This window comes from Sphingomonas sp. SORGH_AS_0950 (genome assembly GCF_030818415.1).
In the GTDB taxonomy this organism is placed as follows: Bacteria; Pseudomonadota; Alphaproteobacteria; order Sphingomonadales; family Sphingomonadaceae; genus Sphingomonas.
The window spans coordinates 1,263,816-1,321,486 of sequence record NZ_JAUTAE010000001.1 but is presented as its reverse complement, the minus strand read 5'-3'; the positions used below and the strand labels follow the sequence as shown (position 1 = coordinate 1,321,486).

The window sequence follows — 57,671 nt, the reverse complement described above, 5'->3', positions numbered from 1 at the left end:
GGCACGCTGCTGGCGATCAATCTGGTGCGCCATGGGGGCCCGCGCGCCACGCTGATCGAGCGGCGGGCGAACCAGCTGGCGCGCGGCGTCGCCTATAGCGCGGCGCATGCCGAGCATCTGCTGAACGTCCGCGCTGGCAATATGAGCGCGCTGCGCGACGATCCCGATCATTTCGTCCGCTGGCTGGTCGCGCGCGGGGCGGGGGATGCGAAGACCTTCGTGCCGCGCCGGGTCTATGGCGACTATCTGCGCGACTTGCTGATGGAGACGATCGCGGCGGACCCCGCGCGGCTGACATTGGCGAGCGGCGAGGTGACCGCGCTGGAGCGGGCGGGGCAGGGCTATCGGCTCGATCTGGCGGAGGGCGGTTCGCTCGGCGCCGACGCGGTGGTGCTGGCGCTGGGCAATCTGCCGCCGCATACGCCGCCGGGGATCGATCCGGCCGTGCTGGACCAGGGCTGCTATCGCGAGGACCCCTGGGCGGGCGACATTGCCGAGGGGCTGGATGCGGACGACCGGGTGTTGCTGGTCGGCAGCGGGCTGACCGCGATCGATGCGGCGTTGCTGCTGGACGCGAGCGGCTTTGGCGGGCGCATCGTCGCCATCTCACGCCGGGGGCTGGCGCCGCGCCGTCACGCCGAGACCCCGCCGGTCGCGCCGCTTCGCGAACGTCCCGCCGCCAGCCTGTCGGCGCTGGTCCGCCATGTCCGCTGCGCCGCCGCCGACCAGGGCTGGCGCGGCGCGGTGGATGCGTTGCGGCCGGTGACGCAGATGATGTGGGGCGCGGCCGATGGTGCGACGCGGGCGCGCTTCCTGCGGCATGTCCGCCCCTATTGGGACGTGCACCGCCACCGGCTCGCCCCCTCGGTCGCCGACCGGGTCGATGCATTGGTCGCGGCGGGGCGCCTGTCGATCGCGGGCGGCAAGCTGGTGCGGGTCGAGCCGGACGGCGCGGGGGCGATGGTCCATTGGCGGCCGCGCGGGGCGGAGGTGGTGGAGGAGCTCCGCGTGGCGCGGATCGTCAACTGCACCGGGCCGCAGGGCGACCTGCTCCGCTCGCGCGAACCGCTGATCCGGCAGTTGCTGGCGGGCGGCATGATCCGGCCGGATGCGCTGCGGATCGGGCTGGAGGTCGATGCGCAGAGCCATGTCGTCGCGGCCGATGGCGGGGTGGACGACCGGCTCTATTGCATCGGCCCGATGACGCGCGGCGGCCTGTGGGAAGTCGTGGCGGTCCCCGACCTGCGCCAGCAGAATTGGGAACTCGCCCGCCGGCTCGCCCATGCGCAATGGGTGGGCGGCGAGGGGCTTTGACCTTTTCCCTCCGATAAGCCGCGTCGTTACGCGGTCGCCCCGATGCGTTTCAGCCAGTCGGCATGGCTGGGCATCGATTCCGCCATCTGCCCGATCGCGTCGGCCAGCTTGCCGACGAACGCGCGGCTTTGTGCGGGGTCGCCATAGCTGAGCAGTGGGTCGCGCCCCTCGGGAATGTTGAACTGGCCGAGATGCACCGCCGCCCAGCTTGCCGGGCCGAACAGGTCCATGTCGCGCGCGACCAGCCGCCCGCTCTCGCGGAAATGCCCGATCTTCATCGCCAGCGTGTCGGGGATCGGCATGGCCGCGCAGTCGCGCCATAGCGGCGTATCGGTCCGCTGCGTCAGCTTGTAGTGCAGGATGATGAAGTCGCGGATCCGCTCATATTCGGTGATCGCGACGCGGTTATATTCCTCGATCGCGGCGGGGGCGAAGGCGCGGGTCGGGAAATAGGCGAGCAGCTTGGCGATACCCGCCTGGATCAGATGGATGCTGGTCGATTCGAGCGGCTCCATGAACCCGCTCGACAGGCCGATGGCGACGACGTTGCGGTTCCAGAATTGCTTGCGCCGCCCCGTCGTGAAGCGCAGCGGTCGCGGATCGCCCAGCGGTTCGCCGTCCAGGTTCGCCATCAGCGTCGCCGCCGCCTCATCGTCCGAGACATGGCGGCTGCAATAGACATAGCCATTGCCGGTGCGATGCTGGAGCGGGATGCGCCATTGCCACCCGGCGGCGCGCGCGGTCGAGCGGGTATAGGGCGTCAGGCCATCGCCGCCGGTCACGCACGGCACCGCCACTGCGCGGTCGCAGGGCAGCCAGTGCGTCCAGTCCTCATAGCCGGTGGCAAGCGCCTCCTCGATCAGCAGTCCGCGAAAGCCCGAGCAGTCGACGAACAGGTCCGCCGCCAGCACCCGTCCATCCTCCAGCGTGACCGATGCGACATGACCGCGCATGCCCTCCAGCGCATGGCCCGCGATCCGCCCCTCGACACGCACCACGCCGCGCGCCTCGGCATAGCGGCGCAGATAGCGGGCATAGAGCCCGGCATCGAAATGATAGGCATAGTCGAAGGTGGATGCGACGCTGCGCGGGTCGGCCATCGGCGCGGCGAACCGGCCGCGTCTGGCCGCGCCCCACGCCATCGACAGCTCGTCGAACGGCACCGTCGCCCCCTGGGCCCCGCCCGCCGCCAGCCAATGCTGATGCACCGCGACCAGATCGAAGGATTTGCCGTGCGTGCCAAAGGGGTGGAAATAGCGATGCCCCTCCCGACCCCAGCCGACGAACTCGATCCCCAGCTTGAAGCTGCCCTTCGTCTCGCGCAGGAACTCCGCCTCGTCGATGCCCAGCGTCTGGTTGAACAGCCGGATCGGGGGGATCGTCGCCTCGCCGACCCCGACCGTGCCGATCGCATCCGATTCGACCAGCGTGATGGTCAGCCCGCGCGGCATCGCATGCGCCAGCGCGGCGGCGGTCATCCATCCGGCGGTGCCGCCCCCGACGATCAGGACCGACCGGATCGCCTCGGCGGGGCTGTCGCTCATCATGCCATCCTCTCCCTTTTGCCGCGCCATAGCATGCAAAGGTTTGCGATCCCACCGTCTCGATGCCCGGCCGAACACTGTGTTTTTCCGATCACAGTTAACGGATTTTTATGCAATGGTTTGCAAAGTCAGACTTGCAAACGATTGCTCATGTGATAGCCAGTCTCCACGACATCCCGGCCACCGGGGCGAATCAGGAGAGGGTGAATGACGACGGGCGTTCTGCGGTCTTGCGGATCGATGGCGGCTCTGGCGATGGCACTGGCCAGCGCACCGGCCTTTGCACAGGCGACGAGCACGCCGGCGGCTCCTGCCGCGCCGGCTCCCCAGGCGGGCAGCATCCCCGATGCGGGCGTGTCGAGCGAGGACATCGTCGTCACTGCGACCAGCGGCGAGCGTTCGCGCTTCCGCAGCTCGATCTCGGTGTCGCAGGTCAGCCAGGAAGCGATCCAGAATTTCACGCCGCGCTCGACCGCCGAGATCCTGCGCAACATCCCCGGCCTTCAGCCCAGCGACACCGCGGGTCCGGGCGGCAACGCCAATATCGGCGTGCGCGGCATTCCGGTGTCGACCGGCGGTTCGGAATATGTCTCGCTCCAGGAAGACGGCCTGCCCGACGTCCTGTTCGGCGATATCAACTTCGGCAACAACGACTATTGGCTGCGCTTCGACCAGAATGTGAAGACGGTCGAGGCGGTGCGCGGCGGTTCGGCCTCGACCTTCGCCAGCCAGGCGCCGGGCGCGGTCATCAACTTCATCAGCAAGACCGGCGAGACCAAGGGCGGCCAGATCGCCTATTCCAACGGCCTGGGCTTCCGCGAACACCGCGTCGACTTCGACTATGGCGGCCCGATCGACGACAATACGCGCTTCCATATCGGTGGCTATGCGCGCAACGGCGGCGGCTACACCAACGAGAATTTCAACATCCTGCGCGGTTACCAGATCAAGGCGAACATCACCCGCGATCTGGCCGACAATCGCGGCTTTATCCGCCTGTATTTCAAGCGGCTGGACGAGCAGGCGCCGACCAACACCACCACGCCGACGCTGGCGACGCTGGACGGCAACCGCGTGACCGGCTTCACCCCGCTGCCCAATTTCGACGGGCGTTCGGGTTCGGCCTATACGATCTACAACCGCAACTTCCAGTATCTGGACTATGACAATGGCGGCGTGAAGTCGGCCGAGGTGCAGGGCATCCACCCGCGCGTCACCGGCATCAGCGGCCAGATCCATTACGACTTCAACGACAATATCTCGCTCGACGACACGATGCGCTATCAGTGGATCAGCGGGAACTTCACCACCCAGTTCATCAACGTCCAGACCCGGACCGGCAGCGGCGGGCTGATCGGATCGACCGTCAATGGCCAGACCGTCGGATCGATCCGCTATGCGGCGGGTCCGAAGACCGGCCAGCTGTTCACGGGTTCGTACATCAACAACAATCCGAACATCAACGTGTTCATGAAGAACATGGACAACTTCGCCAACAACCTGACCCTGAACGGCAAGTTCCAGGTCGGGCCGGGGAAGGCGCGGCTGACCGCCGGTCTGTTCGTGATGCGCCAGAACATCGTCCAGGACTGGCACGTCAACCGCCAGTATAGCGAGCTGAACGGCGAGAATGCCGCGCCGCTCGATCTGTTCTCGACCACCGGCACGCAGCTGACCGCCGCGGGCCAGGCCGGGTTCAACGACAATTGGGGCAGCTGCTGCGCGCGCCGCGTCGACCTGACCTATACCGACGTCGCGCCCTTCCTGCAGGCGGGCTATGAGGTCGGCGGGCTGAACCTCGACGCCTCGATCCGCTATGACAGCGTGCATGGCGAAGGCACCGCGCAGGGCGGTATCGCGGGCCCCAACACCCGCGTCTCGGATGCGCTGGGCTCGGCGGTGATCCCCTCGCTGGTGCTGAACCCGACCGCCGAGAAGATCAACTATACCGATGGCTATGTCAGCTGGTCGGTCGGCGCGCTCTATGCGTTCAACAGCAAGACCAGCGTCTTTGCCCGCGCCAGCCGGGGCGGCCGCTTCAACGCCGACCGCCGTGTCCTGTCGGGCAATTTCAACGCCGACGGCTCGCTCAACAGCCAGGGTCAGGCGACCTCGGTCAACTATCTCAACCAGCAGGAAATCGGCCTGAAGCAGCGCGGCGGCATCTTCGGCGCGTCCTATTCGGTCGAGATCACCGGCTTCCGCTCGACGCTGACCGAGAATAATTACGACTTCACCCGGATCAACAACCCGGCGCCGAACAACAATCCGAACATCTCCAACGGCTATCGCTCGCTGGGTATCGAGTTCAGCAGCCGGGTGAGCTATGGCAATTTCCATCTGGCCGCCGATGCGACCTATGCGAATTCCAAGATCACCAGCAGCGCGACGCCGTCGCTGGTCGGCAAGAAGCCCGGCGGCCTGCCCGACTTCCTGTTCGTCGTGTCGCCCTCCTATGACGCCGGTCCCATCGCGTTCGGCGTCAGCGTAAACGGCCAGACCAGCACCAAGTCGGACGACTTCAACCTGTACACGATCAAGGGTTCGACCTTCGTCAACGGCTTCGTGACGGTACGCCCGACCGAGCGGCTGGAACTGGGCCTGAACGTCAACAACCTGTTCGACAAGCTGGGCTTCCGTGGCGGCGGCGGGCTGTTCCCGATCCTGTCCTCGACGCAGGGCGTGTTCAACAATACCGCGCTGTACGGGCGCACGGTGACGGGGTCGATCCGCTATCGTTTCTGACAAAGACTCTCCCTGGGGCGGGTGCCACTTGGCATCCGCCCCGCTTTTCGTTCAGGAGGCTGGCCATGACCGATCTGGCTCCACCCGCCCGCACCCTGAAGGACATCGCCCGGCTGGCAGGCGTGTCACCCGGTACCGTCAGCCGCGCGCTGGCGGGCAAGAGCGTGGTCAATGCCGAGACGCGGCAGCGGATCGAGGCGCTGGCCGCCGAGCATAATTTCCAGATCAACCAGATGGCCCGTCGCCTGCGCGCGCAACGGACCGGCGTTGTCGGGGTCGCCATCCCGTTGGGTCACGAGCGGCGGCAAAGGCTGTCCGACCCCTTCTTCATGACGCTGCTCGGCCATCTCGCCGACGAACTCGCGGCGCGCGACCATGACGTGATGCTGTCGCGGATCATCCCCGACGACGACGACTGGCTGTCGCGTATCGCCCGGTCGGGCATGGTCGACGGCGTGCTGCTGATCGGCCAGTCGGACCAGCTGGCGGTGATCGAGGCGGTGGCCGCGACCTATCGCCCGCTGGTCGTCTGGGGCAGCAGCCTGCCCGGCCAGCGGCACTGCGCGGTCGGGGTCGACAACCGGCTGGGCGGCCGGATGGCGGGCGAGCATCTGCTGGCCGCCGGGCGGCGTCGCATCGCCTTCATGGGCGAGGTCCGCACGCTGGAGCTGGAACAGCGCCATGCCGGGCTGTGCGATGCGCTGGCCGGGGCGGGGCTGGAGCCGCCGCTGCAATTCGACGTGGCGCTGGCGCCCGAGCTGATGCCCGACCAGATCGCCGCCAATCTGGCGCGGCTGCGCGAACAGGGGCAGACGGTCGACGGCATCGTCTGCGCCTCGGACATGATCGCGATGGCGACGATGGCGGAACTCGTGTCGTCCGGCCTGAGCGTGCCGGGCGATGTCGCGGTGACGGGGTTCGATGATCTTCCGCTGGCCGAACGCGCGATTCCGCGCCTGACCACCATCCATCAGGACCTGCGCGCCGGGGCCGAGGCGATGGTCGCCGCGCTGTTCGCACGGATGGAGGGGCGGGACGTCCCCGGCGTCGAGATGCCGCCGCGCCTGGTCGTCCGCGATTCCGCCTGACCCGAAAAAAGGTGCGGTCCGCTGGGAGATCGGACCGCACCGTCAGGATGGGAGTACGCTTATGGTAAGGGACCGGCGCGGCCAGGGTTGCGCCCCGGTCCCTTCATGTCAGGCCAGCGTCAGGCCGACATCGACATTGCCCCGCGTGGCATTGGAGTAAGGGCAGATTTGGTGCGCGGCCTCGACCAGCTGCTCGGCCTGGGCGCGGTCGAGGCCGGGCAGGGCGATGGTCAGGTCGGCGGTGATGCCGAAACCACCCGCCGCGCGCGGCCCGATCCCGACCTTGGCGGACACCGACACATCGTCGGGCACCTTCACCTTCAGCTGCTGTCCGGCGACCTTCAGCGCGCCGATGAAGCAGGCCGAATAGCCCGCCGCGAACAGCTGCTCGGGATTGGTGCCGTCGCCGCCGGCGCCGCCCAGTTCCCTGGGGGTCGACAGCTTCACGTCGAGCGTGCCGTCCTGCGTCCGGGCATGGCCGTCGCGACCGCCGGTGGCGCTGGCCTGGGTTTCGTATTTCACGTCGATCGTCACGGTCGGTCTCCGATATTTCGATAATCGTTATCGCGATACATATATGGCGTTGCGGTTCGGGCTTGTCCAGCGCTTCTTTTATCGCGATATGTATTTCCTGCTCAAACGGGAGATGGCGGATGTCGGCGCCCTGGCCGCTCGACGAACAACTGTGCTTCGCGCTTTACGCGGCCAATATGGCGATCCAGCGGACCTACAAGCCGCTGCTCGACCAGCTGGGGCTGACCTATCCGCAATATCTGGCGCTGCATGTGCTGTGGGAGGAGGACGGTCGCACGATCGGCGCGATCGCGCAGCGGCTGGCGCTGGAATCGAGCACCGTCACCCCGCTGGTCAAGCGGCTGGAGGTTGCAGGACTGGTGGCGCGCGAGCGCGATCCGCAGGACGAGCGGCAGGTCCGCGTCCGCCTGACCCCCGCCGGACAGGATCTGCGCGACCGCTGCGGATGCCTGGGCGAGGAACTGATCGCGCGGGCGGGAATGCCGGTCGACGATCTGCGCGCGCTTCAGGGCGAGGTTCAGGCGCTTCGCCGCGCGCTGGAGGCACGCGACGCGGGCGAGGCTTGATCCCCTACGATCCTGCGCCGCGCGAAGGACGCGCCCGTCAGCTGGCCGCCCCCAGCGTGAAGACCACGCCCGGCGCATCCCGCAGGATCAGCGACAGCGATCCGTCTTTCAGCACCGGCACCGCCAGCCGCGCCGAGGTGTAGCCCGCCGGGACGCTGACCGCGCCCGCCATGTCGGGCGTCGTTGCCGCCCGGTCGATCAGGAACAGGTCGCGTCCCTCCAGCTGGCATCCCTCCGCCTGGCATCGCACGGTATCGATCTGCGGCAGGCGGACCAGCGTCGCCAGCGGCACCCAGTCGCCCTTGATGCCGCCGCGCACCAGCCGGAAACGCAGCGGCCCCGCCGCCGCCGGACCCAGCCGCGCCGGATCGAGCGTCGCGACCGCGATGTCGGGCGAGGACAGGCGGACGTCGTGCCCGCCCTCCAGCGTGACGCTGGCGCTGCCGTCCGCCGTCGCCACCTCGATCGCGTCGCCTGGGGTCAGCCGCGACCCCTCGGCCGCGCGGATCGAGAAGGTCAGGCGCGCGGTGTCGGGCAACACCGTCTCGTCCCGCGTCGCCAGCGGCAGCCCGTGCGTGCCGTCCCTGGGGCTGAGGCTGCGCGCGGCGAGCGTGGCCGCCGGGCGCGGCGGCGCGGCGGTGATCGGCACCGACAGGGTGCGGCCGTCGTTCAGGCGAATGCGTGCGCTCGTCCCCTCCGCCGCGCGCCCGTCGGCGGCGGTGGCGATCAGCCGGTCGGTATCGCCGTCGCGGGTCAGGCCGTCGGGCGACAGGCGAACGTCGCCGATCTCGACCCCGGCAATCTCGTCCAGCCGCTGGCCGGTCAGCGTGACGAAACGGTCCCCCTTGGCCAGGGTCACCGTGTCGATACGGCTGGCGGGCGAAAAGGCCCGGAGCGCGACGGTGCGGGGCGTGGCGGCGCCCACCTGCTGGATGTCCAGCGTGACGTCACCGGCGCGCGCACCCTTCATCGGCAGGGTGACGGTGATCGTGTCGGCGCCGCGCAGGGTGAAGGCGACCGGCTGCGCCGCGCCGCCGCTGCGCATGGTGACGCCGGTGACGCAGGCGGCGGCCGATCCGGTCAGCTCGACCGCATTGTCGCGCCCGACGACCAGGCTCTGCCCCGCATCGCTGGCGCGCCAGTCGCCGCCATCGGGGAATTGCAGCGTGAAGGACGGCCCCTCAAACGGATCGAAACCCCAGTCGCCGTGCAGCCGCGCGGTCACCTTGCCCGACAGGCCGCCCTGCGGCAGCGGCTCGGCCAGGACATAGCCGCCGCGATCGGCGCGCGCACGCACGGGCAGGTCGAAGCGCTTGCCGTTCGCCATGGTCAGCGACACCGCCATGTTGCGCGCAAATCCGGTCGAATAGATCAGCGGCGCGCCCTCGACCGGCAGGACCAGCCCCGGCCGCGCCCCGCAAAGCGGTTGCTCCCCCGTCACGCGCAGCCGCGGCGGGCTGCCCGCGTCGATGGCGGGCATGGCGGCGACCAGCACGGATTTGGGCTTGGCGAAGGATGGCGCGGCGTTGAGCAGCAGCGACAGCCGGTCGCCGTCGCGCGTCGCCAGAGTCGGCAGATAGCCGAACTGCGGATTGCCGAACGCGCCGAACACGCGGGCGATGTCGCGGATGACGCCGATATAGGGACTGTAATAGCCCAGCCCCGCCTCGCGCGTGTAGCTGAGCTGCAAGGCCAGGTCGGTCGGTGCGCCGACCAGCGTGTCGGTCATCGAGCTGCTGTGAATGTCCGCCAGCACCAGCGAGTCGCGGTTTTCGAGCAGACAGGCCGCCTGCAACTCGATCACCCGGGCCAGGCAGTCGGGGTTCAGCTTGATCGCCAGGCTGTTGGACAGCGCGGGCGCCAGGGTGCGCAGGAATTCGGGATGGCTGTTCTCCTGCGCGCGGATCGCCGCGACGAAGGCGTTGAGCCGCGATCGGTCGAGCGAGGCCTGGTTGAGGTCCTGTACCGCGCGGACGAACTCGCCCGGCCGGTCGCGCACCGCATCGACGATGGTGCCCGACGCGCCGCCGGTCTCGGGCACTAGGAACAGCGCCATCTGCCGCGCGCCCTTGGGCACGGTCAGGGTCAGGCGGCGATCCTTGTCCTTGGCCTTCCATGTCTCGGCCGAATCGACCCAGTTCTTGGGCGGCGGATTGGTCGCGCCGCTCAGGAACGCCGAAAACAGGATATAATGCGCGCGCTGGTCGCCCGGCAGGTCGGCCTCGATCGCCAGCTTGTCGCCGGTCGCCAGGTTGGGCACCTCGGCGATGGGCAGGGTCCGGCCGCCGCGCGTGACCGTGATGCGCAGGCCGGGTCCGGGCAGGTCGAAGGGCGCGGGGTCGGCGGCGCAGACGGTGGCGGTGCCCAGACCGGCGGCGGCCAGCGCCAGCGCCAGGATGCGACGGGAAAAGCGGGGGCGGGGGGCGGGGAGCATGGCGGGGACTAATGCCCGTTCCGCCGCCCCGATCAAGCCGTTCGCGGCAGATGACATGCGCGCGTCATCTGCCGCGATGGCACGGGGTCAGCCCTCGGCTTTCAGCTTGTCCGCAGTCCGCAGCTCGAAATCGCTGGCGTCGTGGCGTTCGCGCAGCTGTTCGGACGGCTCGCCGAAGGTGCGGTTGACCATCCGGCCGCGCTTCACCGCCGGTCGCTCGGCCAGTTCGCGCGCCCAGCGCTGGACATGGGTATAGTCCTGCACCTGCAGGAACTCGGCGGCATTGTAGAGGCTGCCCAGCACGACCTGCCCGTACCAGGGCCAGATCGCCATGTCGGCGATGCTGTAGCTGTCGCCCGCGACATAGGCATTGTCCGCGAGCTGACGGTCCAGCACGTCGAGCTGGCGCTTGGCCTCCATCGCATAGCGGTTGATCGCATATTCGATCTTCACCGGCGCATAGGCATAGAAATGGCCGAAGCCGCCGCCCAGGAACGGCGCGCTGCCCATCTGCCAGAACAGCCAGGACATGACCCGCGCCCTGGCCGCCGGATCGGTCGGCAGGAAGGCGCCGAAGCTCTCGGCCAGATGGGTCAGGATCGCGCCCGATTCGAAGATGGCGAGCGGCTCGGCACCGCGCCGGTCGACGAGCGCGGGGATCTTGGAATTGGGATTGATGTCGACAAAGCCGCTGCCGAACTGGTCGCCGTCCGCGATGCTGATCAGCCAGGCGTCATATTCGGCCTCCGAATATCCGGCCGCCAGCAGCTCCTCGAGCAGGATGGTGACCTTCACCCCGTTGGGCGTGCCCATCGAATAGAGCTGGAGCGGGTGACGGCCGACCGGCAGCTCCTTGTCGTGCGTCGCTCCGGCGATGGGCCGGTTGATCGAGGCGAACCGGCCGCCATTCTCCTTGTCCCAGGTCCAGATGGCGGGCGGGCTATAGGCGTCGTCACTCATGGGCGTCATGCTCCCTTTGCAGGTCCGGCGCGGCAGATGGGGCGGGCGCGGGGTTAAAACAACTGCCGCGTGACGTTTATTTCGGCAGGAGAACGAGCCGGTCGCGGCGGACGTACAGCAGCTCGTGTCGCCCTTCGCGCGGGACCGCCATCGCCTGTCGATAATCGCGGGCCAGCGCCCCGGCGATCAGCGCGTTCGTCGCGGCGTTCCACGGCGAGAAGGGGTCGTCCAGCGTCACGATCGCGGGCGGGCGGCGGCGCAGGATGCGTGCCACCTCGGCCGTCTCGTCGATCCCGATCGCGCCGCGCTCGGCTTCATAGGCCAGCGAGGAGGGGAAGGCATAGGCGGTCGGCACGCATCCGCCCGACAGGTGATAGAGGCTGGAATCGCCCGCAAAGACATAGGGGCATTCGCGCCCGTCGACCGCCGCCATCGCGCGCGCCATGCGGCGGATGCCGTCGCCTTCGGACGGATCGTTGGTCGCGGCGTGCAAGGCGAACAGCCCCGCGCCGATGACGAACACCGCGATCAGCGGCTTGCGCCCCATCGCGAAGGCCGGGGCGGCGGCGAGGCAGAGCGGGGCGATCAGCGGCAGCGCATAATGGTCGAAGAACGCCCCGATCATCGCGAAGGCGACGAGCGCAAAGCCCAGCCAGATCCGGGTCAGCGTCAGCCCGACCGGCCCCGGCCCCTTGCGCCACGCCAGCACCGCACAGGCGATCAGCGGCAGCAACTGCCCGCCGATCCCCGCCAGCCGCCCGACGATCTTGGCGGCGGGATAGCCCCGGCGCAGCGTGATCGAGGTGAAATTGGCGAACCAGAAGGCGTCGAACGAGGCCGGACCGTTCAGCCGGAAATGCAGCACGACCAGCGCGGTCGGCAACAGCCCCATCGCCATCCAGAGCAGCGCCGCCATCAGGACGGGCACCAGACCGGCCCGCGCGCGCCACAGATACCAGAGATGGGCCAGGCCGAAAAAGGCGCCCTCGACCAGCGGGGTATATTTGATCTGGATGGCAATCCCGGCCAGCAGGCAGGCGATCACCCCGCTGACCATGATCGCGCCGACCGCGCGACGCTCGGCCAGGCGCGGCAGGTCCAGCGTCAAGACCGCCGCCGCCGTCATGGCGAGATTGTAGAAGACCGGCGACTGGCCGCTCCCGCCGCTGAGCAGCGGCAGCCACAGGATATAGGCCGCCCCCGCCGCCAGCCCGGCGGGCCAGGCCAGCGCCATCCGCCGCGCCGCCAGCCAGATCAGCCAGCCGGTCGCCGCGACGCAGGCGGTGCCGACCAGCTGATAGGCGAGGAACCCGTCGCCGGGCAGCAGGCGGAACCCCGCGAACAGCAGGAACAGCCCGGGCGGCTTGCGATCCCACAGGTCGATATAGAGCCGCGCCCCATGGAGGATGCGGTCGCCGACCAGCAGATAATATTGCTCGTCGACATGCGCGACCGGATTGCCGAAATCGCGGGCGCGGACCAGCACCGCAAAGACCAGCAGCGCGAGCGCGGCGCCGAGCGGCCGGTTCAGGAAGGCCGCGATGCCGGTCGCGTGGGGCGTGGCGGCGGGGCGGGGAAAGGAAGGCGTCATCAGGGGCTTGTCCGGGCAGGCGGGCATGGCCCGACCGGGCCGTTGCACCGCCGCCGCATGTCACCGATCGAGGCGCGCGCGCAAAGGAAATCGTGACGGTTCCCATCCGGATCAAAAATTTATGTTGGGTCATGTCCGGATGGCGGGCCCCGGCATCGTCCTAAGCCATGGAGCAGCCAGGCGTCGGTCCGAAACGGTCGATCCGGTTGCGACGGGGGTGGGTTCGAATTTCTTGAGTGGGGTGGGTTGATGCTGCTCGATGCGGAAGGCGCGGCCTGGCGGAACGCCAGGGCCCGGGCCGATGCGGGGATGATCGAGGACAGGGTGGCCTATACGGCGCCCTGCTGGACCATCGTCGTTCCCTTCTTCAACGAAGAGGCCGTTCTGACCGCGACGCTGGAGAGTCTGGCGGCGCAGACGGTCCGGTTCCGGCTGGTCCTGGTCGACAACGGGTCGGTCGATGCCAGCGCGCGGATCGCGACCGAGACGTGCGAGCGGCTGGAGCTGGATCATGTCCTGCTGCATCAGGGGATGGCGGGCAAGATCAACGCGTTGCGGATGGGGCTGGACCATGTCCATACCCGCTTCGTCGCGACCTGCGATGCCGATACCTGGTATCCGGCGCATTATCTGGCGGAGGCGCAGCGGCTGCTGGAGCGGCCGGGCTGCGTCGTGGCGGGGGCCTATTTCATCGCGCCGGGCGACGGCGAGGCGGAGCGTCGGCGCGAGTCCGCCAATATCCGGCTCGCCGCGCGGATGCTGCCGCGCCAGTGCCATGCGGGCGGCGCGGGCCAGGCTTTCCGGACCGAGGCGCTGAAGGCGGCGGGCGGGTTCGATCCGCGCCGCTGGAACTATGTGCTGGAGGATCACGAGGTCATCCACCGCGTCCTGCGCCACGGCACGATGCGCTATGCCGATGCGCTGTGGTGCGTCCCCTCCGACCGCGAGCGGGACCGGGAATCGATCCGCTGGACGCTGGTCGAACGGCTGGTCTACAGCGCGGCGGCGCCGGTTGCGGGGGACTGGTTCTTCTATGACTTCCTCGCCCGGCGGCTGAAGGCGCGGGCGCTGACCACCGAACGGATGCGCGAGCGCGCCTATCAGCATCTGGCAGGAGTGGTGGGTGAACCAGCTTATTCTGTGCGCTGACGATTTCGCCTTTTCCACCGAAGACAGTCTGGTCATCGCCGAGCTGCTCCGCACGGGCAAGCTGAACGCCACGAGCTGCATGACCGTCCGGCCCAACTGGATGGCGGACAGCGCGATGCTGAACGATGTGCCCGACACGGCGCAGATCGGGTTGCATCTGGTGCTGACCGAGGAAGCACCGATCCACCCCAATGGCTTCACGCAAGGCGGGGTGATGCCGGGGATCGATCCGCTGACCCGGCTGGCGGCGCGCGGCAGGCTGGACCTTGCCGAAATCGCGCGCGAGGTCGAGGCGCAGTTCGATCGGTTCGAGACGGCGATGGGCCGCCCGCCCGCCTTTGTCGACGGGCATCAGCATTCGCACGCGCTGCCCGGCATTCGCCCCATCGTGCTAGCCACCGCCCGCCGCCGCGCGCCCCAGGCCTGGGTGCGGACCTGCGAGGATCGGGTCGCCGCTCTGCTCGGGCGGCCCTGGCGCGGCAAGGCGATCGGCAGCGCCTATCACTCGCGCGGGCTGCGGCGCGCGGCAGAGGCGGAAGGGCTGCGCTGCAATCGCGGCTTTGCGGGGCATTACGGCTTTGACGGCCGCTTCGCCGAGGCGCTGCCGCGTTTTCTCGACAAGGCGGGGGCGCTGCATCTGGTGATGTGTCATCCGGGGGCGGGCAAGCGGGCGGGCGATACGATCGCGGCGGCGCGGCGCGACGAGGCGGATGTCTTGCGTGCGGTTTCGGTTTCGGACATGGCAAGGGAGCATGGGCTGGCCTTCGCGGCCTGATATGAGGGTGTCCGGTTGGGTAGCGAGGCTTTGGAAAGCCAATTCCTGGAGGCGCGGCCCCTGCTGCGTCGCCTGTTGGCCGCCCGGCTCGGCTCGGTCGAGGAGGCCGAGGATGCCCTTCAGGACCTCTGGCTGCGGGTCGCGGCGCTGGAGGACGTCGAGATCGTCCAGCCGATTCCCTTCTTCTGCCGGATGGCGACCAACCTGGCGACCGACCGGCGGATCGCGGCCACGCGGCGCGGATCGCGCGACGGCGCCTGGGAAGAGGTCCAGCCCCAGTCGGACGAATATGCCGATCCCGAACGGATCGTCGGCGCGCGCGACGAACTGGCGCGGGCGCATGCCTTGATCGCGGCCATGCCCGACCGGATGCGCGAGGCCTTCATCCTGTTCCGCTTCGAGGAACAGCCGCAGCGCGTCATCGCCGAGCGGATGGGGGTGACGATCAGCGCGGTCGAGAAGCTGCTGCGGCGGGCCTATCATTATTTGCAGGAAAATCGTGACGGGGGTGCGGATCGGTTGAGCCGGTGTCGTCAACACGGTGAAGGGAGCAGGGGGGCGTGACGCGGGACGAACAGGCGATCGATTGGCACATCCGGCAGCGCACGATGGACGCGGCCGATTGGGAAGCCTTTGCCCAATGGCTGGAGGAAAGCCCGGCCAATGCGCGCGCCTATGACGCGGTGGCGATGGCGGACCATGTGCTGACCGCGCCCGCCATGGCCGAGCCGGTCGCGCCCGTGCCCGCGCCGGTCCTGCCCGAGCCAGTCCTGGCCGAGCCGATCGTGGAGATCGAATATGCACCGGCGGCCGCCAACGACAATGGGGGCTGGGGGCGCTGGTGGCTGATGGGCGGCGTCGCGGCGGCGGTTGCGCTGGTCGCGGGGCCGATGCTGATGACCGCGCGGCCCGATATCCGGATCGAGCAGACCGCGCCGGGCGAGCATCGCAGCATCGCGCTGAACGACGGAACGACGGTGGAGATGGCGGGGGGATCGCGTCTTCGCTTCGACCGGAACGATCCGCGCGTCGCTACACTGGAAACCGGGCAGGCGCTGTTCCGCGTCCGCCACGATCCGTCGGCCCCCTTCGAGCTGCGTTCGGGCGACGTCACGATCCAGGATGTCGGGACCGTCTTCGATGTCCGCCGCACGGGTGCGCGGCTGGATGTGTCGGTCGCCGAAGGCGCGGTGTCGCTGGCGCCGAAGGGCCAGCGGATCGCGCTGGCGGCCGGGCAGGGGGCCAGCCTGGACGAAGCCGCGCATAGCCTGCGCCTGACGCGAGTCGATCCGGCCCAGGTCGGCGACTGGCGCGGCGGTACATTCGATTTCGATCGCGAGTCGGTGGGGGCGATTGCCGGACGATTGCAATCGGCCTATGGCGTGCGCATCGCGGTGGAGGGGCCCCTGAGCGATCGCAACGTCACCGGGGTGATCCGGATGACGGGCGATGCCGATCGGGATGTTCCGCGGCTGGCGAAGCTGATCGGAGCGGAGTGGCGCCAAAGCGGTGGGAATTGGATTTTGCGGGCGTCGGAGGGGAATCGCTGACCATGGCCTGATGGCCCTGGCGGCCCTTGCCATGCCCGCCGCCGCCCGCGCTCAGCCGCAGGACTATGGCGGTGCGACGACCGCCCCGCGCCGGATCGTGCTGGCTCCCGCGACGCTGGATTTCGCGCTGCGCGAACTGGCGCGACAGGCCGGGATCACGATCGTCGCGACCGATGACCGGCTGAACCGCGTCCGCACCGCGACGCTCCATCTCACCGCCACCCCCGCCCGCGCGCTCGACCGGCTGTTGCGGGGCACCGGCTATCGCGCGGTGGCGATCGATCCGACCAGTTTCCGGATCGTCGGGGCGCCACGTATCCCGCGACCGGCGAAGATCGCGCATCCCAAACCCGTCCCTCCCCCCGCGACCAACGGACAGGACATCATCGTCACCGCCAGCAAACAGGGCACGGCGCTGGCCCGCTATCCGGGCAGCGTCTCGGTGGTCGGGCGCGGTGTCACCCTGCCCGCCGGCTCGATCAACCTCAGCGACGTGGCGGCGCAGACCCCGATCCTCCAGACGACCGCGCTGGGGCCGGGGCGCAACAAGCTGTTCATCCGGGGCATTGCCGACAGCAGCTTCAACGGCGCGACCGAGTCGACCGCCAGCCTGTATCTGGACGATGTCCAGATCGCCTTTGCCGGGCCCGATCCGGGGCTGAAACTCTATGACATCGGCACGGTCGAGGTCGCCGAGGGGCCGCAAGGCGCGCTGCACGGGTCGGGGGCGATCGGCGGCATCATCCGGCTGACCTCCAACCCGGTGTCGCTCGATCGCGACGGCGGGCATGTCGAGATCGGCGGTGCCCTGACCGCGCATGGCGCACCCAGTGCGGATATGGCCCTGGTCGCCAATCTGGTGGCGATCCCGCAGACGCTGGGACTGCGCGTCGTCGGCTATCGCGGGGTGACGGGCGGCTATATCGACAATAGCCGCACGAAACGGACCGACATCAACCGGGTGCTGACCAATGGCGGCCGCGCGACGCTGCGCCTGGCCCCCGGCGACGGCTGGCGGGTGGAGCTGGGCGGCGGCGCCCAGTCGATCGTCGCGCGCGACGCGCAATATGTGACGCACGAGGACTCGCTGGTCACGCGTGCCGCGATTCCGCAACCGTCCTGGAGCGACATGAGCTTCGGCCGTATCCTCCTGTCGAAGGATTGGGCGAGCGGGCTGCAATTCGTCTCCGCCACCGGGCTGGTGGACGGCGCGTCGTTCGAAAATTTCGACGCCAGCGCGGTGGGGGCGGTCGAATCCTATCAGCTGTCGAGCGACAAGGCACTGTTCTCGCACGAAAGCCGTTTGTCGCGGCGCCTGCCCGGCGGGGGATCCTGGGTGGTCGGCATCAACCTGGTGTCGGACCAGTCGGTGATGGGGCGCTCGCTGACCATTCGCCAGGGTGTGCGGCCGGTGATCGGCGTGACCAACGTCACCCGCAGCGGCGCGATCTTCGGCGAGGCGACACATCCGGTGACACGGGCGCTCTGGGTGACGCTGGGCGGGCGCGTCACCCTTGCGCGGGTCGATGGCGAGCCGTCGATCACGCCGCGCAACGGCCAATATGTCCGGGGGCGGTCGACCGCGCGTGTCGATCCGACCCTGGGCTTCACCTGGCAGCCGGGCGGCGACTGGACCCTGTTCGGCCGCTATCAATCGGGTTTCCGCACCGGCGGTCTGGCCGTGGCGGCGGGGGTCGGGCGGGTCGCCAATTTCGACCCCGATTCGATCGCGATGGTCGAGCTGGGCCTGCGCCATCTCCGACGCGGCGATACCGGCCTGTCCGCCTCGGTCAGCGTGTCGCGCGCCAATTGGCGATCGATCCAGGCCGATCTGTTGGGGCGCGGCGGCCAGCCCGCGACCAGCAATATCGGCGATGCACGGATCGACGCGCTGGAGGGCTGGGCCGACTGGGTGCCGCAACAGGACTGGCATATCAACGCCGCCCTGTTCCTGACCGACAACCGGGTGACGGGATCGACCGCGATGCTCAGCCGGGCGCGCAACCGGCGGCTGCCGGAAACGCCCAGCATATCGGCGCGGCTGGGGGTGATCCGCGACCTGCGGGTGGCGCCGGAGCTGATGCTGTCGGGGCGGGTCGATGCGGCCTTTGTCGGTCCCTCCGTGCTGGGGGTGGGCGACATGCTCGACGTGCGGCAGGGGGGATATGGCGTCGTCGATGCCGGGCTGACCGCGCGCCATGGTCGCTATGCGCTGGCGCTGACGGTCGACAATCTGCTCGACGAGCGCGGCAACCGCTTCGCCTTTGGCAACCCGATCCTGCTCGGGCGGCACAATGTCTCGACCCCGGTCAGGCCGCAGACGATGGGGTTGCGCCTGAGCGCCGACTTCTGATCGCCTCGCGGCCATAGCGGGCAAAGCCTGCGAGGATATGGCGCAGGCGAAAGGCGTGGAAATGTCGGATCTGCGGGACGGGCCCGGCGAACCGCGTCGCCAGGTTGCGCAGGTCGTCGCGGATCGTGCGGGCGATCCGGGCATCCCGCCACAGATGTTTGGCGTACAGCGCCCCGTCGCCATAGCCATAGCCCGCCAGCAGCGCGACCACCTCGTGCGCGGCTTTCCGGCCGTGATGATGGTCCACGACGAAACCGGGATCGTACAGCACCGGAATATCCCGCCCCAGCGCGCGGAACAGGAAATCGGTATCCTCGGCCGCGCGAAAGGGGGCGCCCGCGCCGAACCGCTCGTCGAACGCGCCGACCTTCTCGCGGATGTCTGCGGTGAAGGCCAGGTTGGCGCCCATCACGAAGCCGCCGGGAAAGGCATCGCGGCCCGCGATCATCGGATGGTCCTCCAGCTTGACCGTGACCGGCAGGTCGGACGGATCGCCCAGCAGGATACGCCCGCCGATGATGACCGGGCCGGGATGGCGCGCAAAGGCGTCGGCCAGCCGCCGGAAATAGTCGGCATGAAGCACGCAGTCGTCATCGGTCATCGCGATGATCCGCCCCCGCGCGGCCGCCATCGCGACGTTGCGCGCCCGCGCGAGCCCGGCGCGGGGTTCGACCAGCAGTCGGACCGCAAAAGCCTGTTCGGCGACCCAGTGCCGGACCATCGCGGCGCTGTCGTCGGTGGACCCGTTGTCGACCACGATCACCTCCAGCCGCGCGGGCCCCGCTGCCCTCGCGATCGAGGCGAGCGTGGCGGACAGGCTGTCGCGGCGATTGCGCGTGCAGATCAGCAGGCTGACGTCGATCATGCCATCATCGCCGCGCCGATCAGCGCCATCGCCTCGTCCGGGGTGGCGGCCTGACGAACCAGCGGCGAACCATGGGTCCATGCGCCGATATAGGCGGCGACCTTGCCATAGTCATTGTCGAGCACGACATGCGGCAGCCCGAGGAGCAGCGCCAGGATATGACCGTGCAGCCGGTCGGTGACGACCTGCTCCCCGCGCGACAACAGGCGGAGCCCGCGCTCCACCCGCGCCCGCGCCCGTGCGGTGAAGTCGGCCTCGGTCGGGGGCGTCTCGTCCAGCCAGTCCAGCGCCACCGCATCCGGGCTTTGCCGCAACAGCCGGTCGTCCCGCGCGGCGCGTTCGGCATCGGTCCGCAACAGCATCAGGCTATGGCAGTCGGGCGTGCGGGGGCGCGGCAGCGGTCCGAGCCCGAAGGCGGAGTCGGGGGACAATGCGACCGGACAGTCGAAATGCCGCCGCGCCAGTTCCAGGCTGGCGGCATCGCGGACATGAAGATGGAAGTCGCCATGCCCGGCGACCAGCGCGGCGAAACGGTCGCGATGGGCGGGATCGCGGAAATGGATCGACTGGGGCAGCTGGACGATGCGGCGATCGGGAAAATCGCGGATCAGGCTTTCGCGGAAATGCTGATGGTGCGGCCAGATATCGCCCAGATTGCCGCCGCCATGGATCAGGATCGGCCCGATCGGGCAGGCCGCGACGAAGGCGGCCGCATCGAAATCGTCCCAGTGCGACCTATAGGCCGGATCGCCCGCGCCGACCGCATGGAGCATGGCGATCTCGCCCAGCCAGATCGCGCTGTCGCCGACATTGGGATGGTCGGGAAAGTCGACCAGCGCATAGGGCTCGCCGGGCGCGACATGGTGGCGGTACAGGTCGCGCAACGCCGCCTGCTGCCGGGCGATGACGTCCTCGCTCATGCGGCGCGCGTCACGCGCGCGCCGGCGCAGACCTCCGCATAGAGCGCCTCGCACCGATCGAGCCAGCGGTCGCGGGCGAAATGGGTCTCGACCCGGTGGCGGGCGACCGTGCGCGGAATGGCCCTGGCCGTGTCGATCGCGCGGGCGAGCGCCTCCACATCGCCCGCCGGGGCCAGGCACCCCGCCTCGCCGACGACTTCGGCCGCCGCGCCTTCGTCAAAGGCGGCGACGGGCAGGCCGCAGGCCATGGCCTCGATGGCGACCAGGCCGAAGGGCTCGTCCCAACAGGGGGTGAAGAGGAAGACCGAGGCCCGCCCGATTTCCCGCGCCAGCGCGGGGCCGTCGAGATGCCCGCCATAGCGGATGCCGTCGCCGAGCAGGGGCTCGACCGCCGCCCCCCAATAATCCGGGTCTTCGATGGCGCCGAACAGGGTGAGGGGGATGCCCGCCTTACGCGCGGCGAGCGCGGCCAGATGCGGGCCCTTATTGGGGGTGATCCGGCCGCACCACACCGCCTCGCCATTGCCCTGCGCCACGAAGGGCCAGGCGGCGGGATCGATGGCGTTGTGCAGGACCGAGGCTTCGGGCGGTGCCCCCTGCGGCCACCAGGCGGCGAGCTGGCGCGCTGAAGTGACGGTCAGCCTGTGGGTCGGGCCTGGGCTGGCGGTGACGAAATAATGGAGCGCGTCATAGGGCGGCACGTGCAGCGAGGTCACGGTCGGCGTTGCGGCGGTGCGGCGCGGCTCCAGCGGGAAGCGGTGCAGGCTGTTATTGTGCACCACGTCGAACCCGCCGCGCGCGATCCGGTCGCAGGCAGCGGCGTAACCGGCATCGACATGCGCGATCAGCTCGGGCTTGCCGCGATGCTCGGCCCAGGGGAACACCGCCTCGTAATGGACGGGCAGCACCGGATCGAGCGTGAAGCGCGGGTCGCTGTCGCCGCTGGCGAACAGCACCACCTCATGCCCGCGGGCCGCCAGCCCCTCCGCCAGATACCAGCCATGCGCCTCCATGCCGCCGAGAAAGGGTTGGCGGATCGGCTGGCGGACATGGGCGAGCAGCGCGATCCTCATGCCGCGACGCGGGACCCGGCGGCGCGCTCCTCCAGCAGGCGGATGACGCTGGCGGTATTGGCATAGGGCTGGTGGCTCTGCTGCCCGGTCAGGGCGAGGTCGTCCTTGTCGGGACGGCGCAGGATGCGGATCGGGCGGCCGGGCGTGTCGTCGATCAGCCCCATCAGGCGAAAGGCGTGCAGCCAGTGCCCCATGGTGCGATAGCCCCATTTCGCCTCGAACAGCTCGGCATTGCGCACCACGCTGTCGATATGGTGGACCGGCGGCATGTGGTGCGGATGATATTGGTGATAGGCGAGCCCGCCCTTGATCCAGGCGATCGGGACGCCCGCCTTGTCCACCACCTTGCCGAAATCGGTGTCCTCGCCGCCATAGCCCGCATAGCGTTCGTCGAAGCCGCCGGTCGCGAGGAAGGTCGCGCGGCGCATCGCGAAGTTGAGTGACCAGAAGCACCGATAATCGGCGCAGCGCTCGATCCCCTCGGGCGGGGGCCCTCGCCGGTCGGAGTGGCGGACCGCCACCGTCGCGAAGTCCTTATAGCGCCAGTCGCCCTCAGTCGCGCCGCCGGGCAGATACATCACCTCGCCCATCAACAGCCCATCCATCTCATCGAGGCAGCGGTCGTAATCGGCCAGCAGCTCGGGCGTCGGAATGCAGTCCATATCGAGGAAGACGATCTTGTCGCCGACGCATGCCTTGGCCGCCGCGTTGCGCGCGGAGGCGAGCGGCAGGTGCGGACCCGACACCATCATCTGGCGAATGGGAAAGGGCGCATCCGGTAAGTCATAGGGCGCGTCCTGGATGACCGCGACGATCAGTTCGGCTGGCATGGTCGTCTGGCGGCTGAGGCCGAGGACGACATTGCGGAGATGATCGGGGCGGCCCCCGGCAAGCGTGACGACCGAGATCATGAATGGGCTCCGCTGGGGGTGGGGGTGGAGGAGGGGTGGAGTTCGACCGGCCAGAGCCGCGCGGCGAGCGCTTCCAGCCAGTCGGCGGCGTCCTGGGCGGGCGTGTCGGCGATCATCGCGCGCTGGAGCGCGGGGCGGTGGGTGGCGCGCGTCTCGGCCAGCGCCGCGGTCCAGGCCTGGGCCGAGGAGGGCAGATGCGGGCGGACGCATGCCGCCCCCGCCGCCGCCAGCGCCTCGGCCTTCCGATGCTGCTCGTCGAAATAGCGCCATTCGGGAATGGCGAGCCAGGGGCGGGCAGCGGCCAGGATCTGCTGGCAGGTGGTGTTGCCGGTCGAGGCGATGACCAAGTCGGCTGCGGCGACATGGTCGGCCGGATTGTCGACCCAGCCGCGATGCTCGATATTGCCGGGCTCTGTCGCGTGCCAGTCGCGCACGACCGGGCCGATGGTGATCCAGCGCGCGCCCGGACGGCTGCGCGCGCCGACGCCCAGCGGGGCCTGCGCGAAGCCGCCGCCGCCGCCGCCGGAGAGGACGAGGATGACCTCCTCCTCCGCGCCGACGCCGATCCGCTGGCGCGCCAGTTCGCGCTCGGGCACGCGGGTGTCGACGCCCAGGCCACCCGCGAAACAGGTCTTGGCCAGCATCGCGTCGTCCCATTCGGGCTGGGCCAGCGCCTCGTCGAACGCCGCCAGCAGCCCCGCCGCGCCGTCATAGGCCGCGCGGTGCCCCGCATCGCCCCGGTCGCCATGCTGGAGGATCTTCACATGCGGCACCGAGCAGATGCGCGAGAGCTGCGCGATCTCCGCCGACACGTCGCAGATCATCAGCGCGGGGTCGGCGCGGTCGAACCAGCCCGCGATCACCGCCATGGCATGGCGGATTCCCGGCCAGCCGAGCGGCGCGCAATGCAGCGTCTCGGGCGTCGGGACCGCATCCATCGTGCCCGCCTCGGCCCCCGTCGGCTCGAACAGCGAGGGGATGACGATCAGCTCGACCTGCGGGGGGAGCGGCGGGAAGATGTCGTCGCGCGCGCAGAAGATCGTGACCGGACGTTCGGGTGGCAGTGCGTTCAGGATGGCGGCGCAGCGTTCGGCATGGCCGCGCCCCTGATGATGGACGAAATAACCGAAGGGCCGCATCACGCCGCGCTCGCACGCATCAGCATCGGCTCGGTCAGCCCCAGTCGCTCCAGCCCTTCCAGCACGCCATTGGCGTGATGCCCGGCGACGCGCAGCAGCCCGTCGCGCGGGGCCAGCCCGTCCAGCTCGTCGCTGGCATTGCCGACGACGATGGCATGGCCGCACGCCTCCAGCATGTCGACATCGTTGCCGCTGTCGCCCGCCGCGATGCAGGCGCCGACCGGCAGGTCCAGTCGCCGCGCATAGGCCGCGACCGCCGCCGCCTTGCCGCCCAGCGGTGCCAGCACGTCGATCAGCCGTCCGTGCGAATAGACGACCTTGGCGGCCAGCCCCTGTTCGGACAGGACGGCGCGGACCCGCGCGGCATCCTCGGCGGTGCCGAAGAAGCTGATCTTGTGCGGCCCCGCCGTGTCGCGCGGTTGCGGGCGCAGGCGCAGCGGCTTGAGCGCGGTCGCCACCGCCTTGCGGTTCCACCCCTCGTCCAGCCGCGCGGCATAGACCGGGCATTCCTGCCACCCGCGCTGCCCCTTCAGCATGATGCGGGTGCCGACATCGGTGATGAAGGCGTCGGGTTCGGGCAGGCCCCATTGCGACAGGATCATCCGCGCCATCGCGAAGGAGCGCCCCGTGGCGACGACGAAGGGCAGGTCGCTGCCCTGTCGCCACTGGGCAAAGCCGTGTGCCCCCGCCGGACAGCCGGTCAGCGTGTGATCGATGTCGCTGGCGAGCAGCCCCGGCGCGCGCGGCAGGCGGGCATAGAGCGCGACCGACTCCGCCGCATAGCGGCCCCAGTCATAGCGCGCCGCGCCCTCGCGTCCCGCGCGGCTCATCGCGGCATGGCGTTCGGGGTTGGCGATGATCGACAGGCAGGTTTCGGCGATGGCCGCCTCGTCACGCGGATCGACCAGCAGGCCATGGCCCAGATGGGCGACGATCTCGCTGGGGCCCCCATGCCGGGTCGCGACCACCGGCACGCCGGCGGCGGCGGCCTCGATCAGGGTCAGCCCGAAGGGTTCGTGCAGCGCGGGATTGACGAAGACGCCCCCTTGCGCGGCGCGGTCGTACAGCGCGGCGACATCATGTCCGTCATGCGCGGGCGGCAGCGCGACATGACCGCGCAAGCCGGGTGCCTCGACCAGCGCCTGCAACTCCGCGAGGACCGCGCGTTCCTCGGCCGAGCCGGGGCCGTCATGCTGCCCGGCCAGGATGACCAGATTGGCCGCGCGCTGGAGCTTGGGAGAGGCGGCATAGGCGCGGGCCAGCGCGGCGAGGTTCTTCTTGGCGACCGGCCGGGCGATGGCGAGCACGATCGGCTTGGCCGGATCGTCGAGCCACTGGTCCAGCCGCGCGGCCAGCGACGGCTGCGACGATGGCCGCGGGTCGCGGCTGGGCACGCCGGGCGGGATGCAGTGGATGCGCCCCGAGACGGGCGTGTCATAGGCATGGACCTGCCGATCGGCCTCGTCGCGGGTCGACACGATGATCGCATCTGCCCCGGCGATCGCGGTCCGCTCGGCGGCGATACGGGCATCGAGCGCGGGGCAGGAGCCCTGATGCGTCTGCTTGTCGATGCCCAGCGCGTGCGGGGTATAGACGAAGGGAATGGCGAAGCGGCGGCGAGCCTCGGCCGCGACGGCGGCGGCGTCGGAGAAATGCGCATGGATGACGTCGGGAAGCCGGGGCAGCCGCGCCAGGTGCGCGCAGAATGCCTCGGTAAAGGCGGACAAGTCTTCGGCCAGCGCTTCCTTTTCCAGATAGCCGCGATTGGCGGTCGCGATCCGGTCGATGGTCAGGCGGGGCGACAGGCGTTCGCTCGACAGGCCATGCTCGACGGCCAGACCTTCGCCCTCGAACAGCCGGGTGACGATCGAAACTTGATGCGTATCAATATTGTCGGCCTGCGCGGCGGCGGCATCAAGAATATAGGCAATATGGCCGCCCGTATCGGCGGTGATACCATAATGGACAGGTGGCGATTTCAGGCACCCGCCAAGCGCCAGATGAACAATGATCAAGCTCGCCCCTTTCGTTATAGAGGGACAACGTCGGATATTTTGTTTGGCTCCCAGAACGATGATGGAAACATAAGCTAATTTTCACAGGGCGATGCGGCCCGGTGCCGATCTTGATATATATCTATATTATGGTCGTCAGCCGAGCGGTGGCTGGCCATTGGAAGCGCTCAGGCCGCCATCCACGGGCAGGTTGATGCCGGTAATGAATCGGGCATCCTCGCTGGCCAGAAAGGCGATGGCCCCGGCAATATCGTCGGGTTCGGCCCCTCGGCCCATCGGAATGCGCGCCTCGAACTTGGCGATCAGCTCGGGCTGTTCCTTCATCCCCTCGGTCAGCGCGGTGTAGGTCAGCGACGGATTGACCGCGTTGACGCGCACGCCGTTCGCCGCCTCGTCCATCGCCAGCGCGCGGGTGAAGTTGGTGACCGCCCCCTTGGCGGCGCAATAGAAGCTGTGGTTCCAGTCGCCGCCCAGACCGGAGACGGAGGACATGTTGATGATGCACCCCTTCGCCGCGCGCAAGGGCGCGATCGCGGCGCGCGCCATCTGGACGACGCCGTACAGGTCGGTTTCGATGACCTTGGTGAAGGCCGAGAAATCGCCCTCGTCGAGCTTGCCGAGATGATCGATCCCGGCGTTGCTGACCAGGATGTCGACCCGCCCGAACCGCTCGATCGCCAGCGCGACCAGCGCCTCGCAATCGGCCATTCTGGACACGTCGGTCGGCCGCGTCGCGACGGTTGCGGGGGCCAGCGCCTCGGTCAACGTCGCCAGGCCGTCCTGGTCCGTGTCGCCGAGGACGAGGGTCGCACCCTCTTGCGCGAAGCGGCGCGCGGCGCCTTCGCCGATGCCCGAGGCCGCGCCGGTGACGATCACGATCTTGCCGTCGAAACGGGCCATGGCGGCATCTCCTGTCCTGTGCTCAGGCCCGGCTCAACCGCCCGGACCCCGCACTGTTCCGTATGACGGGACAGGAGGACGCCCCGCCGCGCCGGACGGTCCGGCCGCGACGGGGCGCAGGGAGGCTCAGCGCTTGGTGAAGGCGCCGATCCCCGCAATCGCCAGATTGGCGGCGGGCTTGGACATTTCGGCGAAGCTCAGCCGCAGATAGCGGACCGGCCGGACGCTGGTGAAGGGCAGGCGCTGGGTGGAAAGCGCATAGGCGATGTTGGAGAATTCGCCCGAACCCGCCGGAGTCCAGTTCTTGCCGTCGACGCTCGTCTCCGCGACATAGCCGCGCGGCGGGGCGGCATCGACCATCACCTGGCGCGACGGCGTCAGGCTGAAGCCCGCCACATCGCGGACCTGGCCCATGTCGACGGTGACGCTGGCGGGCTTGCCCGGCGTCGGCGCGGGCTGGATCCAGATGGTCTTGGCGTCATTGTCGAGCAGCTTCTCCGCGCCCGGCGCACTTGCCGAGACGATCGTCCAGTCGGTGGTCGCCAGCACCGTGGGATCGCTCGACACGATGGCGGGGACGGGGACCGGCGCGACGCTTCGGAACAGCGACACCTCGCTGATCGCCGGGCAGACCGGCGCGTCGACGATGCGCAGGCGGACCCGCTTGGCGGTGATCGGGGCGGGCAGGCGGATGATCCGCTGCGCGCTGATGCACTCATGCTCGGCAAGCTGCTGCCACTGGCCGTTCACCTCGGCATCGACTGCGAAGCGCGTGACCCGCACGCCGAGCGGCAGATATTCGCGGATGCGGATCAGGTCGAAGCTGCGGCCGGGCGGCAGGTCGAGCGTCAGGCTGGGCGTGGTCACGCCATCGGGGGCCGACCAATAGGTCTCGCGGTCGCCGTCGAGGACGCGGGCCGCCTCGAACCCCTTGCCGCGCACATGGCTGGCGCTCGCCACCGACCCTTGCGCGAGGTCGGTCGCGAAGCTGGCGCGGATCGCATCGCCGAAGCTCTTCAGGATTTTCACGTCCTGATCGGGAATGCGGCCGCGCCGGTCGGGCGGCAGGTTCAGGTTCATATTGGTGCCGCGCGCGACCGAGGTGTCGAAATAGCCGACGAGATTCTCAGGCGATCGGACCTTGGAATCCTCGTCGGCGTGATAGAACCAGCCGGGCCGGATCGAGGTGTTGGTCTCGGCGGGCCACCACAGCGCGCCGCCGCGCACGCCCGAATTGCCCTCCGACTGGACATAGGGATGGTCGGGCATGGTCGGCCAGCAGGGATCGCCCGCGATGCCGTCCTCATTGCCGACCCAGCGAATGTCCGCGCCCAGCGGGTCGAAGGTGCACGCCATGGGCTGATATTGATGGACCAGCGCGATGATCGAGGGCCAGTTGTAATATTTGGGGGCATCGATCTGCCGCGTCTCGCGCGCGCCGCCATAATAGCCGTCGCCGCCATTCGCGCCGTCGAACCAGAATTCGAACAGCTCCCCATAACCGGTGCAGAGCTCGACCACCTGCTTGCGATAATAGTCGATATAGGCGGGGGTGCCATAATCGGCGCGGTTGCGGTCCCAGGGCGAGAGATAGATGCCGAACGCGATCCCGCCGCGCTTGCACGCATCCGACATCTCGCGGACGATATCGCCCTTGCCGTCCTTGTAGGGCGAATTGCGGATGCAATGCTCGGTCAGCCTGGTCGGCCACAGGCAGAAGCCGTCATGATGCTTGGCCGTCAGGATGATGCCCTTGAGGTTCCCCGCCTTGGCCGCCGCGACGATCTGGTCCGCGCTGAAGTCGGACGGGTTGAACATCTTGGGGTCTTCGTCGCCGTAACCCCATTCCTTGTCGGTGAAGGTATTCATGGCGAAGTGGACGAAGGCATATTGCTCGCGCTGGTGCCAGCGCCACTGACGCGCCGAGGGGACCGCGCCGTAGGGGGCGGGCGCACCGGCCCGCGCCTTGGCAAAAGCGGGCGTGGCGGACGCGACCAGGCCGGAGGCAAGGACGGCGCGGCGGGAGAAATCGATCATCTTCAACGTATCTCCGGGAGGGATCAGGCGGGCTTGTGGTCGAAGGACGGCGGCCGGTCCTTCGGATCGCGGCCGAAGGCGCGGTTCGGCCGCGCGCCCATGGTGAAGGACAGGGTGCCGCCCTTCGACAGGGTGGCATGGTCGATCCAGCTCTTCGTCCAGGGGCGGCCGTTCCAGGTCACCGACTGGACATAGGGCGTGTCGGGGCGATTGCCCTTCGCCTCGACGGTCAGCGTCCTGGTCCCGCCCAGCGACAGCCGCACCCGCTCGAACAGCGGACTGCCCAGGACATAGGCGCCGCTGACCGGATCGACCGGATAGAAGCCGAGCGCCGAGAACAGGAACCACGCGCTCATCTGGCCGCAATCGTCATTGCCGATGATGCCGTCGGGCGCGTTCTTGTACATCTCGGTCAGCAGGCGGCGAACCATCGCCTGCGTCTTCCACGGCGCGCCGACATAGGCGTACAGGTAGGCCGCGTGCTGGTCGGGCTCGTTGCCATGGGCATATTGGCCGACCAGACCCGAAATATCGGGCGGCGCATTCTTGGGCAGGGTCGAGGGCGCGTTGAACAGGCCGTCCAGCTTGGCCTCGAACTTTGCATCTCCGCCCATGTGGCGGATCAGGCCGTACACGTCATGCTGATTCAGGAACGTCGCCTGCCAGCCATTGGCCTCGGTATAGTCGCGCCACCAGGGCTTGGGCATATGGCCGAGCTGGATGGGGTCGTAATCCTTCCACCAGCTGCCGTCGTTGAAGCGCGGGCGGGCAAAGCCGATCGAGCCGTCGATGACGTTGCGCCAGTTGCCCGAACGCTTGAGCAGCCGCTGGGCCTCGGCGGTCTTGCCCGCATGCCGCGCGATATGCGACGCGGCCCAGTCGTCATAGGCATATTCCTGCGTCCGGCTGACGCTTTCCCACCAGATGTCGGCGGGGACATAGCCCTTGGCATCGTACAGGTCGCGGCCCTTGCTATTGTCCATGTCGGGCGCCGCGAAGTCGAAGCTGCGCTTGGCGATGCCGGGCCAGGCGGCGGCATAGTCGGCGGGAATGCCCTTCACCATCGCCTCGGCCATGATCGGCGTGCCGTGCCAACCGATCATGATTCCCGTCTCCTTGCCCTGCAGCGTCCAGACCGGCGGGCCATAGGCGCTCTGCTGCGTCTGGCGGATGACGTCGTCGATCAGCTTCTTGGCCTGGGCGGGCTGAGTCAGGATCAGCCAGGGGTGCAGCGCGCGGTACGTGTCCCAGGTGGAGTAGGTGCTATAGGCGGACTGCCCGGCGGGCAGGGTATGGACCTGCCCGTCCAGCCCGACATAGCGGCCGTCCACGTCGGAAAAGAGCGTGGGCGCGATCAGCGTGTGGTAATTGGCGGAGGCCATGATGACCTGCTGGTCGCTGGTGCCGCCTTCGACATGAATGCCGGAATTCTTCTCCCACCAGCGCGCCACGGCGGCCTTGCGGGTGCGCTCGAAATCCCAGTGGTCGGCCTCGGCCGCCAGGTTCGCCTTGGCCCCGGCCACATCGACCGCCGAGATGCCGCACCGGATGAGGAGCGGCGCATCTCCCAGTTCGTCGAAGAACAAGGCGGCCTTCAGGCGGTTGCCCTTGACGGCGGTACCGTTCGCGGGCGCGTCGCCATCGCCGTAAAGCTGGATGCGGCTGGGCTTCTTCGACAGCTGCATCGCAAAGAAGATGCGCCGCCCCTTGGCCCAGCGGAACACGCGGCGCGTGCCGGTGATCGTGCCGTCGGGCTCGACGGTGATCTCGGCATCGGTGATCAGCGGCTTCTCGTCGCTCTTGTCGAGGACGAGGTGCGAAAGGTCGACCAGGACATGGCCCGGCCCCTTGGGATAGGTATAGCGGTGCCAGCCGGTCCGCTCCGTCACGGTCAGCTCGGCGAGCACGCCGGACTCCAGCTTCACGCGGTAATAACCGGCTTGCGCCTGTTCGTCCGAATAACGCTGGCGATAGCCCGCATCGGGGTCCGACAGCGGCCCCGGCACCAGCTTCAGCTCGCCGCGCGTCGGCACGACCAGCACGTCCAGCATGTCGCCGATCCCGGTGCCCGACAAATGGGTGTGGCTGAACCCCATGATCGAGCTGTCACCGTGGTGATAGCCCGAGCAGGTGTCCCAACGCTCGACATCGGTGTCGGGGCTCAGCTGCACCATGCCGAAGGGCAGGACCGCACCCGGATAGGTATGGCCGTCGCCGCCCGTCCCGATGAACAGGTTCGGCAGAACGGGCGGGGTGTCGACGCGGGCGGCCAGCGTATCGAGCGGCAAGGAGGCGAGCGCGGTCCCGGCGAGGAGCGAGCGGCGGGTCAAAATCATGCGAACGTCTCCCGCAAAACTTCGGGCCGGGTGGCCGCGACATGGACGATCAGCTCGCCGAACAGGCCATTGGCCCAGGCGAACCAGTCGCGCGTGAACTTGGTGGGATCGTTGATATCGACCCCTTCGTGAATGAAGCCGGTATGGCCGTGCGATCGGCGAATCATCGCCAGGCTGTCGCGCAGCAAGGCCGGATTGGTCGAGGTCAGCGCACGGGTGATGACCGACATTGGCCAGACCTGGCCCGGCCCGGTATGCGGGCCGCCGATGCCGCTGATCGCGGAGCCCTCGAAATACCAGGGATTGTCCGTGCTCCAGCATGCCGCGAGCGTCCGTTGCCACAGCGGATCGGCCGGATCGACGCAGCCGAGATAGGCGAGGCCCGAGAGCGAGGGGACATTGGCATCGTCCATGAAGACGGCATTGCCATAGCCATCGACCTCATAGGCCCAGACCCGCTGCCCGTTGGGCAGCGTCATGGTGCCATGCTGCCGGAGCGCGGCCTCGACCTCGGCGGCCAGCGTGGTCGCATCCTGCGCCAGTGCGAGCTCGCCGACCGCGTTCGACAGCGCGGCGAGTTCGCGCAGCGTCGTCATCGCGAACAGATTGGCGGGCACGAACTGTTCGTACAGGCACGCATCGTCCGAAGGGCGGAAGCCCGAATGGATCATGCCGTTGGGACGGGTCGGCAGGCCATAGCCGCGATAGAGCGTCTCGGTCGGCTCGGGCGCGGAACGGCGGAAGCGATAGGGGCCCAGGCCGTCTTTACGCTGCTGCTCGCGAAAGGTCTTCACGATCGACCGCGCCGAGGCCTTCCACTCTGCGTCGAACGGCGTGGTGTCGCCCGTCTCGCGCCAATAGCCATATGCCAGCCGGATCGCGTAGCAGAGCGAGTCGATCTCCCACTTCCGCTCGGCGACGCCCGGCTTCATCTCGGTATCGTCCTTCAGCGCCCAGCTCAGGTTCGTCCTGGCGTTCGGGTCCTGCATGAAGGCATTGGCATAGGGGTCGATCAGGATCGACCGCGCCTGCCGCCCGATCAGCCCGCGGAACAGCCGCCCGAGCGCGGGATCGCGCTTCACCAGATGCAGATAGGGCCGCAGCTGCGCCGCCGAGTCCCGCAGCCACAGGCAGGGAATGTCGCCGGTGATGACGAAGGCGTCCGGCTTGCCGTTCACCTCGCCCAGCGACAGCACGGTGGTGTCGAGCGTGTTGGGATAGCAGTTCCTGAACATCCAGCGGAGTTCGGGATCGGCGATCATCTTTGAGATGCGGGTGATCTCCGCCTCGACCGCCTTCGATACGAAGCGGCGCTCGGCGACCGGGGGGCGCTTGCTGACGAAGCCGGGCGTAGCGGCGAAAGCGGGGGCGGCGGAGGTGGCGGCGAGGGCGGCGGCCCCCGCGATCAGTTCGCGACGGTTCGGGGTCATTTCGGCAGGTCCTGCGCCGCGCCGGTCACGGTGAACTGGGTCCACTGGCCCGCGCCGTCACCCGGCTGACCGCCGCCGATATACAGCTTGTACGTGCCCGGCAGGATGCGGCGGCTGCCGTCGCGCCACACCTGGCTCATCAGGCGCGGGTCGATGGTGAAGCGCGCCGTGCCCGCCTGGCCGGGCTTGAGCGGAATGCGGGTGAAGCCGACCAGTTGCCGCTGGAGCACGGGATCGGTCAGGACGAGCTTCTCGTCGGTGGCGGGCGGGACGAGATAGGCCTGCGCCACCTCTTCGCCGCTGCGCTGGCCGACATTGCGCAGCTGCACCGCGACCTCGACCGGCTGGCCCGCCGCGACGCTGGCGGTGACGGTCGGCTGGCCATAGTCGAACCGGGTATAGCTCAGGCCATGGCCGAAGCCCCAGGCGGGGGTGCCGGTGAAGTAGCGATAGGTCCGCTCCTTCATCCCGTAATCGGCAAAGGCGGGCAGGTCGGCGGTCGAGCGATAGACGGTGACCGGCAGGCGGCCCGACGGGTTCACGTCGCCCGCCAGGATCTCGGCCAGCGCGGTGCCGCCCTCGGTGCCCGGATAGAAGGCCGCCAGCGTGGCGGCGGGCTTGATGTCGCCCAGCGAGACGGCCGATCCCGAGACGATGACCGCGACGACGGGCTTGCCGGTCGCCTGGAGCGCGGCAAGCAGGTTGCGCTGCGGCTCGGGCAGGACGATCTCGGTGCGGTCGCCGCCCGCAAAGCCGGGGACCGAGACGCCCAGCGCCTCGCCCTCCAGATCGGGCGACAGGCCGATGACCGCGACCAGCACGTCGGCGGTCCCGGCGACCTTCAGCGCCTCGGCCTGAAGCGCCTCGGCGGGGGGCAGCCATTGCAGGCGGAAGCCCTCGTCGCCGCCCTTATGGTCGATCTCGACCCGGATGCGCCGGGGCGCGGTGCCGTCGATCATGGTCTCCAGGCCCTTGGCCCCGATCACGCCGTCGATGACCAGCCGGTCGTCGATCCACAGCTTGACCGGATCATGCGGCGGGCAGGCGTGCCAGCAGGCGGGGCCGTTGAGCTGGAGCTTGTACTGGCCCGGCCCCGGCGGGGTCAGCGTGCCGGTCCAGCGGCGGCGGAAGGGAGCGGTCTTGGTATAGTTGAAGTCGATGCGGGAATCCTGACCGGCGGCGCTCCACTGGCCGTTCGCGCCCATCGTCTCCACGGCCAGACCCGGCTTGCCGTTCGCCGACAAGGCGGTTTCGGGCACGTTGACGAACGCCCCCTCGGCCAGCACCGACCCTTGCGCATAGCGGATGTCGCGGCCGAACTTGCGGCGAATTCCCTCCAGCGGCGTCACCGGATCGATCGCCGACCCGTGATAATTGCCCTCCAGCACGCCCAGATCGTCGGCATTGGCCCCGAACACCGCCAGCCGCTTGCCCTTGAGCGGCAGCAGGTCGCCCGGATTGTCGAGCAGGATGATGCCCTTGCGCGCCGTCTCCAGCGCCAGCGCACGATGCGCGGGGGTGCCGAGCTGGCTGGGCTTGATCGCGTTCCACGGCGAATCGACCGTCAGCATCCGCCGCACCGCCAGCGCGCGGGCGAGCGCGGTGTCGATCTCGCTTTCGGTAATCAGCCCGCGCTTCAGCGCCTCGGGCAGCGCACGATAGGTGTTGCCGCAATTCAGGTCGGTCCCTGCGCGCAGCGCCGCCGCCGCCGCCGCGGGCGCGTCGGGCTGGGCATGGTGGAACATCCAGATATTGCCGACCGCGTCGCAGTCCGACACGACGAGCCCGTTGAAGCCCCAGTCGGTTCGCAGCCGCTGGGTCAGCAGCATCGGATTGGCGCAGACCGGGGTGCCGTGGATCGCGTTATAGGCGCACATCAGCGACAGCGCCTTGCCCTCCGTCACCGTCGCGCGGAAGGCGGGCAGGTAGGTCGCCTCCAGATCGCGCGGGGACACCATCACGTCGAAGCTGTCGCGCCCGCCCTCGGGGCCCGAATGGACCGCGAGATGCTTGACCGTCGCGATGACCTTGGGATGCTTCAGGTCGGGGCCCTGGAGGCCGCGCACGAAGGCGATGCCGATCCGGCTGGTGAGGAACGGGTCCTCGCCATAGGTTTCCTGGCCCCGGCCCCAGCGCGGATCGCGGAAGATGTTGATGTTGGGCGACCAGATGGTCAGCCCTTCGAACAGGCCGCGATCGGCGTTCAGCGGCTTGGTGTTGAACTTCGCCCGCGCCTCGACCGCGACGACATCGCCGACCTTCTGGATCAGCGCGGGGTCCCAGGTGGCGGCCATGCCCATCGCCTGCGGAAAGACGGTCGCCGGACCGTTGCGCGCGATGCCGTGCAGCCCCTCGCTCCACCAGTCGAAGGCGGGCAGGCCGAGCGCGGGTTCGGCCGGGGCCTCGTTGACCAGCTGCGCCGCCTTGCGTTCGACGGACAGCGACTGCGCGGCGGGAGGAAGGGCGGGGGCTGGGGCGGCGGCCTGACCGGCGGCGGCGAGGAGGAGGAACGGGATCACTGGGCGTCCTTCGGACCGAGGGTATAGATGTTCAGCTCGCGCGCCAGGGTGGCCGCGTCCGCGTCGCTCTGGATGGTGAGCGTGATGCTCTCGCCGGGCAACAGGTCGAAGCCATCGTCGGACGGCTCGGCGGCGGTGGTGCCGAAATTGACCTGTACCTGCCGCGCGAGATGGCGCGTGGTCAGCGTCAGCTGCTTGCCCGCCCAGCGTGCGGTGATGCCCGGCGCCGGATAGGCCATGTCGCGCGGCACCTTCCGCTCGACGATCTGGCGGGCGATCACCTTGTCCCCGTCGAACAGTTCGGCGACGGCATAGCTGCTCTCGGGCGCGGCACCGGCGAAGATCGCCGCATCGGGGATCGTCGCGACATCGCTGGCCGAGGCGGGGGCCATGGTCACGCTGCCCGATTGCGAGCCCAGCTTGCGGCCATCCATGGCATAGCCGGTGACGCGCCAGCCGAGCGGCTTGGGCGCCGTGGCGTCGGACACCAGCGCGATCCGGGTCGCGCCGGGCCTGGTCTCCGCCACGATGGTCTGGGGCGCGAAGAAGCGGCGCGCCTCGTGCTGGAGCATCTTGTCATGCCCGGTCCAGTCGATGCTCGACCAGCTGATCGCGGGCCAGCTGTCGTTGAGCTGCCAGTAGAGCGAGCCCAGCGTCACCGGACGGCAGGCCCGGTGATGCCGCGCCGCCAGGCCGATGGCGCGCGCCTGCATCGCCTGGCTCAGATAGACCAGATCGGCGAAATCGCGCGGGTCGCGCAGATTCTGCTTGAGGTAGAAGGTGATGCGGTCATTGCCTTCGCCCGCCAGGAACTTCTGGTGCGCCTTCATCACCGGGCTGTCGATGCGGAAGTCTTCGGGCGAGGCGAAGGTCGCGATGGTCGACAGGTCGGGGAACGCCTGGAAGCCATATTCCGACATGAAGCGCGGGCAGCTGTCGGTGTAACGCTCGACCGGCTTGGAGCCCGACCAGACGTCCCAGAAATGGCGGTCGCCGTCCTTGTCGGTGTCGGTCGGCCCCTCATAATCGGTCGAGGGCGAGCCGGGCCAATAGGGGATGCCGGGCGAATTCCTGATGACGGCATCGCGCAGCACGCGGTCGAACAGCACCGCCATGCCGGTGCCGATCCGTTCCTGCTCGTCCGGGCCGACCGCCTTCTTGAACGCCTTGCGGTCCGACCAGTTTTCCCAGCCCGACAGCACCTCGTTATTGCCCGCCCAGATGACCAGCGAGGGGTGCGACTGGAGCCGGGCGACCTGTTCCTCGGCCTCGATGCGGACATTTTCGCGGAACTTGGCGTCGGGGGGCGTCACGCTGCCGCCGAACATGAAATCCTGCCAGACCATCAGGCCCAGCGCGTCGGCGGCGTCGTAGAAGCTGTCCTCGGGATAATAGCCGCCGCCCCAGATGCGGACCATGTTCATGTTCGCCTTGACCGCCTTTTCCAGCATGGCGCGCTCGGTTGCGGCGGCGACGCGGGCGGGGAAGGCATCGAAGGGGATGACGTTGCTGCCCTTGGCGAAGATGACGTTGCCGTTGATCTTCAGGCCGAAGCTGCCACCTTCACGGACCAGCTCGACGGTGCGCAGGCCGGTGCGCTTCTCGACCGCATCAGCCCCCGCCAGCGTGGCATTGACGGTATAGAGCGGATGCGCGCCGAAGCCGATCGGCTGCCAGCGTTGCGGCCGGGCGATCGAGACGGGGACGACCACGTCATTCTCGCCCGGCTGGAGCGCCACGTCGCGGCGAACGCGGATGCGGCGGCCGTCGGGGCCGGTGACGGTCACGTCCATCCGGCCGGTCTGCGCGCGGTCGGCCACCACCGAGGCGCGGGCGAGGATGCGCGCCTCGGCATCGGTCAGCGCCTCCTGCTCGATCCTTAGATTGTCGATCCGCGCGGCGTCCCACGCCTCCAGCCGGACCGAGCGCCAGATGCCGATATCGACGATGCGCGGCGCCCAGTCCCAGCCATATTGGTATTTCGGCTTGCGGATATAGGGCGAGGTCTGCTTGCCCTTGGGCTCGTCGCCATAGGGGGAGTCATATTCGCCGGGCAGCGGGTTCTTCTCGGCCAGCACCATCGGCTGGAGCGTCCTGATCGGCGAGGCGAAGCTGACCACCACCTCGTTCGCGCCCGCCTTCAGCAGCGGCTTGGCGTCCGCCCGCCAGCGGCGATGCGCATTGTCGGCCGACAGGAGCGGCTGGCCGTTGACCGTGACGGTCGCGAAGGTGTCGAGCCCGTCGAACACCAGGTCCAGATGATCGCGGCGCAGCATCTCGGACGTGACGTCCAGCGTGGTGCGATATTGCCAGCCGGTCAGGCCCGCCCACTGGATGGGGGCCTCGTTCGCGCCCTTATAGGGATCGGGCACGATCTTCGCGGCGATCAGGTCCTGCTGCACGCTGCCCGGCACGGTGGCGGCGAGCCAGTTCGCCGCCTGCGGATGCGCGCGCGCGGCATCGGCGTCTTTGGGATCGATCCGCACCTGCCAGCGGTCGAGCGTCGCCACCGTCTTGGGCGCGGCGAGCGCGGGGAAGGGCAAGGCGAGCGCGGCCAGGATCAGGCCGAGACGATGTTTCAAGACGATTTCCCCGGAAGCTGCATCGGTGCGCGGACCAAGCCCCGCACGGCAAAGGACATGGAACCAAAAGGCCGGACCCGGCCGGACCGGCGGCGGGCACGCGCGACGGCGGCGGACATGGTCCCCGCTCGCATCAGGCTCTTTCTCGCCATCCGTCACCCCCGCAATCCACCGGCTTGTCGCGTGCCGGTATTCTCATGGTATGTTTTGGTATCATGGCAAGGCGGGAAGGGGGCGTCCACCCATTTTCTGGGGGGATCGCGAACCGGGCGGTGATGCAACCGATTGACGGGTCAATGCGCCATGCCGAGCGCCAGCAATGCGACGATCCAGATCAGCAGAACGGCCGCCGCCATGACCCCGACGACCAGCGTCATCACCAGCCCCGCCAGCGGACCCAGGCCATAGGCGCCGCGAATCTGGAGGAAGAGATGCACGGGAAAGGCGAGCATCAGCAATCCCAGGCCGGGCAGGTGCGCCAGCTTCGTCCAGAGGATCATGACGACCATCAGCAGGCTGACGAAGCTGAGCGAATAGGTGACGAAGACGGCATGGTCGAACATTGCCAGCCCGCGCTTCCACAGGAAGAACAGGCGCATGAACGGCATCGACAACAGGATCAGCGCCCAGGAGAATTTATAGCCGTTCGCCTCCATCTTGAAGAGGAGGAATTCGGGATCGCGAACCGCATGGGCGATCTTTTCGTCGAGCGATTTCCAGCCGGTGATGACCTGGGCCTCCTGCGCGCCATGGCCCGACGCGGTCCCGCTGCCTCCGCCGCCCAGCGCCATGGCGGTGAATTCCAGATCATGCTGCCGCTTGACCAGGGTCGCACGCTCGCCGTCGAGCGCCGCGGTATCGCGTTTCGCGGCGACGGCGTCGGCGCGTTGCCGGTCGATCGCCGCGATGCGACGCTCGGTCGTGGCGACCTCGGCGCGGAGCTCGGTCGCGGCCTCCTGCGTACCGGGGGCGTGGAAGGTCGCGAACCCGCCCAGCACCGAATAGGCGATGTAGAGCAGGAAGACGCTGAACAGATACAGCGCCAGCGGCGACAGGAAGCGACGGCGCTCGCCCGCGATATAGCGGCGGGTCAGCTCGCCGGGCCGGGTGACGAGCTTGGCCATGGTGCGCCACACCTGTCCCTCGATATGCAGGACGCCGTGGCTGAAGTCGTGCCACCAGGCGCCCAGCGTCCGGTGGATATGCGCCGACTGGCCGCACTCATGGCAGTAAGGACCGACCAGGCTTGCCCCGCAATTCAGGCACTTGTTCGCGACGTCTGCGTGCATTCCACCCCCTGTCGATGCCGGACCCGGCCGACGAGACACGATAATTCGCCGCTCCGCGCAAGGGCAAAGATGCTGGGCTGAGCGACCTCAGCCCTGCGTCGACAGGCGCGTGTCGATCAGGTCCAGCTCGCGACCCAGACGCTGCGCAGTTTCCGACCCGATGGCGCGCGCGTTGAGCAGCTCGAACACCACCCGCCGCTCGGCGCGGATCGCCGCCAGCCGCATCCGTCGCTCGACATCCTCCAGGCGGCGGGCGTCGGGATCGTCGTCGCCCTCCAGCGTGTCGATCCGGCTGCGATAGCCGTCCATCAGGCGCGAGGCGATCTCGACATATTGGTCGGCATCCTCGCGCCCCTCGGCCATTTCGTGCTGGAAGCGTTCCAGCTCGGCGATCGCGGCCTTGGCGGCGGCGACGCGGGTGCGGTCGAGTTCGCTGATCCCGTCCTCGCTGGGCAGCGCCAGCCCGCGCAGCAGCAGCGGCAGCGTCAGGCTGGCGATCACCAGCGAGCAGAGAATGACCCCGCATGCCAGGAAGATCACCAGATCGCGCGCCGGAAAGGGCGTGCCGTCGTTCAGCGTCAGCGGCAGGGTCAGCGCGCCCGCCAGGGTGATCGCCCCGCGCGCGCCCGCGACCGACATGGCGGTGATGACGCGGCGCGGCGGGCTGGTCCGGTTGGGCAGATGCCGCTCGCGGAACAGCGTCAGGCGCAGCGCGACCCAGGTCCACAGGAAACGCAGCCCCGCCAGCCCGGTGACGATCGCGACGACGTACAGCCCCAGCCACCAGGGGCTGAGATGGCCGGTCAGCATCACCGTGTCGCGCGCGCCCGCAAAGACCTGGGGCAACTGCTCGCCGAGCAGCACGAAGATGATGCCGTTCAGCGTGAATTGCAGCATGTCCCACACCGCCTGCCGCCGGATGCGCGTCGCGGCCTTGGCACCCGAGGAGACGTTGGTGAACGACATGGCGATGCCCGCCGCCGCCGCCGCCAGCACGCCCGAACTCTCGACATGCTCGGCGACCATATAGGCGGCGAAGGGGATCAGCAGGCTGACCAGGATGTTCGAGCCGCTATCGTCGCCGAACCGCCGCGCGAAGACGCCCTTGGCGGTGACCGTGCCCCAGGCGATGGCGACGCCCAGCCCGACGCCCGACACCGCCATCCAGGCGAAGGTCAGCCCGGCATGGGCGAGCGAGAAGGTGCCGGTCAGCGCGGCGGCGACCGCAAAGCGCAGGCAGACCAGGCCCGAGGCATCGTTGAGCAGCGACTCCCCCTCCAATATGTGCATCATCCGCTTGGGGATCGGCGCTTTCTGCGCGATCGCCGACACCGCGATCGGATCGGTCGGCGACACGACGGCGGCGAGTGCGAAGGCCACCGCATAGGGCACGGCCGGGATCATCCAGTGGATGAACAGCCCCATGCCCAGCACCGTCAGGAACACCAGCCCCAAGGCCAGCCCCAGCACCGCGCCGGCATCGCGAAACAGCTCGTCCTTGGGAATGCGCCAGCCATCGAGGAAGAGCAGCGGCGGCACGAACAGCAGGAAGAAGATCTCGGGATCGAGCTCGACCCGGATCTGCGCGATCCCGCCGATCACCGCGCCCAGCGCGATCTGGACCAGGGGGCGCGGCAGCGCGGAGGGCAGGATGCGCGAGACGACGCCGCTGATGACGACGGCGAGGAGAAGGAACAGGCTGAGCGTGACGACGTCCAATCGGGGACCTTTCGGGTGCAGCGGTTGGAGCGGCCGATGCGCGCCGAATGACGGACCGACCGAAGGATCAGCGATCGGCGGCCGATGGCCATGCCGAATCGCGCGAGCGGCGACCATGACATGGCAGGCAAGGGCGGTTCAACCCGTTAAACGGGGGCGTAGGCCTGATGCATGTGCGATACCCGTCCAGAGGAGTCGAGCGATCAGGCCGCCTTGCGCATCGTGCGGTCGATCCGTGCCAGCGCCGCCAGGAACTGCTCGGCGCTGCGCCGCCAGGAAAATTCCTGGCCGAATGCCGCACAGATCGTCCGGTCGAGCGTCAGCGCCTGCCCGATCGCCCGCTCCAGCGCCTCGTCCATCACCCCGACCTCGGGACTCAACACGTCGAGCGGCCCCTGTACCGGCAGGGCGGCGACCGGCGTTCCGCAGGCCAGCGCCTCGATCATGACCAGCCCGAAGGTATCGGTGCGGCTGGGGAAGACGAACACATCCGCCGCGCGGTAGATCGCCGCCAAATCCTCGCCAAACTTCGCGCCCAGGAAATGGACATCGGGATATTGGGCGGCCAGTGCGGCGCGCGCCGGGCCGTCGCCGACCACAACCTTGGTCCCCGGCACGTCGGTCGCGAGGAAGGCGGCGATATTCTTCTCGACCGCGACCCGCCCGGCATAGAGCTGCACCGGGCCGGGCAGACCTGCGACAAAAGCATCGCGCGGGCCGTCGGGCCGGAACAGGGCGGTATCGACCCCGCGCCCCCAATGGCGGCTCTGGGGCAGGTCATGCGCGGTCAGCGTCGCGGCCACGCTGGGCGTCGAGGCGAGGATCGCGGTCGAGGGCGCGTGGAACCAGCGGACATAGCGCCAGACGAATTCGGGATCGATCGCGCGAATCCGCGCGGCGACATAATCGGGGAACTGGGTGTGATAGGCGGTGGTGAAGGGCAGCCCCTGCGCCAGCGCCCAGCGCCGCGCCAGCAGACCCAGCGGCCCCTCGGTCGCGATATGGATGGCATCGGGCAGGAACTCGCCCAGCGTCCGCCCGATCACGCCGGGGCCCGGCAGCGCCAGCCGGATTTCGGGATAGGTCGGGCAGGGGACCGAGACATAGCGATCGGGCGAGACGATGCACAGCTCATGCCCCATCGCGCGCAGTTCGGCGGCGACCGATTGCAGGGTGCGGACCACACCGTTGACCTGCGGGCTCCAGGCGTCGGTGACGATCGCGATGCGCATTCGGTGTGTCCTTCCCCGGTCAGGCGGCGATGGCGGCGGCGAGCGGCTGGTTGCGCCGCGCCTCCATCTCGTCGCCCCAGTGCAGGATCTCCATCGTGCCGTCGAAATGCTCGACCAGCGCGGTGCAGCCCTCTACCCAATCGCCGTCATTATAATAGGTGACGCCGTTGATGTCGCGGATCTCGGCAGTGTGGATATGGCCGCAAACCACGCCATCGACCCCGCGCGCACCCGCTGCATGGGCGACGACTTCCTCGAAATGCGAGATGAAGGCGACGGCGTTCTTCACCTTGGCCTTGGCGTGCTTGGACAGCGACCAATAGGGGCGCTTCATCCACCGCCGGACGATGTTCACCCAGCGATTGACCTCCATCAGTGCGGTATAGGCGAAGTCGCCGACATGGGCGAGCCAGCGATGCGCCAGCGTGATCGCGTCGAACTCGTCGCCATGCAGCACCAGCAGGCGGCGACCGTCCGCCGTCTCGTGGATCGCCTTGCGACAGATGGCGATGCCGCCGAAATCCATGCCGGTGAACTGGCGGAAGATCTCGTCGTGATTGCCGGGGATATAGACGACGCGGGTGCCGCGCTTGGCGCGCTTCAGCAGCCGCCACACCACGTCGTTGTGCGCGGCGGGCCAGTAGAATTTCTTCTTCAGCCGCCAGCCGTCGATCATGTCGCCGACCAGATACATGGTCTCGCTGTCGACATGGTCCAGAAAGTCGATCAGCATTTCCGCATTGCAGCCGCGCGTGCCGAGATGGACGTCCGAGATCCAGATCGTGCGATAGCGGCGGCGCGCCTGGCCTTCGGGTTCGGGGGTCCCCGGCGCGCGGGGGATGAAGTCGAGAATGGCGGCGTCTTCGTGCAGCGAGCCATCGATCGGAATGCTGGTCATCGGCATCGGCGTTCCCCCACGCTAGGCGTTGGGAATGTCATGCCCGTCATCTGTGACGTGCGCGTCGCAGATCGGTGACAGGCGCGCAGCATTTTGATGACTCGTTAAAGTCACCGATCGCAAAAAAGCCCGCCGATCCTGGATCGACGGGCCTTTCCGCATCGTAAAGACGGAGGCGGCTTTTTTAGAAGCGCACCGCCACCGATGCCGCATAGGTCCGGCCATTCTTGTAGAAGGCGGTCGGACGGTCGCGGGTCGCGTTATACTGGTAATAGGTCTCGTCGAGCAGGTTCTGCGCATTGACGGTCAGCGTGATCTCCTTGGTCAGGTTCACACCCGCCGAGAAGTCGAGCTGGCTGTACGGCGCCACCATTTCGCGCGAGTTCAGGCGGCCGATCGTGCGGAAATAGCTCGAGCGATAATTGTAGCTGAGCCGCGCCTGGAAGATCCCGCTCTCGAAATAGGGGATCACGTTGACGGTATGCCGCGACAGATAGGGCAGGTTGAGCGACGCGCCGGTCGAGTCGACCGACGAGGTCGAGCTGTCCTGGTACGAATAGTTCGCCTGGATGCCGAAGCCGCCCCAGATTTCGGTCTGGCCCGACACCAGCGCGCCGTTGACCTTCGCCTTGCCGCCGTTGATCGGCTGGTTGACGCTATAGGGCGTCAGACGGTTCTGCAGCGAGTTGAAGAACACCGCATTGGTGCGCGTGTTGATGATGTAGTTCGAGATGTCGCGACGGAAGAGTTCGACCGCGATCAGCGAGCCGGCGCGCGGATACCATTCCGCGGTCAGTTCGTAGTTGGTGGACTCATACGGCTTCAGGTTCGGATTGCCGCCGCCGCCATCGAGGGTGACGTCGTTGAGCGAGGTGGCCGCCGCCAGATCCTGATAGCGCGGACGCGAGATCACCTGCGCGACCGAACCGCGAACCAGGAATTCGGGCGTGATCGAATAGGCGACGTTCACGCTGGGCAGGAACTTCAGGTAATCGGTGGTCGTGCTGGTGGGCACCGGCACCGGATTGACCGTGTTGGACAGCGTCAGCGCATAGTTGGACTTGTCGCGCGTATAGACCAGGCGACCACCGATGTTGCCGCGCAGGCCGCCCTGTTCGAAATTGGCCTGGACATAGGAGGCGATGACCGTCTCGCGCACCTTGGTCGAGGCGCCGACCTTGTTGACCAGCGGGCTGTTGATCGACTTTGCGAGGATGTCGATCACGGCCTGGTCGGGCAGGTTCAGATATTTGGTGGCATTGCCCATGCCGCCGCTGCCGTCGAACACGCCATCGGGCGTGACGAGCGTGGTGACGCCCAGCTGGTCCACGGTCTGCGAGCTGGTCTTGTAGGTGTTGATGCCGCGCGCATCGACGCGGTTGACGTGATCGGTCACGCGGCTGCCCAGCAGGATCTGGGTGAACGGGCCGAAATTGACCGGGATGGTCGCGTCATAGCCGCCGAAGATGTCGCGGTCGGTCGTGACGCTGTAATCCAGGCCGCCGATCTGCGCGCCGTTCAGCTGCTGGCCGTTGATGACGACCGGGCGGCCCTCGATCTGGGCCGGATTGTTGTTCGGGTTGGTGAAGTAGTTCGCCGGGTTGGTCAGGTCGCCCGTGAAGTTCACCGTCGCCGAGGTGGGCGTGAAGGCATAGTTGAACGGCAGCTTGGTCTGCACGTTGAACAGATATTCGGGATTGCGCCCGCCGGTCGCCTTCGACCAGCCGCCCGCGAAGTTGATCTTCGTGCCGTCATCGCCTTCCCAGTCGGCGAAGAAGTTGAGATTGTCGGTCTTCAGCTTGGTCTTGCGGACCAGCGTGTCGAGCTGGGCCGACTGGTTCGGCGCGGCGGCGAAGCTGGCCGAGTTGACGACGCCGTTGCTGACATTGGCGGTCTGCAGCACGCTGCCGGTCCAGGCGACCGGGATGGTGTACATCGACTGGCTGTAATTGTTGTAGTTGCCGTCGATGTGCAGCCCGTTCAGGGTCAGCGTCAGATTGTCGGCCGGGCGATACTGCACGGTGCCCGACACGCTGGCGCGCTCGCGGGTCTGCTGGAAATAGGCATAGTTGATGCCGAAGGGGGCGACCGCCTTGATCAGGTCTTCCTTCGACCCGCCGGTGACGGTGGCGTTCGGGTTCAGCAGGATGCCCTGGCCGTTCGCGTCGCGACGCACGCTGCCGTCGCTGTTCTTCTGGAAGAAGTCCGCGCCGCTCTGATAGCCGAAGAACTCGACGCCTGCGCGGGTCAGGTTCTGCTTGTCATAGGTGGCGGCGACCAGGAAGCCGAAATTATTGGCTTCGTTGTGCCAGCTATAGAGACCCGATCCGCGGATGTTACCCTTTTCGGAACGGTCGTTATAGGTGTAGCCGCCCGAGGCGAAGACCGAATTGGCCGCCAGGTCGAGCGGACGGCGGGTACGCACGATCACGGTGCCGCCCAGGCTGCCCTCTTCGATGCGGGGTTCGGGCGACTTGTAGACTTCGAGCCGGTCGACCAGTTCGGGGGCGAGCAGCGAATAGTTGAAGGTGCGGCTGGACGGGTCGTTGTCGTTGCCGCCCCAGTCGGCCGAGGCGAGCGCATGGCCGTCGAGCAGCATGCGGTTGAGCGCGGGATCGGTGCCCAGGATGGCGACCTTCTCGCCCTCGCCGAAGCGGCGGTCGATGCTGACGCCCGGAATGTGCGACAGCGATTCCGCGACGTTGCGGTCGGGGAACTTGCCCACGTCCTCGGCGGTGATCACGTCGACGACGGCGTTGGCCTCGCGCTTGACGTTGATGGCGTTGCGAAGGCTCTGGCGGATGCCGGTGACCACGACGTCGCCATCGGTATCCGACTGGTCACTTCCGACCGCGGTCTGCGTCGGTGCCTGATTCGTGGTCTGTGCGAATGCGGTGCCCTGAAGTCCGGCGAGCGCGGTCGCCGTCAGGATCATGCTGCGAAAGCTCAACATGTTCAAATCCCCCCAAATTCCCTCGCGCCATCCCGCGAATTGTGCCTGTTACCGTCGCAGGGAGATGAATGGCGTCCTCCCTTGAAAGCATTTTTTATACTATATGCTTGACGACCAACGTGTAACCAAACTGACATTGGTCCGTAAACGGAAAAAATCAGGCCGATCCCGTCATGGGACCATTGGGCTGGCACATCGTGGGACATGCTGCTTAAATGGCAGGGTTCCGGTCGTTCCTGGGGAGGAGGACTGGCTATGGCTATCATGACGAGGGGATGCCCATGACGGCGATGCCGCGACCGCTTCTGGAAATCTGTGTCGATGATGCCGACGGCGTCGCGGCGGCCGTGGCGGGGGGCGCGGATCGGATCGAATTGTGCGGCGCGCTGGGGCTGGGCGGGCTGACCCCCTCGGCGGCGCTGGTCGCGCAGGCGGTGCGGTCGGGGGTGCCGGTTCATGCGATGGTCCGTCCGCGCGAGGGCGATTTCCGTTACGACGCCGACGAGGTCGCGATGGCGACCGACGAGATCCGGCGGATGATCGCCATGGGGGTCGCGGGTGTCGTGGTCGGGGCGATGGCCGACGACCAGTCGCTCGATCTGGACGTGCTGGCGGCCTGGCGGGACGCGGCGGACGGCGTGGCCATCGTGCTGCACCGCGCCGTCGATCTCGTCGCCGATCCGGTCGCGGCGGTCCAGGCCATCGCGGCCATCGGCTATGACCATATCCTGACCTCGGGCGGCGAAGCGACCGCCGAGGCCGGGGCCGAGGCGATCGCGGCGATGGTCGCAGCGGCGGACGGGCGGTTGGCGATCATCGCCGGATCGGGCGTTTCGGCGGACAATGCCGCCGCGCTGGTCGCGCGGACCGGCGTCGACGCGGTCCATGCCTCGGCGAGCGTCCGGCAGGATTGGGGGGACCCGCGGATCGCCGCCATGGGTTTCGGAGGTGGCGACCGGCGCCGGACCAGCCCCGAAAAGATCGCGGCGTTGCGGCAGGCTATCGGAAGGAAATAACATCCAATGTATGCCAAATATAATACCTATTGCCCACATGGTCCTGCTGCGATAAGCCTTTGTGCGAAGCGGGGCGCGGCATGAGCGACGTCCGGGCAAAGGGGGATGGCGCGGCCATGACATTCTCGGCGCAGGTCGGCTCCTTCCGAAAGGGGAACCCCGCGCCGTTATACCTTCAGCTCCAGCAGCTGCTGCGCGACGCCATCACCAGCAACGTCCTGGCCGAGGACGACGCGATCCCCGCCGAGCGCGATCTGGCGATCGAATATGACGTGTCACGGATCACGGTGCGCAAGGCGATCGGCGGCCTGGTCGAAGAGGGGTTGCTGACCCGCCGGCGTGGTGCCGGGACCTTCGTCGCGGGCCGGGTGGAGAAGAGCTTCTCGAAGCTGTCCTCCTTCTCGGAGGACATGATCGCGCGCGGCCGCACGCCGAGCAGCCAGTGGGTCAGTCGCGCACCGGGCACGGTGACGCCCGAGGAGGCGTTGTCGCTGGGCCTGTCGCCGGGCGCGCCCGTCTATCGGTTCCAGCGGGTCCGCTTTGCCGACGAGGTGCCGATGGCGATCGAGGTCTCGACCATCGCCGGTTTCGCGCTCCCCTCGGTCGAGGCGGTCGACCGGTCGCTCTATGCGGCGCTGGAGCGGACCGGCAATCGGCCGATCCGCGCGCTCCAGCGGCTGCGCGCGGTGCCGTTCGGGGCGGACCATGCCAAGATGCTGGATGTCGATCCGGGCCATGCGGGCCTGTTGATCGAGCGCCGCGGATTTCTACGCGATGGACGGGCGGTGGAATATACCCAGTCCTTCTATCGCGGCGATGCCTATGATTTCGTCGCGGAGTTAACCGATGTCTGATGTGATGACCGCCGGTAGTGCGGGGACCAGCACCCTGATGGGAGCGGAAGCGGGGGAGGCGCCGCAGGCGATCGCCCGGCTGCTCGCGCGCAATGCGCCGACCGTCAAGGCGCTGGCCGAACGGCTGCGTGCCGCCCCGCCGCCGGTGATCGTCACGATAGCCCGTGGATCGTCGGATCACGCCGCAACCTACGGCAAATATATCCTGGAGACCAAGACCGGCGTGCCGGTGTCGTCGGCGGCGCCCTCGGTCGCGTCGATTTTCGAGACGCCGATGAAGGTGCAGGGCGCGCTGGTCATCGCCATCTCGCAGTCGGGGCGCAGCCCGGACCTGCTGGCGACGGTCGAGGCGTATCGCGCGGGCGGCGCGCATATCGTCGCGCTGGTCAATGACGAGGAATCGCCGCTGGCGACCGGCGCCGACACCTTCCTGCCGCTGTCGGCCGGTCCCGAAAAGGCCGTCGCCGCCACCAAGTCCTGCCTGACCGCGCTGGCCGGTCTGGCGCAGCTCGCCGCCGCCTGGGCGGGCGACGAGACGCTGGAAGCGGCGCTCGCCGAGCTGCCCGGTCAGGTCGAACAGGCGCTGGGCCTCGACTGGTCCCCGGCGGTCGAGGGGCTGCGCGAACTCAGCCAGATGTTCGTGCTGGGTCGCGGCTATGGCTACGGCGTGGCGCAGGAAGCCGCGCTGAAGCTCAAGGAAACCTGCTCGATCCAGGCCGAGCCGTTCAGCGCCGCCGAGGTTCGCCACGGCCCGATGCGCATCGTCGAGCCCGGCTATTCGGTGCTGGGCTTCGCCACCTCGGACGTGGCGGGCAAGGATGTGAAGGCGGTCGCCGACCAGTTCGAGGCGCGCGGCGCAAAACCGTTCGTCGCGGGGCAAGGCGGTGCGCTGCCCATGGTCGCCGGCCATCCCGCGCTGGAGCCGATTTCGATGCTCGCCAGCTTCTACCGCATGGTCGAGGCGCTGGCGCTCGCCCGTGGCATGGACCCCGACTCGCCGCCGCATCTGCAGAAAGTGACCCGCACGCTATGACCCGCTTCCGTTTCGTCAACGGCCATGTCGCGACCTCCGGCGGCGTCCTGCCGGGTGCGGAGATCGTCGTGGACGGCGATCGCATCGCGTCGATCGGCGCGGTCGAGGGTTCGGACGACACGATCGACCTAAACGGCGGCTGGGTCGTCCCCGGCTATATCGACACCCAGGTCAATGGCGGCGGCGGCGTGCTGTTCAACGACCGGCTGGACGTGGACGGCATCGCGACCATGGCGGTGGCGCATGCCGTCTATGGCACCACCGCGATGCTGCCGACCTTGGTCAGCGAAACCCCCGACAAGATCGCCCGCGCGCTCGACGCGATCGACGAGGCGATCGAGGCGAAGGTGCCGGGCGTCATCGGCATCCATGTCGAAGGGCCGGTGCTCAACCCGGCGCGCAAGGGCATCCACGATCCGACGCGGTTCCGCGATCTGGACGAGGAGATGATCGCCGTCCTGACCCGCCCGCGCCGCGGCAAGGTCATGCTGACCATCGCGCCGGAACGGGTGCCGGTCGACACGATCCGCCGTCTGGTCGAAGCGGGCGTGCTGGTCAGCGCCGGGCACACCGAGGCCAGCTATGAGCAGGCGATGGCGGCGTTCGATGTCGGGCTGTCCGGCATCACCCACCTCTACAACGCCATGCCCGCCATGCAGCAGCGCGTGCCGGGGCTGGCGGGCGCGACGCTCGACGATCCGCGCCCCTATTCGGGGCTGATCATCGACGGCTTCCACGTCTCCGCGCCGATGCTGCGGCTGGCGCTGAAGGCGCGGCCGTTCGACAGACTGATGCTGGTCACGGACGCCATGTCGTCGGTCGGCGCGGTCGAGAAGGACTTCGTCCTGCACGGCCGTCATATCGACGTGTCGGGCGGCAAGTGCACCTATACCGACGGCACGCTGGCGGGATCGGATCTCGACATGGGCTCGGCGGTCGCCAATGCGGTCGAGCAGCTGCGGATCACCGTGGACCAGGCCGCCGCGATGGCGGCGACGAACCCGGCGGCGTTCCTCGGCCTGTCGGACGAGCGGGGCGCGCTCGGCGTCGGCCTGCGCGCCGACTGGGTGGTGCTCGACGCCGCGCTCAAGCCCGTCGATACGCGGATCGCCGCATGACGGTCGCGCGCCGCGACCTTCTGCTGGGCAGTGCGGTGGTGGGGCTGGCGGGCGGCATTCCGTCCGCCCCGCTCTTCGCCGCCGATCGCCGCCCGGCGGACGGCGCGGGCGCGCTTCCCATGCCCGCCCCGGTGGACCGGCTGCCGCCCGCGCTGCCGGTGCAGGATGCTGGCCGGGTCCTGATGGATCGCGGCTGGCTGTTCCACGAGGGCGATGTCGAGCCCGCGCCGCTCGACACGCACAATGCGACCTATCTGTCGGTCAAGGCGGGCAATGCGCGCGGCGCGGCAGCGGTCGATTATGACGACAGCGACTGGCAGACCGTCGACCTGCCGCACGACTGGGCCTCGTTCCAGCCCTTCGTGGAAACCGCCAATGTCGCGCAAGGCTATCGCCCGCGCGGGATCGGCTGGTATCGGCGCAGCTTACGGCTGGACCCGGCCCTGCGCGGGCGGCGGATCGAGCTGGAATTCGGCGGGATCGCGACCTTTGCGACCATCTGGGTCAATGGCAGCGTCGTCTCGCACAATTTCTCCGGCTACAACGCCGTCCGCATCGACCTGACCCCGTTCGCGCGGTTCGGCGACGAGGCCAATGTCGTGGCCGTCCGCGTCGACGCCGATGCGATGGAGGGCTGGTGGTATGAAGGCGCGGGCCTTTATCGCCATGTCTGGCTGGGCGACTATGCGCCCGTCTCGATCGCGACCGACGGCGTCCATTGCGACCCGCGCAAGCGCGACGACGGCTGGCATGTCCCCGTCGCGGTGACACTGGCCAGCATCGTCGAAACTGACAGTCCCGTGACGGTCGAGGCGCGGCTTCTCGATCCGCAGGGCAAGGTGGTGGCGCAGGGCCAGGCCCAGGCGACCGTGCCGTCACTGGACGAAGGGCGCGCCGCGCTCGACCTGTCGGTGGCCGATCCCATGCTCTGGTCGGTCGAGCGGCCGACGCTGTACACGGTCGAGGTGCGGCTGCTGCGCGACGGACAGGTGGCGGACGAACGCCGCGTGCCGATCGGGTTCCGCACGATCCGCTTCGACGCGAACCGGGGTTTCTTCCTCAACGACCGGCCGGTGAAGCTGAAGGGCGTCTGCCTGCATCAGGATCATGCGGGCGTGGGCACCGCACTTCCCGACGCGCTGATCGGCTGGCGGCTGGAGCGGCTGAAGGCGATGGGGTGCAACGCGGTGCGTTCCAGCCACAATGCGCCGACGCCCGAGCTGCTCGACTGGTGCGACCGGCTGGGCCTGCTGGTCATGAACGAGAACCGGCAGTTCAATCCGGCGCCCGAATATCGCGCGCAGCTGGAATGGCTGGTCCGGCGCGACCGCAACCATCCTTCGGTCATCCTGTGGTCTGTCTTCAACGAGGAACCGATGCAGGGCACCCCGGCGGGGGTCGAGATGGTCAAGCGCATGGCGCATTGGGTGCGCGCGCTGGACGACAGCCGCCCGGTGACGGCGGCGATGAACGGGGCCTTTTTCGATCCCGTCAACGTCGCGCAGGTCGTCGATGTGACCGGCTTCAACTATTATCAGGGCGATTACGACCGCTATCACCAGCTGAACCCGGCCAAGCCGATGACCAGTTCGGAGGATACCAGCGCGTTCATGACGCGCGGCGCGTTCGAGACTGACCCGGCGCGCCACATTGCGTCGAGCTACGATATCGAAGCGGCGAGCTGGGGCGACACCCATCGCGGCGCCTGGAAGAAGATCGCCGATCGCCCCTTCGTCGCGGGCGGGTTCGTGTGGACCGGCTTCGACTATCATGGCGAGCCGACGCCCTATGAATGGCCGACCATCGCCAGCTTCTTCGGCATCCTGGATCTCTGCGGCTTTCCCAAGACCGCGTTCGACATCCACCGCGCCGCCTGGGTCGATGACGCGCCCGTCGTGGCGATCGCGCCGCACTGGAGCTGGCCGGGGCGCGAGGGCAAGCCGACCAAGGTCATGGTTCTGTCGAACGCCGAGCGCGTCGTCCTTCGCCTGAACGGCAAGACGGTGGGCGAGGGAGCGGTCGACCGGCTGATGGGCAATGAATGGACCATCCCCTATGCGCCGGGCCGGATCGAGGCGATCGCCTATCGCGGCGGGCGCGAGGTCGCGCGGGCCGCGCATGAGACGGTCGGCGTGCCGGTGGCGCTTCGCCTGACGCCCGCGCGCACCGTGATGGCGGGCGATACCGAGGATGCGCAGGCGATCACCATCGATGCGATCGACGCGCATGGACGCCATGTCCCGACCGCCAATCTGATGACCCGCTTCATGATCGACGGGGGTGCGATCATCGGCCTGGGCAATGGCGATCCCAATAGCCATGAGCCCGAAAAGGGCGATCGGCGCTCGCTGTTCAACGGTCTGGCGCAGATGATCGTGCGGCCCGACACCGGGCGCGGGCGGATCACCATCCGCGCGACGGCGGACGGGCTGAGGCCCGCCACCCTGCGGCTCGACCGGCTGGGCGTGACGCCGCGCGCGCAGGTGCCGGTGCTGGCGGGGGACATGGACGTGCGCGACTGGCGGCGCTCGCCCCAGCTGGACGCCAGGCCTTCGCCCGACCTCGCGCCCGCCGCCAGCGACAATAACGGATGGGCCTTCGTCCGGGCGGGAACGCCGACCCCGGCGGAGGGGGCGGGGTGGCGCGTCTATCGCACCGTCCTCACGCCCCGCCGCGCCGTCGCGGCGCGGGGCGGCACGTTGAGCTTCGCCTCGGTAGGCGGCATGGCCAGCCTGTGGGTCGACGGACGGCTGGTCGCCGAGAAGCGCGATCCCCGGCCGGGCCCGCTGACCGCCGCGCTGCCGGCCGGGTCGGGCAAGCGGACGATCGCGCTGATCGTCGCGGGACTGGGCAATATCGAAAGCGGTCTGCTGGGCCGGGTGACGATCCGTCCACGCTGATGCGGGGGACGGGCGATCGTCGCGGGGGAAGGAATGCAGTTTGGCAAAGAGTGACGTGCGATGAGTGACCTGACCATTTTTGCCCCGCTGGCGGGTTGGGTGATGCCGTTGGCGCAGGTGCCCGATCCGGTTTTCGCCGAGAAGATGCTGGGCGACGGCATCGCCATCGATCCGGTGAACGACGCGCTCTGCGCCCCGTGCGACGCCACGGTGCTGACCGTGCACGAGGCCGGGCATGCGGTGACGCTGCGCAGCACCGAGGGCTTCGAGCTGATCTGCCATATCGGCATCGACACCGTGTCGCTCGGCGGCCAGGGTCTGACCCCGCAGGTGCAGGCGGGCGCCAAGGTGCTGGCGGGGCAGCCGCTGATCCGCTTCGATCTCGATTATCTCGTCCGCCACGCACCCGCCGTGGTGACGCCGGTCATCGTCGCGGACGCCACCCGCTACGGCGTCGAGCCGATCGCCACAGGGCTGGTCGCGGTCGGCGATCCGCTGCTGCGTGTCGTGCCGCTCGCCGGTGAGGCCCTGGTCGCCGAGGAGAGCGGGGAGACGCTGGTCGAGGAGATGACGGTCGCGCTGTCGCACGGCCTCCACGCCCGTCCCGCCGCCCGGCTGGTCGAGGCGGTTCGGCGGCACGAGGCGCGCGTCACCCTGTCGCATGGCGAGCGCAGCGCCTCGGCGCTGAGCGCGGTCGGCCTGCTGGGGCTGGGGCTGGGTCATGGCACGACGGTACGGATCGAGGCGAACGGCCCGCAGGCCGCCGCCGCTCTGGCCGAGGTCGTCGCCTTTCTGGGCGACGCGACGCCCGAGGAAAGCCCGGTCGAGGCGCCCGAGCCCGCACGCGGCGAAGGACCGGGCCTGGGCGGCGTACCCGCCGCGCCCGGCCTGGCGGTCGGGCCGATCCACCGGCTGACCCGCGCGGCGATTCCGGTCGAGACCGTCGCGGCAAGCGCCGAGGAAGAGCGCGCCAGGCTGACCGATGCGCTGGCACGGGTCCGCGAAGGGCTGGTGCTGGCGGCTGCGGCCGGTGGCGCGCGCGGCGGCGTGATGGCGGCGCATGGCGCGATGCTGGCCGATCCCACGCTGACCGAGGCCGCGCTGGCGGGGGTCGCTCGCGGCCTGAGCGCGGGTTTGGCGTGGCAGGAAGCGATCGCCGAGCAGGTCGCGGTGCTGGTGTCGAGCGGCGACCGCCGCATCGCCGAGCGCGCCGACGATCTGCGCGATCTGGAACGTCATGTCCTGGCCGCGCTGGCCGGGTTGCCGATCGAGGGGCCGAGCGTTCCTGCCGGGGCGATCCTGGTCGCCGAGGACCTGTTGCCCAGCCAGGTGGCGGCGCTGGATGCGGGCGTCGTCGCGGGGATCGCGCTGGTCAAGGGCGGCCCGACCTCGCACGCCGCGATCCTGGCGGCGGGCATGGGGCTGCCCATGGCGGTGGCGTTCGGCGATCCGCTCGCCGCGCTCGAGGATGGCCGGGTCATCGTGCTCGACGCCGATCGCGGGCTGATCGATCCCGAACCCGATGCCGACGCACAAGGCCAAGCCCGCGACACCATCGCGCGCCGCAAGGCCGAGATGGAGGCGGCGCGCGCCGCCCAGGGGCCGTGCCGCATGGCGGACGGCACCCGGATCGAGATGTTCGCCAATCTGGGCTCGGTCGCCGATGCCGAGGCGGCGGTGGCCGAAGGGGCGGAGGGCTGCGGCCTGCTGCGCACCGAATTCCTGTTCCTGGAACGCGCGACCGCGCCGACCCGCGACGAACAGGCCCGCGATTACCAGGCGATCGCCGATGCGCTGGGCGACCGGCCGATGATCGTCCGGCTGCTCGATGTCGGCGGCGACAAGCCCGCACCCTATATGGACCTGCCCGTCGAGGAGAATCCGGCGCTGGGCCTGCGTGGCATTCGCGTGTCGCTCGCCGATCCGCAGCTTCTGGAGGATCAGGTCGGCGCGATCCTGGCGGTGCGCCAGCCCTGCCGGATCATGGCGCCGATGGTCGCCAGCCTGGCCGAGCTGGAGGCGGTTCGCGCCGTCGTCGAACGCCAGGGAGGCAAGGCCGAGGTCGGCGTCATGATCGAGACGCCCGCCGCCGCCATTTCCGCCGATATCCTCGCGCGCAAGGCCGATTTCTTCTCGATCGGCACCAACGACCTGACCCAATATACCCTGGCGATGGATCGCGGCAACGCGGCGGTGGCGGCGGGGGTCGACGGGCTTCATCCGGCCGTGCTGCGGCTGATCGGCACGACCTGCGAAGGCGCGGCCAGGCATGACACGCCGGTCGGCGTCTGCGGCTCGCTTGCCGCCGATCGTCTGGCCGTGCCGATCCTGCTGGGGCTGGGCGTCACCGAATTGTCGGTGCCCCCCGCGCGGGTCGCCGCGATCAAGGCGCTGGTCGGCAAGCTGGACATGGTCCGCTGCCGCGCCGCCGCGCTTCAGGCGACCGCCTTGCCCTCGGCGGCGGCGGTTCGCGCGCATATCACCACCATGCTTCAGGAGATCGGCGCATGAGCTCGCCCATGGCCTCGCTTCAGTCGCTCGGGCGGGCGCTGATGTTGCCCATCGCGGTCCTGCCGGTGGCGGGGCTGCTGCTCCGCCTGGGCCAGCCGGACATGCTGAACATCGCCTTCATGGCGAATGCGGGCAATGCGATCTTCGACAATCTGGGACTGCTCTTCGCGGTCGGCGTCGCCACCGCCTTTGCCCGCGACGGCAATGGCGCGGCGGCGCTGGCGGGGATCACCTGCTATCTCGTCACGATCAAGGGGGCCGAGACGCTGATCGTCCCGCCCGCCGGGACCGGCGCGGGGCTGGCCAAGGACATCGCGGCGACCGTCGAGGCGGCCTGGCGGACCAAGTCGGTCCATCGCTTCGACGTGCCGGTGGGGATCGTCGCCGGGTTGATCGGTGGCAGCTTCTACAACCGTTTTGCGACCATCAAGATGCCGGAATATCTGGCCTTTTTCGGTGGCCGCCGGTTCGTGCCGATCATTTCGGGCATTGTCGGCCTGGGGCTGGCGGCGCTTCTGGGCGTGGCGTTCGGGCCGGTCAACACGGGTATCGATGCGATGAGCCAGGGTATCGTCCAGGCGGGCGGGCTGGGGCTGTTCGCGTTCGGCGTGCTGAACCGGCTGCTCGTCGTCACCGGCCTGCACCATATCCTGAACACCGTCGCCTATTTCGTGGTCGGCGACTATCAGGGCAAGACCGGCGACCTGACCCGCTTCTTCGCGGGCGATCCGACCGCGGGCGCGTTCATGAGCGGGTTCTTCCCGGTGATGATGTTCGGCCTGCCCGCCGCCTGTCTCGCCATGTATCACGAGGCGCTGCCCGAGCGGAAAAAGGCGGTCGGCGGCATGTTGTTCAGCCTGGCGCTGATGTCGTTCCTGACCGGCGTGACCGAGCCGATCGAGTTCAGCTTCATGTTCCTGGCGCCGGTCCTCTATGCCTTCCACGCGATCCTGACCGGCGTGTCGGAGGCGCTGATGAACGCGCTGGGCGTGCGGCTGGGCTATACCTTCTCGGCGGGCCTGTTCGACTATGTCATCAATTTCGGCAAGGCGACCAAGCCGCTGATGCTGATCCCGGTCGGCGCGGTCTATGCGCTGCTCTATTACGCGGTCTTCCGCTTCGCGATCCGCCGCTGGAACCTCCAGACGCCGGGCCGCGAGGCCGAGCCGATGGTCGAGAGCGGCGAGGCGGCGGGCGATCAGCCGGTGGTCGAGGGCGGGCGCGGCGCGTCCTTCGTCGCGGCGATGGGCGGCGGCGCCAATCTCAGCGAGGTCGCGGCCTGCACCACCCGGCTCCGGCTGGTCGTCAACGACCCCGCACGGGTCGACGAGCCCGCGCTGAAGCGGCTGGGTGCGCGCGGCATCCTGCGCCCCTCCGCCAATGGCGTTCAGGTGGTGCTGGGTCCGGTCGCGGACACGGTCGCGATGGAGATGCGCGCCGCCATTCAGGCGGGCCATGGCCAGCCGGTCTCCGCGCCGGTCGCGGTTGCGCCGGTCGCCGTCGCGCCGACCCCCGCCGCCCCGGCGGTGGCCCCTATGGCGAGCCTGCCCGACGCGCTGCTCGGCCTGCTGGGCGGGGCGGGCAATGTCCGTGCGGCCAGCCATCATGCGGGACGGTGGCGTGTCGAGCTGGCCGATCCGGCGCTCGTCGCATCGGCCCCGGTCGCGCCGGTGCGGGCCATCGCCCATGTCGAGCGAAACGTCGTTCACCTTCTGGTCGACTGACCGGCAGGTGAATTGAACGTTAATGATATTGCTGCGGCCTGACCAAAGGATGTAGATGCGAACACTCTGATGTCATGGCGAATCTGTCGGATCTTTCGGTCGGGTTGCGGTGGAGAGTGTGCTTGGTTACGTTAACAGAGGGCAGCTTGGACGATAAGCGGCTCTACCGCGCCCCCGCGCTGGAAAAGGGGCTCGACATTCTGGAGCTGCTGGCGGCCGAGGAGCACCCGCTGACCATGAGCGGGATCGTCAACCGGCTGGGCCGGTCGACGGGCGAGCTGTTCCGCATGATCCAGGTGCTGGAGCATCGCGGTTATGTGTCGCAGGGGCCGGACGGCTATGTCATGACCTCGCGGCTGTTCCATCTGGGGTTGAAGCGTCCGCCGGTGCGTAGCCTGATGGAACAGTCGCTTCCTGAAATGCGGCTGCTCGCCGATACGATCGGCCAGTCCTGCTATCTCTCCGTCCCGTCGGGCGCGGCTTCCTCGGTCATCGCGCGGATGGAGGCGTGTACGGCGGTCGGCTTCTCGGTCCGCGTCGGCTATCGTCGGCCGCTCTACGACACCCCGTCGGGCGTCCTTCTCTATGCCATGCAGCCCGAACAGACCCGGCGCGAATGGGAGGCGCTGTTCGACCCACCGCTGTCGGAAGAGGCGCGCGCCCGGCTGGTGGCGCAGGCGGATGCGGTGCGGGAACAGGGGTTCGCCCGGGTCGACAGCCCCGATCTGGTCGGCATGGTCGAACTGGCGGCCCCGATCATGCGCGGCGATCAGGCCATGGCGGTCCTGGCGGTCCCGTTCATCCGCATCACCGACGCGCCCGTCGACGAGGCCGCCGCGCTGAATCATCTGCGCGCGACCGCCGACCGCATCACCAATCAGCTGATCGGCAACGACGCGCGCATCTGACCCGCGCGTGGGTCCCCTCCCGCGCATCTTCGCGTGCAAAGCCGCTTGTCGCGACCGGGCCCGGCGGCGATAGAGCCGGTGCCCGATTGAACAAAAGCATGGAGCCGGGCTTTACCGGGCTGCGGAGCTTTTCGGTCGGCCGCGTACAGGGGGAATAGGTGCTGCTGAAATATTATAAGGGATCGT

40 protein-coding genes (2 of these 40 cut by a window edge) are annotated in these 57,671 nt (G+C 68.6%); 18 read left to right on the top strand and 22 right to left on the bottom strand.

Going from position 1 to position 57,671, the window contains the following annotated elements; translation table 11 throughout:
- On the top strand, nucleotides 1–1,314 hold the 3' portion of the coding sequence (locus tag QE385_RS05540; RefSeq protein ID WP_307099846.1) for an FAD/NAD(P)-binding protein. It extends 48 nt beyond the left edge of the window; only the last 1,314 of its 1,362 coding nucleotides appear in the window; its start codon lies off the left edge, out of view; it ends in the stop codon at nucleotides 1,312–1,314.
- Between the two features lie 26 nt (nucleotides 1,315–1,340).
- On the opposite strand, the gene QE385_RS05535 is transcribed toward QE385_RS05540, so the two are convergent.
- On the bottom strand, nucleotides 1,341–2,858 hold the full coding sequence (locus tag QE385_RS05535; RefSeq protein WP_307104581.1) for a tryptophan halogenase family protein: 1,518 nt from the start codon (nucleotides 2,856–2,858) through the stop codon (nucleotides 1,341–1,343).
- Between the two features lie 207 nt (nucleotides 2,859–3,065).
- On the opposite strand from QE385_RS05535, the gene QE385_RS05530 reads away from it, so the two are divergent.
- Nucleotides 3,066–5,603 (top strand): TonB-dependent receptor domain-containing protein, encoded by a 2,538-nt coding sequence (locus tag QE385_RS05530; RefSeq protein ID WP_307099843.1) that lies wholly within the window; start codon nucleotides 3,066–3,068, stop codon nucleotides 5,601–5,603.
- Between the two features lie 65 nt (nucleotides 5,604–5,668).
- A complete protein-coding gene (locus QE385_RS05525) occupies nucleotides 5,669–6,691 on the top strand; it encodes a LacI family DNA-binding transcriptional regulator (protein WP_307099841.1) in 1,023 nt (340 codons plus the stop codon).
- 108 nt (nucleotides 6,692–6,799) lie between these two features.
- Here the strand turns inward: QE385_RS05525 and QE385_RS05520 are convergent, their stop codons facing one another.
- Nucleotides 6,800–7,225, bottom strand: a complete 426-nt coding sequence (locus QE385_RS05520) for an organic hydroperoxide resistance protein (RefSeq protein ID WP_307099838.1) — start codon at nucleotides 7,223–7,225, stop codon at nucleotides 6,800–6,802.
- Between the two features lie 119 nt (nucleotides 7,226–7,344).
- Between QE385_RS05520 and QE385_RS05515 the strand changes: the two genes are divergently transcribed.
- Nucleotides 7,345–7,791, top strand: a complete 447-nt coding sequence (locus tag QE385_RS05515; protein ID WP_307099836.1) for a MarR family winged helix-turn-helix transcriptional regulator — start codon at nucleotides 7,345–7,347, stop codon at nucleotides 7,789–7,791.
- A 37-nt stretch (nucleotides 7,792–7,828) separates the two neighbouring features.
- Here QE385_RS05515 and QE385_RS05510 read toward each other — a convergent pair whose 3' ends face one another.
- The 3 genes from QE385_RS05510 to QE385_RS05500 all read right to left on the bottom strand — a co-directional run bounded on the left by QE385_RS05510 (nucleotide 7,829) and on the right by QE385_RS05500 (nucleotide 12,776).
- The gene (locus tag QE385_RS05510) at nucleotides 7,829–10,225 is read right to left on the bottom strand and encodes a hypothetical protein (protein WP_307099835.1); all 2,397 of its coding nucleotides are present in this window, start codon (nucleotides 10,223–10,225) and stop codon (nucleotides 7,829–7,831) included.
- A gap of 87 nt (nucleotides 10,226–10,312) precedes the next feature.
- On the bottom strand, nucleotides 10,313–11,185 hold the full coding sequence (yghU, locus tag QE385_RS05505) for a glutathione-dependent disulfide-bond oxidoreductase (RefSeq protein WP_307099833.1): 873 nt from the start codon (nucleotides 11,183–11,185) through the stop codon (nucleotides 10,313–10,315).
- A gap of 76 nt (nucleotides 11,186–11,261) precedes the next feature.
- Nucleotides 11,262–12,776 carry a glycosyltransferase family 39 protein gene (locus QE385_RS05500; RefSeq protein WP_307099831.1) on the bottom strand — a complete coding sequence of 505 codons (1,515 nt, stop codon included), beginning with the start codon at nucleotides 12,774–12,776 and terminating at the stop codon, nucleotides 11,262–11,264.
- A gap of 249 nt (nucleotides 12,777–13,025) precedes the next feature.
- Here QE385_RS05500 and QE385_RS05495 point away from each other — a divergent pair, with 249 nt between their 5' ends.
- From QE385_RS05495 to QE385_RS05475, 5 genes are read left to right on the top strand one after another with little or no spacing between them, the layout of a single operon-like run.
- Entirely contained in the window at nucleotides 13,026–13,925 is a 900-nt protein-coding gene (locus tag QE385_RS05495) for a glycosyltransferase family 2 protein (protein WP_307099829.1), read from the top strand.
- Nucleotides 13,900–14,700: a ChbG/HpnK family deacetylase gene (locus QE385_RS05490; protein WP_307099827.1), complete on the top strand. Its 801-nt coding sequence runs from the start codon at nucleotides 13,900–13,902 to the stop codon at nucleotides 14,698–14,700. The genes QE385_RS05495 and QE385_RS05490 overlap by 26 nt, the downstream gene beginning before the upstream one ends.
- 30 nt (nucleotides 14,701–14,730) lie before the next feature.
- Nucleotides 14,731–15,264, top strand: a complete 534-nt coding sequence (locus QE385_RS05485; protein ID WP_307099825.1) for an RNA polymerase sigma factor — start codon at nucleotides 14,731–14,733, stop codon at nucleotides 15,262–15,264.
- On the top strand, nucleotides 15,261–16,250 hold the full coding sequence (locus QE385_RS05480; RefSeq protein ID WP_307099824.1) for a FecR domain-containing protein: 990 nt from the start codon (nucleotides 15,261–15,263) through the stop codon (nucleotides 16,248–16,250). The genes QE385_RS05485 and QE385_RS05480 overlap by 4 nt, the downstream gene beginning before the upstream one ends.
- A gap of 10 nt (nucleotides 16,251–16,260) precedes the next feature.
- On the top strand, nucleotides 16,261–18,603 hold the full coding sequence (locus QE385_RS05475) for a TonB-dependent receptor (RefSeq protein ID WP_307099822.1): 2,343 nt from the start codon (nucleotides 16,261–16,263) through the stop codon (nucleotides 18,601–18,603).
- Here QE385_RS05475 and QE385_RS05470 read toward each other — a convergent pair.
- The 17 genes from QE385_RS05470 to QE385_RS05390 all read right to left on the bottom strand — a co-directional run bounded on the left by QE385_RS05470 (nucleotide 18,560) and on the right by QE385_RS05390 (nucleotide 45,421).
- Complete coding sequence (locus tag QE385_RS05470; RefSeq protein WP_307099820.1) at nucleotides 18,560–19,468, bottom strand: glycosyltransferase family 2 protein; 909 nt, start codon at nucleotides 19,466–19,468, stop codon at nucleotides 18,560–18,562. The genes QE385_RS05475 and QE385_RS05470 overlap by 44 nt on opposite strands.
- Nucleotides 19,465–20,388 carry a polysaccharide pyruvyl transferase family protein gene (locus QE385_RS05465; RefSeq protein WP_307099816.1) on the bottom strand — a complete coding sequence of 308 codons (924 nt, stop codon included), beginning with the start codon at nucleotides 20,386–20,388 and terminating at the stop codon, nucleotides 19,465–19,467. The genes QE385_RS05470 and QE385_RS05465 overlap by 4 nt, the downstream gene beginning before the upstream one ends.
- Entirely contained in the window at nucleotides 20,385–21,461 is a 1,077-nt protein-coding gene (locus QE385_RS05460; RefSeq protein WP_307099813.1) for a glycosyltransferase, read from the bottom strand. The genes QE385_RS05465 and QE385_RS05460 overlap by 4 nt, the downstream gene beginning before the upstream one ends.
- Nucleotides 21,458–22,372 carry a galactosyltransferase-related protein gene (locus QE385_RS05455; protein ID WP_307099811.1) on the bottom strand — a complete coding sequence of 305 codons (915 nt, stop codon included), beginning with the start codon at nucleotides 22,370–22,372 and terminating at the stop codon, nucleotides 21,458–21,460. The genes QE385_RS05460 and QE385_RS05455 overlap by 4 nt, the downstream gene beginning before the upstream one ends.
- Nucleotides 22,369–23,511, bottom strand: coding sequence for a glycosyltransferase (locus tag QE385_RS05450; RefSeq protein WP_373424709.1), 1,143 nt, complete (start codon nucleotides 23,509–23,511; stop codon nucleotides 22,369–22,371). Before QE385_RS05450 ends, QE385_RS05455 begins: the two co-directional genes overlap by 4 nt.
- Entirely contained in the window at nucleotides 23,511–25,526 is a 2,016-nt protein-coding gene (locus QE385_RS05445) for an HAD-IIB family hydrolase (protein WP_307099807.1), read from the bottom strand. Before QE385_RS05445 ends, QE385_RS05450 begins: the two co-directional genes overlap by 1 nt.
- A 135-nt stretch (nucleotides 25,527–25,661) precedes the next feature.
- A complete protein-coding gene (locus tag QE385_RS05440; RefSeq protein ID WP_307099805.1) occupies nucleotides 25,662–26,426 on the bottom strand; it encodes an SDR family NAD(P)-dependent oxidoreductase in 765 nt (254 codons plus the stop codon).
- Nucleotides 26,427–26,552: 126 nt separating this feature from the next.
- Nucleotides 26,553–28,463, bottom strand: coding sequence for an alpha-L-fucosidase (locus QE385_RS05435; protein WP_307099802.1), 1,911 nt, complete (start codon nucleotides 28,461–28,463; stop codon nucleotides 26,553–26,555).
- Nucleotides 28,464–28,486: 23 nt separating this feature from the next.
- The gene (locus QE385_RS05430) at nucleotides 28,487–30,799 is read right to left on the bottom strand and encodes a GH92 family glycosyl hydrolase (RefSeq protein ID WP_307099800.1); all 2,313 of its coding nucleotides are present in this window, start codon (nucleotides 30,797–30,799) and stop codon (nucleotides 28,487–28,489) included.
- Entirely contained in the window at nucleotides 30,796–32,229 is a 1,434-nt protein-coding gene (locus QE385_RS05425) for a glycoside hydrolase family 125 protein (RefSeq protein WP_307099798.1), read from the bottom strand. Before QE385_RS05425 ends, QE385_RS05430 begins: the two co-directional genes overlap by 4 nt.
- Nucleotides 32,226–34,748 (bottom strand): glycoside hydrolase family 3 N-terminal domain-containing protein, encoded by a 2,523-nt coding sequence (locus tag QE385_RS05420; protein WP_307099796.1) that lies wholly within the window; start codon nucleotides 34,746–34,748, stop codon nucleotides 32,226–32,228. Before QE385_RS05420 ends, QE385_RS05425 begins: the two co-directional genes overlap by 4 nt.
- On the bottom strand, nucleotides 34,745–37,330 hold the full coding sequence (locus QE385_RS05415) for a glycoside hydrolase family 2 protein (protein WP_307099794.1): 2,586 nt from the start codon (nucleotides 37,328–37,330) through the stop codon (nucleotides 34,745–34,747). The genes QE385_RS05420 and QE385_RS05415 overlap by 4 nt, the downstream gene beginning before the upstream one ends.
- Before the next feature lie 293 nt (nucleotides 37,331–37,623).
- Nucleotides 37,624–38,619: a DUF3667 domain-containing protein gene (locus QE385_RS05410; RefSeq protein WP_307099792.1), complete on the bottom strand. Its 996-nt coding sequence runs from the start codon at nucleotides 38,617–38,619 to the stop codon at nucleotides 37,624–37,626.
- Nucleotides 38,620–38,706: 87 nt separating this feature from the next.
- On the bottom strand, nucleotides 38,707–40,338 hold the full coding sequence (locus QE385_RS05405; protein ID WP_307099790.1) for a Na+/H+ antiporter: 1,632 nt from the start codon (nucleotides 40,336–40,338) through the stop codon (nucleotides 38,707–38,709).
- Between the two features lie 203 nt (nucleotides 40,339–40,541).
- Nucleotides 40,542–41,570 (bottom strand): glycosyltransferase family 1 protein, encoded by a 1,029-nt coding sequence (locus QE385_RS05400; protein WP_307099788.1) that lies wholly within the window; start codon nucleotides 41,568–41,570, stop codon nucleotides 40,542–40,544.
- 19 nt (nucleotides 41,571–41,589) lie between these two features.
- A complete protein-coding gene (locus tag QE385_RS05395) occupies nucleotides 41,590–42,474 on the bottom strand; it encodes a UDP-2,3-diacylglucosamine diphosphatase (protein ID WP_307099785.1) in 885 nt (294 codons plus the stop codon).
- A 178-nt stretch (nucleotides 42,475–42,652) separates the two neighbouring features.
- Nucleotides 42,653–45,421 carry a TonB-dependent receptor gene (locus tag QE385_RS05390; RefSeq protein WP_307099784.1) on the bottom strand — a complete coding sequence of 923 codons (2,769 nt, stop codon included), beginning with the start codon at nucleotides 45,419–45,421 and terminating at the stop codon, nucleotides 42,653–42,655.
- A gap of 281 nt (nucleotides 45,422–45,702) precedes the next feature.
- Between QE385_RS05390 and QE385_RS05385 the strand changes: the two genes are divergently transcribed.
- The 9 genes from QE385_RS05385 to QE385_RS05345 all read left to right on the top strand — a co-directional run.
- The gene (locus QE385_RS05385) at nucleotides 45,703–46,437 is read left to right on the top strand and encodes a copper homeostasis protein CutC (protein ID WP_307099782.1); all 735 of its coding nucleotides are present in this window, start codon (nucleotides 45,703–45,705) and stop codon (nucleotides 46,435–46,437) included.
- Between the two features lie 116 nt (nucleotides 46,438–46,553).
- Entirely contained in the window at nucleotides 46,554–47,291 is a 738-nt protein-coding gene (locus QE385_RS05380) for a GntR family transcriptional regulator (RefSeq protein ID WP_307104579.1), read from the top strand.
- Complete coding sequence (locus QE385_RS05375) at nucleotides 47,284–48,324, top strand: SIS domain-containing protein (RefSeq protein WP_307099780.1); 1,041 nt, start codon at nucleotides 47,284–47,286, stop codon at nucleotides 48,322–48,324. Before QE385_RS05380 ends, QE385_RS05375 begins: the two co-directional genes overlap by 8 nt.
- Nucleotides 48,321–49,442, top strand: a complete 1,122-nt coding sequence (gene nagA, locus QE385_RS05370; protein WP_307099778.1) for an N-acetylglucosamine-6-phosphate deacetylase — start codon at nucleotides 48,321–48,323, stop codon at nucleotides 49,440–49,442. The genes QE385_RS05375 and nagA overlap by 4 nt, the downstream gene beginning before the upstream one ends.
- Complete coding sequence (gene galA / locus QE385_RS05365) at nucleotides 49,439–52,342, top strand: beta-galactosidase GalA (RefSeq protein WP_307099776.1); 2,904 nt, start codon at nucleotides 49,439–49,441, stop codon at nucleotides 52,340–52,342. Before nagA ends, galA begins: the two co-directional genes overlap by 4 nt.
- 60 nt (nucleotides 52,343–52,402) lie before the next feature.
- Nucleotides 52,403–54,853 (top strand): phosphoenolpyruvate--protein phosphotransferase, encoded by a 2,451-nt coding sequence (gene ptsP, locus QE385_RS05360; protein WP_307099774.1) that lies wholly within the window; start codon nucleotides 52,403–52,405, stop codon nucleotides 54,851–54,853.
- Nucleotides 54,850–56,577: an N-acetylglucosamine-specific PTS transporter subunit IIBC gene (nagE, locus tag QE385_RS05355; protein WP_307099772.1), complete on the top strand. Its 1,728-nt coding sequence runs from the start codon at nucleotides 54,850–54,852 to the stop codon at nucleotides 56,575–56,577. Before ptsP ends, nagE begins: the two co-directional genes overlap by 4 nt.
- Before the next feature lie 146 nt (nucleotides 56,578–56,723).
- Nucleotides 56,724–57,485: an IclR family transcriptional regulator gene (locus QE385_RS05350; protein ID WP_307099770.1), complete on the top strand. Its 762-nt coding sequence runs from the start codon at nucleotides 56,724–56,726 to the stop codon at nucleotides 57,483–57,485.
- Nucleotides 57,486–57,646: 161 nt separating this feature from the next.
- Nucleotides 57,647–57,671, top strand: partial view of a DUF475 domain-containing protein gene (locus tag QE385_RS05345; protein WP_307104577.1) — the beginning only. 1,061 nt of this gene lie beyond the right edge of the window; the window shows 25 of its 1,086 coding nt (coding positions 1–25); its start codon is at nucleotides 57,647–57,649; the stop codon falls past the right edge of the window.

Bases quoted from the DNA above. Each gene is read 5' to 3' on its own strand.
- QE385_RS05535 (WP_307104581.1), bottom strand. From the start codon at position 2,858: ATGAGCGACAGCCCCGCCGAGGCGATCCGGTCGGTCCTGATCGTCGGG.
- QE385_RS05530 (WP_307099843.1), top strand. From the start codon at position 3,066: ATGACGACGGGCGTTCTGCGGTCTTGCGGATCGATGGCGGCTCTGGCG.
- QE385_RS05525 (WP_307099841.1), top strand. From the start codon at position 5,669: ATGACCGATCTGGCTCCACCCGCCCGCACCCTGAAGGACATCGCCCGG.
- QE385_RS05515 (WP_307099836.1), top strand. From the start codon at position 7,345: ATGTCGGCGCCCTGGCCGCTCGACGAACAACTGTGCTTCGCGCTTTAC.
- QE385_RS05510 (WP_307099835.1), bottom strand. From the start codon at position 10,225: ATGCTCCCCGCCCCCCGCCCCCGCTTTTCCCGTCGCATCCTGGCGCTG.
- yghU (WP_307099833.1), bottom strand. From the start codon at position 11,185: ATGAGTGACGACGCCTATAGCCCGCCCGCCATCTGGACCTGGGACAAG.
- QE385_RS05500 (WP_307099831.1), bottom strand. From the start codon at position 12,776: ATGACGCCTTCCTTTCCCCGCCCCGCCGCCACGCCCCACGCGACCGGC.
- QE385_RS05495 (WP_307099829.1), top strand. From the start codon at position 13,026: ATGCTGCTCGATGCGGAAGGCGCGGCCTGGCGGAACGCCAGGGCCCGG.
- QE385_RS05475 (WP_307099822.1), top strand. From the start codon at position 16,261: ATGGCCCTGGCGGCCCTTGCCATGCCCGCCGCCGCCCGCGCTCAGCCG.
- QE385_RS05470 (WP_307099820.1), bottom strand. From the start codon at position 19,468: ATGATCGACGTCAGCCTGCTGATCTGCACGCGCAATCGCCGCGACAGC.
- QE385_RS05465 (WP_307099816.1), bottom strand. From the start codon at position 20,388: ATGAGCGAGGACGTCATCGCCCGGCAGCAGGCGGCGTTGCGCGACCTG.
- QE385_RS05460 (WP_307099813.1), bottom strand. From the start codon at position 21,461: ATGAGGATCGCGCTGCTCGCCCATGTCCGCCAGCCGATCCGCCAACCC.
- QE385_RS05455 (WP_307099811.1), bottom strand. From the start codon at position 22,372: ATGATCTCGGTCGTCACGCTTGCCGGGGGCCGCCCCGATCATCTCCGC.
- QE385_RS05450 (WP_373424709.1), bottom strand. From the start codon at position 23,511: ATGCGGCCCTTCGGTTATTTCGTCCATCATCAGGGGCGCGGCCATGCC.
- QE385_RS05440 (WP_307099805.1), bottom strand. From the start codon at position 26,426: ATGGCCCGTTTCGACGGCAAGATCGTGATCGTCACCGGCGCGGCCTCG.
- QE385_RS05435 (WP_307099802.1), bottom strand. From the start codon at position 28,463: ATGATCGATTTCTCCCGCCGCGCCGTCCTTGCCTCCGGCCTGGTCGCG.
- QE385_RS05430 (WP_307099800.1), bottom strand. From the start codon at position 30,799: ATGATTTTGACCCGCCGCTCGCTCCTCGCCGGGACCGCGCTCGCCTCC.
- QE385_RS05425 (WP_307099798.1), bottom strand. From the start codon at position 32,229: ATGACCCCGAACCGTCGCGAACTGATCGCGGGGGCCGCCGCCCTCGCC.
- QE385_RS05410 (WP_307099792.1), bottom strand. From the start codon at position 38,619: ATGCACGCAGACGTCGCGAACAAGTGCCTGAATTGCGGGGCAAGCCTG.
- QE385_RS05400 (WP_307099788.1), bottom strand. From the start codon at position 41,570: ATGCGCATCGCGATCGTCACCGACGCCTGGAGCCCGCAGGTCAACGGT.
- QE385_RS05395 (WP_307099785.1), bottom strand. From the start codon at position 42,474: ATGCCGATGACCAGCATTCCGATCGATGGCTCGCTGCACGAAGACGCC.
- QE385_RS05390 (WP_307099784.1), bottom strand. From the start codon at position 45,421: ATGTTGAGCTTTCGCAGCATGATCCTGACGGCGACCGCGCTCGCCGGA.
- QE385_RS05385 (WP_307099782.1), top strand. From the start codon at position 45,703: ATGACGGCGATGCCGCGACCGCTTCTGGAAATCTGTGTCGATGATGCC.
- QE385_RS05380 (WP_307104579.1), top strand. From the start codon at position 46,554: ATGACATTCTCGGCGCAGGTCGGCTCCTTCCGAAAGGGGAACCCCGCG.
- QE385_RS05375 (WP_307099780.1), top strand. From the start codon at position 47,284: ATGTCTGATGTGATGACCGCCGGTAGTGCGGGGACCAGCACCCTGATG.
- nagA (WP_307099778.1), top strand. From the start codon at position 48,321: ATGACCCGCTTCCGTTTCGTCAACGGCCATGTCGCGACCTCCGGCGGC.
- galA (WP_307099776.1), top strand. From the start codon at position 49,439: ATGACGGTCGCGCGCCGCGACCTTCTGCTGGGCAGTGCGGTGGTGGGG.
- ptsP (WP_307099774.1), top strand. From the start codon at position 52,403: ATGAGTGACCTGACCATTTTTGCCCCGCTGGCGGGTTGGGTGATGCCG.
- nagE (WP_307099772.1), top strand. From the start codon at position 54,850: ATGAGCTCGCCCATGGCCTCGCTTCAGTCGCTCGGGCGGGCGCTGATG.